Source organism: Microcystis sp. 0824 (genome assembly GCF_003112475.1).
In the GTDB taxonomy this organism is placed as follows: Bacteria; Cyanobacteriota; Cyanobacteriia; order Cyanobacteriales; family Microcystaceae; genus Microcystis; species Microcystis aeruginosa_C.
Map to the genome: position 1 here is coordinate 1 of NZ_BDSM01000010.1, position 57,671 is coordinate 57,671.

The 57,671-nt window shown below is 42.8% G+C and carries 51 protein-coding genes and 1 other RNA gene (1 of these 52 running past the window's edge); 30 read left to right on the forward strand and 22 right to left on the reverse strand.

Annotated features, from left to right (window positions below; all coding sequences use genetic code 11):
• Positions 1-348: 348 nt before the first annotated feature.
• The 10 genes from N0824_RS04415 to N0824_RS04460 all read left to right on the forward strand — a co-directional run bounded on the left by N0824_RS04415 (position 349) and on the right by N0824_RS04460 (position 13,751).
• Complete coding sequence (locus N0824_RS04415; RefSeq protein WP_108935864.1) at positions 349-1,293, forward strand: LysR family transcriptional regulator; 945 nt, start codon at positions 349-351, stop codon at positions 1,291-1,293.
• Between the two features lie 46 nt (positions 1,294-1,339).
• Entirely contained in the window at positions 1,340-3,193 is a 1,854-nt protein-coding gene (locus N0824_RS04420) for an NAD(P)H-quinone oxidoreductase subunit F (protein WP_108935865.1), read from the forward strand.
• Positions 3,194-3,273: 80 nt separating this feature from the next.
• Complete coding sequence (locus N0824_RS04425) at positions 3,274-3,999, forward strand: carbonic anhydrase (RefSeq protein WP_108935866.1); 726 nt, start codon at positions 3,274-3,276, stop codon at positions 3,997-3,999.
• 78 nt (positions 4,000-4,077) lie between these two features.
• The gene (locus N0824_RS04430) at positions 4,078-5,628 is read left to right on the forward strand and encodes an NADH-quinone oxidoreductase subunit M (RefSeq protein WP_108935867.1); all 1,551 of its coding nucleotides are present in this window, start codon (positions 4,078-4,080) and stop codon (positions 5,626-5,628) included.
• Positions 5,629-5,685: 57 nt separating this feature from the next.
• Entirely contained in the window at positions 5,686-6,981 is a 1,296-nt protein-coding gene (locus N0824_RS04435; protein WP_108935868.1) for a CO2 hydration protein, read from the forward strand.
• A gap of 307 nt (positions 6,982-7,288) precedes the next feature.
• Positions 7,289-8,872: an SUMF1/EgtB/PvdO family nonheme iron enzyme gene (locus tag N0824_RS04440; protein WP_108935869.1), complete on the forward strand. Its 1,584-nt coding sequence runs from the start codon at positions 7,289-7,291 to the stop codon at positions 8,870-8,872.
• 449 nt (positions 8,873-9,321) lie between these two features.
• The gene (locus N0824_RS04445; RefSeq protein WP_046662641.1) at positions 9,322-10,077 is read left to right on the forward strand and encodes a DUF2232 domain-containing protein; all 756 of its coding nucleotides are present in this window, start codon (positions 9,322-9,324) and stop codon (positions 10,075-10,077) included.
• Positions 10,078-10,088: 11 nt separating this feature from the next.
• Entirely contained in the window at positions 10,089-10,280 is a 192-nt protein-coding gene (locus tag N0824_RS04450) for a hypothetical protein (protein WP_108935870.1), read from the forward strand.
• A 688-nt stretch (positions 10,281-10,968) separates the two neighbouring features.
• Positions 10,969-13,131: an Rne/Rng family ribonuclease gene (locus N0824_RS04455; RefSeq protein ID WP_108935871.1), complete on the forward strand. Its 2,163-nt coding sequence runs from the start codon at positions 10,969-10,971 to the stop codon at positions 13,129-13,131.
• Positions 13,128-13,751 (forward strand): ribonuclease HII, encoded by a 624-nt coding sequence (locus N0824_RS04460; RefSeq protein ID WP_108935872.1) that lies wholly within the window; start codon positions 13,128-13,130, stop codon positions 13,749-13,751. Before N0824_RS04455 ends, N0824_RS04460 begins: the two co-directional genes overlap by 4 nt.
• Before the next feature lie 5 nt (positions 13,752-13,756).
• Here N0824_RS04460 and N0824_RS04465 read toward each other — a convergent pair whose 3' ends face one another.
• Positions 13,757-14,512, reverse strand: a complete 756-nt coding sequence (locus tag N0824_RS04465) for a TVP38/TMEM64 family protein (protein ID WP_108935873.1) — start codon at positions 14,510-14,512, stop codon at positions 13,757-13,759.
• 389 nt (positions 14,513-14,901) lie between these two features.
• On the opposite strand from N0824_RS04465, the gene N0824_RS04470 reads away from it, so the two are divergent.
• From N0824_RS04470 to N0824_RS04515, 9 genes are all read left to right on the forward strand, one after another.
• Positions 14,902-16,287: a cytochrome P450 gene (locus N0824_RS04470; RefSeq protein ID WP_108935874.1), complete on the forward strand. Its 1,386-nt coding sequence runs from the start codon at positions 14,902-14,904 to the stop codon at positions 16,285-16,287.
• Positions 16,288-16,372: 85 nt separating this feature from the next.
• Positions 16,373-17,356, forward strand: a complete 984-nt coding sequence (gene msrP, locus N0824_RS04475) for a protein-methionine-sulfoxide reductase catalytic subunit MsrP (protein WP_004268434.1) — start codon at positions 16,373-16,375, stop codon at positions 17,354-17,356.
• Between the two features lie 42 nt (positions 17,357-17,398).
• Entirely contained in the window at positions 17,399-17,857 is a 459-nt protein-coding gene (locus N0824_RS04480) for a DUF29 domain-containing protein (RefSeq protein WP_012265437.1), read from the forward strand.
• A 16-nt stretch (positions 17,858-17,873) separates the two neighbouring features.
• Complete coding sequence (locus N0824_RS04485; RefSeq protein ID WP_108935875.1) at positions 17,874-18,338, forward strand: DUF29 domain-containing protein; 465 nt, start codon at positions 17,874-17,876, stop codon at positions 18,336-18,338.
• A gap of 507 nt (positions 18,339-18,845) precedes the next feature.
• On the forward strand, positions 18,846-19,220 hold the full coding sequence (locus N0824_RS04490; protein ID WP_108935876.1) for a DUF433 domain-containing protein: 375 nt from the start codon (positions 18,846-18,848) through the stop codon (positions 19,218-19,220).
• Positions 19,217-19,612, forward strand: coding sequence for a DUF5615 family PIN-like protein (locus N0824_RS04495; protein WP_108935877.1), 396 nt, complete (start codon positions 19,217-19,219; stop codon positions 19,610-19,612). The genes N0824_RS04490 and N0824_RS04495 overlap by 4 nt, the downstream gene beginning before the upstream one ends.
• Positions 19,613-20,075: 463 nt before the next feature.
• The gene (locus N0824_RS04505) at positions 20,076-20,534 is read left to right on the forward strand and encodes a hypothetical protein (RefSeq protein ID WP_002793882.1); all 459 of its coding nucleotides are present in this window, start codon (positions 20,076-20,078) and stop codon (positions 20,532-20,534) included.
• Between the two features lie 300 nt (positions 20,535-20,834).
• Positions 20,835-21,077 (forward strand): DUF433 domain-containing protein, encoded by a 243-nt coding sequence (locus N0824_RS04510; RefSeq protein WP_002761871.1) that lies wholly within the window; start codon positions 20,835-20,837, stop codon positions 21,075-21,077.
• Positions 21,061-21,435, forward strand: a complete 375-nt coding sequence (locus tag N0824_RS04515) for a DUF5615 family PIN-like protein (protein ID WP_002784585.1) — start codon at positions 21,061-21,063, stop codon at positions 21,433-21,435. The genes N0824_RS04510 and N0824_RS04515 overlap by 17 nt, the downstream gene beginning before the upstream one ends.
• Before the next feature lie 204 nt (positions 21,436-21,639).
• Here the strand turns inward: N0824_RS04515 and N0824_RS04520 are convergent, their stop codons facing one another.
• On the reverse strand, positions 21,640-22,638 hold the full coding sequence (locus N0824_RS04520) for an adenosine kinase (protein ID WP_002734298.1): 999 nt from the start codon (positions 22,636-22,638) through the stop codon (positions 21,640-21,642).
• Between the two features lie 164 nt (positions 22,639-22,802).
• Complete coding sequence (locus N0824_RS04525) at positions 22,803-23,015, reverse strand: DUF2555 domain-containing protein (RefSeq protein WP_002732311.1); 213 nt, start codon at positions 23,013-23,015, stop codon at positions 22,803-22,805.
• A 148-nt stretch (positions 23,016-23,163) separates the two neighbouring features.
• Between N0824_RS04525 and N0824_RS04530 the strand changes: the two genes are divergently transcribed.
• Positions 23,164-23,940, forward strand: coding sequence for an SDR family oxidoreductase (locus N0824_RS04530; RefSeq protein ID WP_002784583.1), 777 nt, complete (start codon positions 23,164-23,166; stop codon positions 23,938-23,940).
• 281 nt (positions 23,941-24,221) lie between these two features.
• On the opposite strand, the gene N0824_RS04535 is transcribed toward N0824_RS04530, so the two are convergent.
• The 15 genes from N0824_RS04535 to zds all read right to left on the reverse strand — a co-directional run bounded on the left by N0824_RS04535 (position 24,222) and on the right by zds (position 38,304).
• Positions 24,222-24,908: a helix-hairpin-helix domain-containing protein gene (locus N0824_RS04535; protein WP_108935879.1), complete on the reverse strand. Its 687-nt coding sequence runs from the start codon at positions 24,906-24,908 to the stop codon at positions 24,222-24,224.
• 6 nt (positions 24,909-24,914) lie between these two features.
• Entirely contained in the window at positions 24,915-25,268 is a 354-nt protein-coding gene (locus N0824_RS04540; RefSeq protein WP_106908082.1) for an NINE protein, read from the reverse strand.
• Positions 25,265-25,477 (reverse strand): hypothetical protein, encoded by a 213-nt coding sequence (locus N0824_RS04545; RefSeq protein WP_108935880.1) that lies wholly within the window; start codon positions 25,475-25,477, stop codon positions 25,265-25,267. Before N0824_RS04545 ends, N0824_RS04540 begins: the two co-directional genes overlap by 4 nt.
• Positions 25,478-25,531: 54 nt before the next feature.
• A complete protein-coding gene (locus N0824_RS04550) occupies positions 25,532-25,813 on the reverse strand; it encodes a DUF2470 domain-containing protein (RefSeq protein WP_004268454.1) in 282 nt (93 codons plus the stop codon).
• A 403-nt stretch (positions 25,814-26,216) separates the two neighbouring features.
• Entirely contained in the window at positions 26,217-26,696 is a 480-nt protein-coding gene (locus N0824_RS04555; protein WP_002784577.1) for a hypothetical protein, read from the reverse strand.
• 134 nt (positions 26,697-26,830) lie between these two features.
• The gene (locus tag N0824_RS04560) at positions 26,831-27,724 is read right to left on the reverse strand and encodes an ABC transporter ATP-binding protein (protein ID WP_108935881.1); all 894 of its coding nucleotides are present in this window, start codon (positions 27,722-27,724) and stop codon (positions 26,831-26,833) included.
• Between the two features lie 152 nt (positions 27,725-27,876).
• Complete coding sequence (locus tag N0824_RS04565) at positions 27,877-28,650, reverse strand: ABC transporter permease (RefSeq protein WP_108935882.1); 774 nt, start codon at positions 28,648-28,650, stop codon at positions 27,877-27,879.
• A gap of 84 nt (positions 28,651-28,734) precedes the next feature.
• Complete coding sequence (locus N0824_RS04570) at positions 28,735-30,021, reverse strand: RNA-guided endonuclease TnpB family protein (protein WP_108935883.1); 1,287 nt, start codon at positions 30,019-30,021, stop codon at positions 28,735-28,737.
• Positions 30,022-30,160: 139 nt separating this feature from the next.
• Positions 30,161-30,808, reverse strand: coding sequence for a HEAT repeat domain-containing protein (locus tag N0824_RS04575; RefSeq protein WP_108935884.1), 648 nt, complete (start codon positions 30,806-30,808; stop codon positions 30,161-30,163).
• A 339-nt stretch (positions 30,809-31,147) separates the two neighbouring features.
• The gene (locus tag N0824_RS04580; RefSeq protein ID WP_108935909.1) at positions 31,148-32,419 is read right to left on the reverse strand and encodes an MFS transporter; all 1,272 of its coding nucleotides are present in this window, start codon (positions 32,417-32,419) and stop codon (positions 31,148-31,150) included.
• A 9-nt stretch (positions 32,420-32,428) separates the two neighbouring features.
• An RNA gene (gene ffs, locus N0824_RS04585) (signal recognition particle sRNA small type) lies at positions 32,429-32,525 on the reverse strand.
• 86 nt (positions 32,526-32,611) lie between these two features.
• Positions 32,612-33,748 carry a DUF58 domain-containing protein gene (locus tag N0824_RS04590; RefSeq protein WP_108935885.1) on the reverse strand — a complete coding sequence of 379 codons (1,137 nt, stop codon included), beginning with the start codon at positions 33,746-33,748 and terminating at the stop codon, positions 32,612-32,614.
• A gap of 1,002 nt (positions 33,749-34,750) precedes the next feature.
• On the reverse strand, positions 34,751-35,770 hold the full coding sequence (locus N0824_RS04595) for a long-chain acyl-[acyl-carrier-protein] reductase (RefSeq protein WP_108935886.1): 1,020 nt from the start codon (positions 35,768-35,770) through the stop codon (positions 34,751-34,753).
• 148 nt (positions 35,771-35,918) lie between these two features.
• Complete coding sequence (locus tag N0824_RS04600) at positions 35,919-36,614, reverse strand: aldehyde oxygenase (deformylating) (RefSeq protein WP_108935887.1); 696 nt, start codon at positions 36,612-36,614, stop codon at positions 35,919-35,921.
• Positions 36,615-36,843: 229 nt separating this feature from the next.
• Positions 36,844-38,304 carry a 9,9'-di-cis-zeta-carotene desaturase gene (gene zds, locus N0824_RS04605; RefSeq protein WP_108935888.1) on the reverse strand — a complete coding sequence of 487 codons (1,461 nt, stop codon included), beginning with the start codon at positions 38,302-38,304 and terminating at the stop codon, positions 36,844-36,846.
• 137 nt (positions 38,305-38,441) lie between these two features.
• Between zds and N0824_RS04610 the strand changes: the two genes are divergently transcribed.
• Positions 38,442-40,880 carry a glycosyltransferase family 39 protein gene (locus tag N0824_RS04610; protein ID WP_108935889.1) on the forward strand — a complete coding sequence of 813 codons (2,439 nt, stop codon included), beginning with the start codon at positions 38,442-38,444 and terminating at the stop codon, positions 40,878-40,880.
• Between the two features lie 113 nt (positions 40,881-40,993).
• On the opposite strand, the gene N0824_RS20660 is transcribed toward N0824_RS04610, so the two are convergent.
• The 3 genes from N0824_RS20660 to N0824_RS04620 form a co-directional block, all read right to left on the reverse strand.
• Positions 40,994-41,167, reverse strand: coding sequence for a hypothetical protein (locus tag N0824_RS20660; protein ID WP_158269537.1), 174 nt, complete (start codon positions 41,165-41,167; stop codon positions 40,994-40,996).
• A gap of 225 nt (positions 41,168-41,392) precedes the next feature.
• Positions 41,393-42,793, reverse strand: a complete 1,401-nt coding sequence (gene leuC / locus N0824_RS04615) for a 3-isopropylmalate dehydratase large subunit (protein ID WP_199224878.1) — start codon at positions 42,791-42,793, stop codon at positions 41,393-41,395.
• A 276-nt stretch (positions 42,794-43,069) separates the two neighbouring features.
• Complete coding sequence (locus tag N0824_RS04620; protein WP_108935891.1) at positions 43,070-44,068, reverse strand: glycosyltransferase family 4 protein; 999 nt, start codon at positions 44,066-44,068, stop codon at positions 43,070-43,072.
• Between the two features lie 773 nt (positions 44,069-44,841).
• Here N0824_RS04620 and N0824_RS04630 point away from each other — a divergent pair.
• From N0824_RS04630 to N0824_RS04645, 4 genes are all read left to right on the forward strand, one after another.
• Positions 44,842-45,525: a glutaredoxin domain-containing protein gene (locus tag N0824_RS04630; RefSeq protein WP_108935893.1), complete on the forward strand. Its 684-nt coding sequence runs from the start codon at positions 44,842-44,844 to the stop codon at positions 45,523-45,525.
• 22 nt (positions 45,526-45,547) lie between these two features.
• Positions 45,548-46,234, forward strand: coding sequence for a hypothetical protein (locus tag N0824_RS04635; protein WP_108935894.1), 687 nt, complete (start codon positions 45,548-45,550; stop codon positions 46,232-46,234).
• A 72-nt stretch (positions 46,235-46,306) separates the two neighbouring features.
• Positions 46,307-47,518, forward strand: a complete 1,212-nt coding sequence (locus N0824_RS04640) for a choice-of-anchor tandem repeat GloVer-containing protein (RefSeq protein WP_108935895.1) — start codon at positions 46,307-46,309, stop codon at positions 47,516-47,518.
• Positions 47,519-47,656: 138 nt separating this feature from the next.
• On the forward strand, positions 47,657-48,733 hold the full coding sequence (locus N0824_RS04645) for a hypothetical protein (RefSeq protein ID WP_233256353.1): 1,077 nt from the start codon (positions 47,657-47,659) through the stop codon (positions 48,731-48,733).
• Positions 48,734-49,169: 436 nt separating this feature from the next.
• On the opposite strand, the gene N0824_RS04650 is transcribed toward N0824_RS04645, so the two are convergent.
• On the reverse strand, positions 49,170-51,467 hold the full coding sequence (locus tag N0824_RS04650; RefSeq protein WP_108935897.1) for a bifunctional (p)ppGpp synthetase/guanosine-3',5'-bis(diphosphate) 3'-pyrophosphohydrolase: 2,298 nt from the start codon (positions 51,465-51,467) through the stop codon (positions 49,170-49,172).
• A 230-nt stretch (positions 51,468-51,697) separates the two neighbouring features.
• Here N0824_RS04650 and patD point away from each other — a divergent pair, with 230 nt between their 5' ends.
• The 5 genes from patD to N0824_RS04675 form a co-directional block, all read left to right on the forward strand.
• Positions 51,698-52,054, forward strand: coding sequence for a heterocyst frequency control protein PatD (gene patD / locus N0824_RS04655; RefSeq protein ID WP_108935898.1), 357 nt, complete (start codon positions 51,698-51,700; stop codon positions 52,052-52,054).
• A 369-nt stretch (positions 52,055-52,423) separates the two neighbouring features.
• Positions 52,424-54,049, forward strand: coding sequence for an ABC transporter ATP-binding protein (locus N0824_RS04660; RefSeq protein ID WP_108935899.1), 1,626 nt, complete (start codon positions 52,424-52,426; stop codon positions 54,047-54,049).
• A gap of 172 nt (positions 54,050-54,221) precedes the next feature.
• Positions 54,222-54,467, forward strand: coding sequence for a hypothetical protein (locus N0824_RS04665; RefSeq protein WP_108935900.1), 246 nt, complete (start codon positions 54,222-54,224; stop codon positions 54,465-54,467).
• Complete coding sequence (locus N0824_RS04670) at positions 54,461-56,596, forward strand: glycosyltransferase (protein ID WP_108935901.1); 2,136 nt, start codon at positions 54,461-54,463, stop codon at positions 56,594-56,596. The genes N0824_RS04665 and N0824_RS04670 overlap by 7 nt, the downstream gene beginning before the upstream one ends.
• 167 nt (positions 56,597-56,763) lie before the next feature.
• Positions 56,764-57,671 carry the 5' portion of a M48 family metallopeptidase gene (locus tag N0824_RS04675; RefSeq protein WP_004267979.1) on the forward strand. 58 nt of this gene lie beyond the right edge of the window, so the window shows 908 of its 966 coding nt (coding positions 1-908); the start codon lies at positions 56,764-56,766; the stop codon falls past the right edge of the window.

The window sequence follows — 57,671 nt, forward strand, 5'->3', positions numbered from 1 at the left end:
TCTTAACTCCTGAATCCTGACTCCTGACTCCTGACTCCTGACTCCTGACTCCTGACTCCTGACTCCTGACTCCTCAAAACCTAAGACTCTGTACCTCACAACTATGGGAATTGCTATATGAATTATGAATTGGGGAGATGGGGTAATGGGGGAGTGGGGGAGATGGGGTAATGGGGGAGTGGGGGAGATGGGGTAATGGGGGAGGAAGGTGAAAAAAGCTGAAAAAGGTCTTAAGCTGCGGTTATATCTAGTAGAGTCTATATTTATCAAAAAGTTAATTGACTAGAATCTATAAAGGCGTTAGGATTGATGGTGACAAATAGTTGTTATTGAGAAGAGGATAAGAACTTGATACAGGCAACCCTGCACCAGTTAAGGGTTTTCGAGGCTACCGCTCGACACAGTAGCTTTACCAAGGCGGCCGAGGAGTTATTTATCACTCAACCTACCGTCTCAACCCAAGTCAAACAACTCACAAAAGCCGTCGGTTTACCGCTATTCGAGCAAATTGGCAAACGTTTGTTTTTAACTGAAGCGGGTCAGGAATTACTGTTCACCTGTCAAGAGATTTTTGATAAATTGGACAACTTTCAAATGAAAGTGGCCGATATTAAGGGAACTAGACAGGGAAAGCTAACTTTAGCCGTAATTACCACCGCTAAATACTTTGTGCCGCGATTACTGGGGGCATTCTGTCAACAGTATCCCGGTATTGACATTGCCCTGCAAGTGACTAATCATCAGAAACTGCAAGAGCGAATGTTAAACAACGAGGATGACCTGTATATTCTCAGTCAACCGCCGGAAGAAGTGGAACTGTGTTCTCAGTCTTTCCTCGAAAATCCCCTAGTGGTGGTGGCGCGACGAGATCATCCATTGGTGGGCCAGAAAAATCTTCCCCTTGAGTGCCTCAACCATCAACCTTTTATTATGCGCGAATCGGGATCTGGAACCAGGCAAGCGGTACAAAAATTATTTAATCTCCACGATATTAAAGTTAGGGTGCGCTTGGAATTAGGCAGTAACGAGGCCATCAAACAGGCTATTTCTGGCGGTTTGGGGCTATCGGTACTATCTAAGCACACTCTCATCTCGGAAGGAGAAAACGGCGAATTAGCCATCCTCGACGTGGAACAGTTTCCAATTCAGCGCAATTGGTACGTTTGTTATCTGGCCGGAAAACAACTTTCCGTGATTGCCGATGCTTTTTTAAAATACCTGCTGGAAGCTAGTCAAACCATCCCCATTCATGCCCCGTTAAAAAATGGTGACAGCTTATTAGTGAGCCATTAAACCTTAAACTTTAATTCAGGATCATTTTTCTTCTTGAGGTGGTTATATGTTCGAGTCCTTCAGCCAGACTATCTGGTTGGTACCTCTTTATGCCCTTGCGGGCGCACTTCTCGCTCTACCCTGGTCTCCCGGTATTATCCGGCAAACCGGCCCGCGACCGGCCGGTTATCTGAACTTGATCATGACCTGCTGGGCTTTTTTGCATAGTCTTTTTGCTTTGCTCGCCGTTTGGGGTCGTCCGCCGCAATCTATAGCATTTAATTGGCTAAATGCCGCAGATTTAAGCATATCTTTAGATGTGCAGATTTCGGCCGTTAATATCGGGGCGTTACTGCTAATTACTGGCTTAAACCTCGCCGCGCAGGTATATGCGATCGCCTATCTAGAAATGGATTGGGGTTGGGCAAGGTTTTATTCTCTCGTCGCTCTCTTTGAAGGGGGTATGTGCGCCCTCGTTATCTGTAATTCGCTATTTTTCAGCTATTGTGTGCTAGAAGTTCTCACCCTCGGCACTTATCTGCTAATTGGTTTCTGGTTTAATCAATCTCTGGTGGTAACGGGGGCGCGGGATGCTTTCCTAACCAAACGGATTGGCGATTTAATCCTCTTGATGGGAGTGGTGGCCCTTTTACCCCTGGCGGGAACCTGGAACTTTGACCAATTGGCAGAATGGGCGGCTACAGCCAATTTAAACCCCAATGTGGCTAATTTACTCTGTTTAGCCCTGATTGCCGGTCCAATGGGCAAATGCGCTCAATTTCCCCTGCATTTATGGCTAGATGAGGCCATGGAAGGACCGATGCCAGCGACAATTCTGCGGAATACCGTCGTCGTTTCCACTGGCGCTTGGTTATTGGTCAAATTAGAGCCGGTGCTACAATTATCGCCCTTAACCTTACAGGTGATGATCATTGTTGGCTCTGTTACTGCTATCGGTGCGGGGTTAATTGCGATCGCACAGATCGATGTCAAGCGCTCCCTTTCCTATTCCGTCAGTGCCTACATGGGACTGATTTTTATCGCTGTGGCCACCGGACAAACGGAAACAGCTTTAGTGTTACTCTTTACTTATGCGATCGCTATGTCCCTGTTAGTCATGGTGGTGGGTAACATCGTTTGGAATAATATCAGCCAAGATTTAAGCCAATACGGCGGTTTATGGTCCCGTCGTCCCGTTTCCGGTATTTGTTATCTCGTCGGTGCCGCTAGTTTAGTCGCACTGCCTCCCTTTGGTGGTTTTTGGTCCTTAGCCCGCATGGGCGATCGCCTCGCAGAAATCAGTGGTTTACTGTTATTAGTGCTATTGTTGGTCAATGCCTTAACTGCCTTTAGTGTCACTAGAGAATTTTGCGTTTTCTTTGGCGGTAAAATCAAACCGATGACCCTGCGCTCTCCGGAAGCTCTTTGGCCCTTAGTTATCCCCATGACTGTGACCATGGGTTTCGCCCTTCATTTGCCGATTTTATTGGCGCAATGGCATTTATTACCAAGTAACTTAAATCTGGGAGTGGCTTTTCTCTTGGTGCTTTCCACTGCTGCCGGCGTAATTCCGGCAGCCTATATTTATCTGAATGAAAATATCTCCAAACCGATCGTTTTTCAACCGAAAGCCCTTCAAGATTTCTTTGCCAACGACCTTTATACCGCCCAATTGTATAAAGTCACCATCGTTTTTGTCGTCGGATTAATCTCGCAAATTATTAACTGGATCGATACCTTTCTGGTGGATGGCATCGTTAATCTGGTGGGATTAGCCACGGTTTTTGGTGGTCAGAGTTTGAAATATAACGTCTCGGGACAGACCCAATTTTACTTTCTGTCGATTATTTTGGGGGTGGCTTTGATTGGTATTATCATCTGCTGGCCCCTACTAGCACAAATTTCTCTAGTTTTCAGTTAAAGATTTGATAACTTAGGCTTTTCTTTAGCATCCCCGGCCTTGACAATAGGATTTGTCCTGATTAATGGAAACAATTACCTATGTTCAATACCTCTCGTCGCCAATTAATCCGTTATGGGGGTGGTTTTTTGGGAACCAGTCTAGCCGCCTCTGTTTTGGGTTCTCAGTTGTCCAAAACTAACGCCCAAACTGCTGTTAATTCCCAGCCATGGCTAACGGCTCAAAATCAAGGATTGAACCCAGACCAGGCCTTAACTATGCTCATGGAAGGCAATCAACGTTTCTGGGAACGAAGAAAAAAAAGTCCTAACCGCGATCAAACTCGGCTCACAGAAGTGGCCGAAAGTCAAGCCCCTTTTGCGGCAATTTTGGGCTGTGCCGATTCTCGCGTGCCGGCAGAAATTGTTTTTGATCAAGGATTAGGAGATCTATTTGTGTGTCGGGTAGCGGGAAATTTAGCCACTTCCGAAGAAATTGGTAGCCTCGAATTCGGCACGTTGGTATTAGGAGCCAAGGTAATTGTTGTCCTTGGCCATTCTCGTTGTGGAGCGGTAAAAGCCACCATTGAAGGGGGTCGTTTCCCTGGACAAATCGGTCGTTTAATCGATGGCCTACAGGTGGGAGTTGATCGGGCTGAAAAACAACCCGGTTCCAACAAACTTGAGCGAGCAATTAAATCCAATGTTAACTATCAAGTAGAGAAATTAGGCAAGTCCCCAGTCATGGGTGATTTAGTAGATAAAAAACAATTAAAAATTGTTGGAGCCTACTACGATCTCGATACCGGCAAAGTGAGCTTAATTTAGTCAATTCTAGATTAGTCATCGTGTCGGTTGGCTAATCCTTTTCTCATCCCAGTCATTATAAATTTGATCGATACCAATATGCTCAGTACCCTGCTTTGGTTGCCAATAATTGGAGCAATTATCGTCGGTCTTTTCCCCGATAAATTTGCCCCAGCAAAATTACGTCAAATTACCCTCTTTTTTGTTGCCGCCGTCCTCCTTTGGTCTTTATACCTGCTGACCCAATATAACTTAACCAGTAATGGCTTTCAATTTTCTGAATACCGCGAATGGGCAAAACCAATCGGTTTAAGTTATAACCTCGGAGTCGATGGTTTGTCCTTACCGTTAATTATTTTAAACTGTTTCTTGACAGGAATAGCTATCTATAGTACCGAAGAAAAAGTAGAGCGTCCCCGACTTTATTACATCCTAATCCTCCTGATTAACGCCGGGGTTTCTGGGGCATTAATGGCTAAAAACCTGCTGCTGTTCATCGTTTTCTATGAACTAGAATTAATCCCCTTTTATCTGATGATTGCTATCTGGGGAGGCGAAAAACGTGGCTATGCTTCGATTAAATTTCTTCTCTACACTGCTGTCTCTGGGTTATTAGTCCTAGCGGCATTTTTAGGGATAGGTTTCCTCAACGGTGGTACTTTTGACTATTCCTCCCTCTCCACCGCCGATTTCTCCCAAAAAACCCAATTACTGCTCTTAACTCTGCTGTTAGTGGGATTTGGCATCAAAATCCCCCTCGTACCTCTCCATACTTGGCTACCGGATGCCTATACGGAAGCTTCCCCCGCTACAGCAATTTTATTAGGTGGTATCCTCGCTAAACTCGGTACTTATGGCTTAGTTCGCTTTGGTCTGCAATTATTCCCGGAAACTTGGTCTTTAATCGCCCCCGGACTGGCAATTATCGGCGTTATTAGCGTTATTTACGGGGCCTTGAGCGCTATTGCCCAAAAAGACATTAAACGCATGGTGGCCTACAGTTCGATCGGTCACATGGGCTATATACTGGTAGCAGCCGCCGCCGGCACGGGTTTAAGCGTCCTTGGTGCCGTCGCGCAAATGATTAGCCATGGTCTCATTCTCGCCCTCTTATTCTATCTGGTGGGCATCGTCGAACGCAAAGCCGGAACTAGAGATTTAGACGTTTTAAACGGTTTAATGAACCCAATTCGCGGTTTACCCCTGGTTAGCGCCCTATTAATTCTCGCCGGTATGGCCAGCGCCGGGATTCCCGGATTAGTGGGATTTGTGGCGGAATTTATCGTTTTTCAGGGTAGTTTCTCCCGTTTTCCCGTGCAGACGGTTCTCTGTATCATCGCTTCCGGTTTAACGGCGGTTTACTTTGTTATCCTGCTTAATCGCACCTGTTTTGGTAAATTGGATAATAAACTTGCCTACTATCCCAAAGTCCTGAAATCGGAAACTATACCCGCTTTTGTCCTAATGGTATTAATCATCTTTTTAGGTATTCAACCCAATTATTTAGTCCGTTGGATTGAACCCACCACTAACTCGATGGTTGCCAGCTTATCGGGGGAAGCAAAACCTAGTTTTGTCTTCAAAAAATCTCCGCAAAAGTCCTCAAAAACCAACTGGTTGAATCGGGGTAAATTTTTGAGTAATAGTTAGTTATCCCTTGCTGTTTCCGAATTATTGTAACCGCTGCTAATTACTTTACCTAAAACTATGACTGGGACATTAATCAAAGCCAAAATTCCCCCTTCTAATCACGAATTCGCCGACATTATCCACCGTTTAGAAGCGGGTGGATCCATGTTGCCGGATACTCCCGAAAACCTGATGCAAATTATCGGCATTTATAAAGCTTATGCCGTGCCGATGGATTTTTATTGGCGAGATCTGCTCTATATTGCCGAACGAGTTTTCCTCGATCCTTTGCCCTTTTTTAAATATTTTCTGCCCCAAGAATACCTAGACCTACAAAATCATTACGCTGGCGATAATGCCGATTTACGCATCTGGCGCGGTACGGGTTCCGCTCACCCTGAATTGTTAGAATTCATGGATAAAGGTAAAACCAGAAAAATGCCCAGATTAATCCATCATCTTTGGCATGACCGTATTAATATGGAATTTGCTGAAGCTTGTATGCAAGCCATGTTATGGCATGGCCGCGATATGGGTTGGGGTTTATTTGATGCCTATCTTGATTCAGAAGAATATCGCCAAAATGCCGACCGCGCTATTAAGGCCTATTTCAAGAAAAACCCGGTGATGATGAAACTTTATGACCTGTTCCCCGATATGTTTTTGGAACAGGTGCGGATGATGTCCTACTACTCTAATTTAGGACTATTCTGGGAAGTGATGGCCCCGGTATTTTTCGAGATGTCTGATATCTACGATGAAGGAGGGTTTAAAGGTGTTCCTGATGCCATGAATTTCCTCGTTAATGGCATTTTTGCCATCGCCGGGCGGCCGATTTATCATCACGTTTATATTGATGGTCAATGCTACGAAATTATCCCCAAATCAAAGGCTTTTACTTGGCTTTATGAAGCAGCTTTACCCTATGTAGAAGCGGTCTTTTATCGTACTGCTCCCTTCCGGGGTACAAAGTCCTATAATGCCCAAGCAAAACAGGTTCCTGACGAACAAAAAGACTTTCACTATGGCATTCTTTATGCGGATGTTTTCCCCGTGGGTACTGCGGGAATTCCTCCCACTTTGTTAATGGATGATATGTATCATTTTTTACCCCAATATCTGATTGATTACTATCAGCAAAACTGCCGGGGGCAAGATGATATTTTGATTCAATTGGGGATTAGTTTCCAGCGTTCGATGTATAATGTGACTTCGGCAGTTATTCAAGCTCTACGCACTGCTTTACTCTATCCCCTCGACGATCCTAATCCCAAACATTTACTGAAAAATCGTCAATTCTTTGAGGCACAAATGGACAGATTTAAACGCCCCGAAGCGCGTCTTAGAGATATCCAAAATCCTAATTATCGTTAAGGTTTTTTGATTATTTTTCTGGTGGGTTTATCGCCCACCTTTTTTAATATAATGAGATAACCGAACCCCAAGTCATACTAATACTAAATCCCTTGAGTAACCCACAGAAAACGGGTTTTTCCGAGAAACTGGTTTTCTACTCGAGGGAATAAATAATCAGTATTTAATAGCCAGATTTAGTATTAAGTACCTAAGCAAAATTAATTACACATTTCGATAAAGCTTTTGCCTCTTGCCTTCGTTAAAACCACCCACTTAATAGGATAGTTACAGAACGTAAAAATTGGCTAATTCAGGAGTTATTATTATGCTAGACCAAATGATGAAGATGTTAGAAGGGCAACAAATAGGCCCCTATCGTCTTAATAAATTTCTCGGTGCGGGTGGTTTTGGTGGTGTATTTCATGCTAGTGAAATGGTCAGAAATACATCGGTCAAAGAAGTTGCCATTAAAGTTATCCCCGAAAGTAGCGATGATAAATTAATTGAGTTAACAAATTCCAGAAAGTTAGAACATCCTAATTTAATTAAGAGTTATGCGGTGGGGGAATTTACTTTTCTCAATACTGAAATGCTTTATTTAGTGATGGAATTGGCACAGGGTAGCCTAGAAAATCACATTGCCAAAGCCAGTTTGTCAGCGGATGAGATTAAAAATATTACTGCTCAAGTCGCCCAGGGCTTAAATTATCTTCATCGACAAAATAAAGTGCATCGAGATTTAAAACCGGGTAATATCCTCAAGGTTAATCAACAATACAAGTTAGCAGATTTTGGCTTAATTAGAACCTTAAATAACAAAAGCCACACTCAAACAGTCCACAATACCGGTACAATTATTTATATGCCTCCCGAAGCCTTTAGGGGTGATATTTCCTCAGCTTGGGATCTGTGGTCATTAGGTATTATGTTAATCCAAATGACCACTAATCAATTTCCCTATAAGTTCAATAATGACAATAATCAATTAATGGTAAAGGTGATAAATTGTGAGCTACAAATCCCCAGTTTACCGAAAGAGTTTAAACCGATTATTGAAGGGTGTTTGCAAAAAGATAGAAGACAAAGATGGACAGCACAACAGGTTTTAAATGCCTTACAAGCACTCAAAAAGCCTGTTTCACCAATACCCCTAATTGCTTCACCTACTCCATTTACCGAAAAACTACCCAATCGAGTAACACTAGAGATGGTGAACTTACCAGCAGGTGAATTTCTCATGGGATCTCCTGACAGTGATTCTGATGCTTTCAATTATGAAAAGCCTTCACACCAAGTTAAAGTCAACAGTTTTGCGATTGGGAAATATCCTGTGACTCAGGCACAATATCAAGCAGTAATGGGAACCAATCCCTCTCGGTTTAAAAATAATCCGCAAAATCCGGTAGAAAATGTTAGTTGGAACGATGCTCAAGCTTTTTGTCAGAAATTGAGTCAAATAACAGGGAAAACCTATCGCCTACCGACGGAAGCGGAATGGGAATATGCTTGTCGTGCGGGGACCACTACTCGTTATTATTTCGGTGATGATGCTAATCAATTAGGAAATTACGCTTGGTATGACGGAAATTCGGGGTTCTTTCGGGGTAAAACTCATCCTGTGGGCCAGAAAAACCCCAATGCTTGGGGACTGTATGACATGAGTGGCAATGTTTGGGAATGGTGCGAAGACGATTGGCACGATAACTATATCGGAGCGCCAAAGGATGGATCGGCGTGGCTTATCAATAATGATAATCGTTCTCAGCACTTTAAGTGTCTGCGGGGCGGTTCTTGGTGCTTCAATCCCGCTTACTGCCGTTCTGCTTACCGCTACTACTACTACCGCCGCGACGACGACAGCGGCAACTTCGGTTTTCGGGTGGTGTGCGGTGCTGGGAGGACTCTGTAACCCTTTGTTCTTTTGCTCTTTTGCCCTTTGTCTCCCGCCCTTAGACGGGTCGATTTTTTTTTTAGAAAATTGAGAGCCGTAGTGGACTGTTTCAGCTAAAATAGGGCAATAGATTTCGGCTTAAAGTCTTAGATTATAGAATTTCTAGCATTTTTCTAATACACCAAATTAGCTGAAACAATCCACTACCTACTCATTCGCCCGTACTTTTTGCCGCAAACCCTGTACCTTTTGGGCGAACGCAGTTCGCCCCTACATTGTGGACAAAATCCGTTACTGTAGGGGCGCAAAGCTTGCGCCCTCCGATCGATTGGGATATTATTCCCATGCAAGTCCCTTATTAAAGACTGATTATTTATTCCCCCTTTTGCCTCTTGCCTGACTGGGAGTCACAAGTCTAAGCTAAGAATAGCTGGCCACCCCGTCCCGACCACCGGATAACTGATAGAATGAACGATTCTAACGCTAATGCTCCCGCTCAATCCTCACAAGAGACAATAGATGAAACCAATTGGGTAGATCTGGGGGAAGAGGAGAAACCCCTAGATAAACCCACAACCAAACCTATCCAACCATCTCCTCTCAAGTCTATCGCTACCCTGATCACGGTGGAGACGGCTTTTTTGGCCAGTGCTACCAGTTTAATCTGGTTAATTGATTATTATTTTCCCCTGGGACCGTTATTAAGGGTTTTCTTCCCGATTCCTATCGCTTTAGCCTATTTACGTTGGGGCGCTCGTTGTGCTTGGATGACAGCATTAGTTTCTAGTTTACTTTTGTCGGTGTTAATGGGACCGACTCGCAGTATCGTCTTTTTGATTCCCCACGGCTTGATGGGGTTACAATTGGGGCTATGCTGGCGCCGGGGTGCGCGCTGGGAATTTTCTATCTTGACCGGGGGACTGTTGGGGGCTTTTGGTTTATTCTTTCGTTTTTGGCTGTTTTCAATTCTTTTAGGCGAAAATCTCTGGTTATATGTGATTACCCAAGCGACTAATTTTATCGATTGGATTTTCACCTGGTTAGGGATTCTCGCTAAACCGACGCTGCTGCAAGTGCAATCGGTAGCAGTTGTGGGCATATTTGTCAATAGTTTATTATACTTATTTGCCGTGCATTTAGTGGCGTTATTAGTTCTCGATCGCCTCGGTAATCCGATTTCTCGTCCGCCCAAATGGGTGCAGGCCATACTAGATTATGAGTGATTATTTAGCGCTTGATTCTCTACGAAAATATTGCCGGTAATCAAGGCAGTAATTTAGCCGTGGCCCGATGGTTAGAGGGGAAAGGTTATCGACTATACCGTTATCGTCCCTACCGGCAAGAATTGCTAGAAATCGAGTCAGAAGCCGATTTACAGGGAATTTTGAACGTTATCGCCTTACCAGAACAGGAATTAAGGGATTAAGGAAACCGTCAATCTGGTCATCTCGTCGATAATACTAGCGGTACTAGCGGGTTAATTAATTCTTAAGAAAGCCAAAAGGGGATAAAAAGGGAATTTTAGCCTAAAAAGTCGGCTATATAGCTTTTTAGGTCTATTTTATTGCCTATCATTGCTCCTGACTCCTTTCTTGCCCCGAAAAATTTATCTTGGTCAGGGGATCATCGTCTTGTCAGAGAGTGACCGAGTGAGTTATAGTCGTCTATAAGACTCGATTAAAGCATTTCTTAAAAGAATCGTGGTTTTTGGAAAATTGAAAAGTGCGCTATTTTTCCCGTCCACAGAAACCCGTTGCCGAGGGGAGTAACTCAAAAACTCCTTTTTTCCTAGATTCTGATAGACAGAACCAGCGGAAACGGATAAAAAATGCTGTTATCGAGCAAGACTCAGGGATTAATTGAAAATCTCGTCTCCTGGCTGTGCTTGTCCAATTGTGGGTCAAGCCGGCAGTTGCCAAACAGACTTAACAACTGAAACCAAGACTCAGTTCCCAGGTCTGAGAGGCAGATGAACATCAAGATGAGGCTTTAACGATGCGGACTCATCTTCTTAGAACTTTCTTAACAAGACCAGATTTCCAGAAGTAGCCTCAAAGCATAGACAAATAGCCCATGGTCCGTCGCTTTTGAAACCGAAAGATTGAGGAAATTGAATGCCAAAACAAATAATCATAGCCGAACAACACCATATAGCGGCTGTTTTTTGGGAAGATCAAATTCAGGAATTAGTTGTAGCCACAGGTAATCAGCAGGTGGCCGACATCTATCTAGGATTAGTAGAAAATGTCATCCCTGGGATAGATGCGGCCTTTGTCAATATTGGCGATGCGGAACGCAATGGCTTTATCCATGTCACCGACCTGGGCCCCTTAAGACTGAAAAAAACTGCCGGTGCTATCACGGAATTACTGGCCCCCCAGCAAAAAGTGCTGGTACAGGTAATGAAAGAACCCACCGGCAACAAAGGACCGCGACTAACGGGAAATGTCACTCTCCCGGGCCGTTATCTGGTATTGATGCCCAATGGTCGCGGGGTGAATCTTTCCCGTCGCATCCGCAGTGAAGACGAGCGCTCCCGTTTACGAGCTTTAGGGATTTTGGTCAAACCGGCGGGGATGGGTTTGCTGGTACGCACCGAGGCCGAAGGCAAAGCGGAAGAAGCGATTATCGAGGATTTGGAATTTCTGCAAAAACAGTGGGAGAATATCCAACAGATGGCCGTCAGCAGCCGCGCCCCGGCCCTGCTGAACCGCGATGATGACTTTATTCAAAGGGTTTTGCGGGATATGTACAGTGCCGATGTCAATCGCATTGTTGTGGATAACCCGGTGGCGGTAAAACGAGTTAAACAGCAATTGACGAACTGGGGCGGCGGCAAAGCTCTCGAAGGGGTTTATATCGACTCCCATCGGGAAACCCAGCCAATTCTCGACTATTTCCGGGTTAACGCCGCCATTCGCGAGGCCCTGAAACCCCGGGTTGATTTACCCTCTGGCGGCTACATTATCATCGAACCGACGGAAGCTTTAACGGTAATTGATGTTAACTCCGGTTCCTTTACCCGTTCGGCCACAGCCCGAGAAACCGTACTCTGGACTAATAGCGAGGCCGCCACAGAAATCGCTCGACAACTGCGCTTGAGAAATATCGGCGGTGTGGTGGTGGTGGACTTCATCGATATGGATTCCCGTCGTGACCAGTTGAAACTGCTGGAATTGTTTAATAAGGCCTTGAAAAGCGATAAGGCCCGGCCCCAGATTGCCCAATTATCGGAATTGGGGTTAGTGGAATTAACTCGTAAGCGTCAGGGGAAAAACATTTATGAATTATTCGGCAAAACCTGTGACCATTGCGGCGGACTGGGCCATTTAGCCCATCTACCAGGAGAAGGCAACGCCATCGCCCTAGAAACCCCCACCCTTAGCCGTGCGGAAAAAGAAACCCTTGTCGTTGCGCCGATTAATACAAAGGTTCTACCCGATAAGAGCGCTCCTAGCGTTGCGGCGGCCGAACCCTATCTAGAAGTTTTCTCCGAATTTGAGGCCGAAGAAAACGCCCAAGAGATGGATCTTTCCTTCCATCCCAACTATCAAGAACAGGTTAATAATTCTCGCCGTCGCCGTCGTCGTCGTCCCTCGGAACTGTTACTAAAAGAGGAACGGAGCGAAAAAGCCTCTACTAACGGTGTTAACAACGAAATCGAGCCGGAATCAGAACCCCAACGCCTTGAGGAAAAACGAGAACGCCCCGCCCGTCTCTCGAAACGGGGAGAAGATGCCAGTGCGGGCAAAAATATCCCCGTCGCCGAACGGGAAAGGGTTTCCGTGGAAATGACCCCCGTAGAACAGGAAGTTTATTCTTTAATGGGCATTTCTCCCCTGATTCTGGTGGATAAGGAGTTTAAAGACCCGAAATCGGTGATTGTTTCCGTGAAACTGCCAGGGGAAAGAGAAGTGGAAAACCCAGAAACGCCTGCTGCCATTCCTGAAATATCCTTGACTCCCACCCTAGAAGCAGAGGTCGCACCGGTCGAAGGGATGGAAACTGGAGAGGAAGCCGAAAATCGTCCCTTAGTGCGCCGTCGTCGTCGTTCCACCACTAGCGAAGTTAGTCAGGAAATCGGCCAAGAAGCTAGTGCGCCAGTGACTTTTACTCCCGAACCGATTGCGTCCGAAACTCCAGTTTTTCTGGGCGAAGTCATTCCTTTAGAAACCCCGGTGAGCGCCGAGGTGACAGAGGAGCCACAAGTAGAGGCTGAAACTGCGGTGCTGCGTCGTCGTCGTCGTCGTTCCTCTGCCACTGCCGATGAGTCATGAGCGCAGAACCCTTAATTGCCGGTGTCGATGAAGTGGGGCGCGGGGCTTTATTTGGCCCCGTGGTGGCGGCGGTAGTGGTCACTGTCCCCTCTGGTTTTGCCCGGCTGTGGGAGTTGGGGGTGAAGGATAGTAAGCAACTTAGCCCCCAAAAACGACAAAAATTGAGCCGGCAAATACAACGGGATTTTGTTTGTCGCATCGGTTATGCTACGGTGAAAGAGATCGATCGCTTGAATATTCTTCATGCCTCCCTACTGGCAATGAGCAGAGCTATCGGGAAATTACCCCTTTCCCCCAGTCTCTGTTTGATCGATGGCAAGCACATTATTAAAGACTTGTCAATCCCCCAAAAGGCGCTAATTCAGGGAGATCAAGAATCGCCGGTAATTGCGGCGGCTAGTATCGTAGCCAAAGTCTGGCGCGATGACTTAATGACTCGTTGGCACAGACGCTATCCCGATTATGGACTCCCTCGTCACAAGGGTTATGGCACGGCTCAACACCTAGAAGCGATTGGCAACTATGGACTTACTTCTCAGCACCGGCTCTCTTTTAGTCCCTGTCAACAAATCCCCTTAAGTCCCCACTCAAGGGCGAAGTGGGGTGGGGATGGCGATTGAGGGGTTTACTCACTGATAACTGATGCCAGGGCCTGACGGGCAATTTTTGTGACGTAGAGGGTGACAGCAACAGTAGCGATAAAACCGATAAGGCGAATAGTCCATGGTAAAACTGGGTTAGTGGCTGGCGCCGAGGTTCCGATAGTGGCAAGATTGCCCGCTAAAGAGCCAATATAGACATACATTATCGTCCCCGGAATCATGCCTGCGGAACCTAGTAGATAATCTTTCAGGGAAACCCCGGTGACACCATAGGCATAATTGAGCAGATTAAACGGAAATACAGGAGATAAACGGGTTAAAAGCACTATTTTTAAGCCTTCTTTCCCCACAGCTTCATCGATAGCTTGAAATTTACTATTACCTTGAATTTTTTCCGCCACCCAACCCCTAGCCAGATAACGTCCCACCAGAAAAGCGGTAGTAGCGCCGATAGTTGCCCCGATAAAGACGTAAAAAGAGCCTAAAACCACGCCAAAAACCACACCAGCCCCTAAAGTCAGGATTGAACCTGGAAAAAAGGCCACAGTAGCTAGAATATAGATAATTATAAACGCGATCGCTCCCACAGCCCCCAAACTATCCACCCAAGTTAAGGCATGGAAAAGAATAGTTTGAGGATTAAAAGCGGTGGAGGCACTGGATTCGAGGGCAAAAGCGGGGGGAGTAGTCAGGAAAAAAACAAGGCTGAATGTAGTTAATAACAGTAAATGCCTGATAATCACAGTTTTTCCTAAGGGCAAAAACTTGGAAATAATCATAAAAAGTCCCTATAAGGAATGAAAAAAGAGAGATTGAACTATAGAAGCGAATTAAATAGAACTGGGGCTATTCTACCCCGATTATCATTGTTTAGACCAGAAAGGCAATCCTGAAAATTCCCAGAAAATCCCTCTCTCTCCTGGAAGATAAGACAGGCAACAGCCCGGTAATTTTTGCTGTTTACTTGATAAGCTAAGACGCATCTTAACCGCCTATCCTTAGATTAGCTTAATCTCCCCTAATCCCTTTACTTTTGCCTCTTGCCTCTTGCCCCTTGCCTCATCTCAATCAGCAATTTAAATGCGCGGGCAGCTTATTACACCTTGCCGTCTCTGAGGAAAAAATGTCAGAATTAGAAATAATTAGCATTGGATATAGCAATTAATCTATGAAAATCCTCCCCAAGGTCAAAGCCCCCACCTTCGTGCAAATGGCACAATGGATCATTAATCCCGTGGGTTTTATGGAAAATGCCGCCCGCAAGCATGGCGATATTTTTAGCACAAAAGTGGGTTTAACTGTAGATAATTTTATCTTTGTCAGTAGTCCTGCGGCTCTACAACAGGTTTTAACTAATGACCGGAAACAATTTTCGGCACCGGGGGAAGCTAATCGGATTATTGCCCCGATTATTGGTGATTATTCCGTCGTCATGTTAGACGGAGATATCCACAAAAAACGTCGTCAGCTTTTATTGCCACCTTTTCACGGGGAAAGAATGCGTTTCTACGGCGATTTAATCCGCGATATTACCCTGAGAGTAATGGCAGAATTGCCCCAAAATCAACCTTTTAAAGCCCGTTCAGCGACCACAGCGATTGCTTTACAAGTAATTATGGAGGCAGTTTTTGGAATTAGTCAAGGGGAACGTTATCAAACCCTGAAAAAAATTCTGGCTGAAATGCTCGATATTTTTAACTCTCCGGTGATGGCTTCTTTGTTATTTTTTCCAATTTTGCGGGCTGATTTGGGTGCTTGGAGTCCCTGGGGAAAATACCAGCGTTCCCAAGAAAAAATTGATGATATTATCTATACAGAAATTGCCGAAAGAAAAGCTAATCCTAACCCCAATCGTACCGATGTTTTATCACTACTGATGTCGGCCCAGGATGAAGAAGGCAACCCGATGAGCGATAAGGAATTGCGCGATGAATTAATGACCTTATTATTCGCAGGTCATGAAACCACCGCCACCGCTATGTCTTGGGCGCTCTACTGGACTCATCGCTATCCAGAAATTCAAGCAAAAATTCTGCAAGAAATAGCCACTTTAGGAGATAATCCTAACCCCATTGATATAACTCGATTACCCTATCTTTCGGCGGTTTGTTCGGAAACTTTACGCATTCATCCCGTGGGAATGTTAACTTTCCCGCGAGTAGTGCAAGAACCGGTAGAACTAGATGGTTATCCTTTAGAAAAAGGGACAATTCTTATGGGTTGTATTTATCTGTCCCACCACCGCGAGCAAACTTTCCCCGATTCCCATACTTTTAAACCAGAACGCTTTTTAGAAAAACAATTCACCCCCTACGAATATATGCCTTTTGGTGGTGGGGCGCGTCGTTGTATCGGGGAAGTTTTAGCTATCTACGAGATGAAAATCGCTATCGCCACAATTTTGGCCAATTATCAGTTAACTCTAGTTAATAATACCCCCGAAAAACCCAGCCGTCGCGGTGTCACCCTTGCTCCCTCGCGAGGAGTTCCCATGGTCTTAAAAGGACGACGGGAACCTCTGGTGACTGCCCCCATGCTCGCCGAAATTTCTTAAAAAAACTGACAAAATATTGTACAATCAGAGTTGTGGTATCATATATCATAACTCTGCTTTTTTGTCAATAAAATTGGGGATAATTATGGTCTTAATTCGTTTAGCTAAATCTTGGCAAATTTCCGAAAATGAAGTTACTTCCGAAAGTGTTTATTTTAACCGTCGTCGCTTTTTACAGGGGTTAATCGGGACAGGAATTGCGGGGAGTTCCCTATTATTAACTGCTTGTGGTAAATCCTCTTCCTCGGAAGCTTTAGAAAAAAGTTTGCAATTACCTAAAATTGCAGGGTTCAGCAAGAATCCGAATTTTTTAACGGTAAATCGCCCCATAGTTGCCGAAACTGTAGCGGGGAGATATAACAATTTTTATGAGTTCGGAGGGGGGAAAAATATCTGGTTAAAAGCGCAGAAATTACCGACGAATCCCTGGACGGTAGAAGTGGGAGGATTGGTAAAAAATCCCCAAACCTACGATATAGATACTATTAAAAAAACCTTTCCTCTCGAAGAAAGGATCTATCGTTTTCGTTGTGTGGAAGCTTGGTCAATGGTGTTACCTTGGCTGGGTTTTCCCATGAGTGCTTTAATCGCAGCAGTGGAACCAAAACCAGAAGCTAAATTCGTCCGTTTTACCTCCTTTTATGATCCCGAAATTACTAAGGGGCCAGGATTACATTTAGGAGCCTTACCCTGGCCCTATACAGAAGGTTTAAGAATTGAAGAAATGGCCAACGAATTAGCTTTCTTTGCCGTGGGAATTTTCGGTCATGATTTACCCAAACAACACGGCGCACCCTTGCGAATGGTTATTCCTTGGAAATACGGTTTTAAAGGGGCAAAATCAATAGTAAAAATTGAATTTACCGCCAAACAACCCGCCACCTACTGGAACACAATTGACGCTCATGAATACGATTTTGAGGCTAATGTTAACCCCAGTAAACCCCATCCCCGTTGGTCGCAAGCAACGGAGAAATTTATCGGCAGTAGAAGTGATTTATCTTGGGAAATTATCGAAACTCTGCCCTATAATGGCTATGGTGAATATGTGGCTAGTTTATATAGTTAAGTTTGATGATTATCCCCATTTATTCATTTAAAGGAAGTATTTATGGACAATAAAACTCTGTACGAACAAGACTTTTATCTCTGGATTAGAACTACTATTAATCAACTGCAAGCGAGACAGTTTGAGCGGGTAGATTTAGAGAATTTACTGGAGGAATTAGCAAGTATGGGAAGGAGTGAAAAGCGCAAAATTGAAAATCTTTTGATTCAATTACTGGTACATTTGCTGAAACTAACTTACTGGACAGGAGAAAAATCTAGAAATGAGGGTCACTGGAAAGGGGAAATTATCAACTTTCGCCGACAAATAATCGAAGAAATTAAAGATAGCCCTAGTTTAAAACCCTATATTCTGGAAATCTTTGAGGAATGCTATCAATTTGCTAGAAAAGAGGCTCAAGTTAGAACTCAATTACCTCTTGATACTTTCCCCCCTATTCCCATTGGTTCCCTTGAACAAATTCTCGATGAAGATTGGTTTCCCACTAATAACCATGAGTAATATATAGAGGTAAATTATGGATAATAAAACCATGTACGAAGAAGACTTTTATCTCTGGATTAGAACTACTATTAATCAACTGCAAGCCAGACAGTTTGAGCGGGTAGATTTGGAGAATTTACTAGAGGAGTTAGCAAGTATGGGAAGGAGTGAAAAGCGCACAATTAAAAGTCTGTTAACCCGATTATTAGAACATTTACTTAAGCTCAAATATTGGGCGGCAGAAAGAGAGAGAAACGAAGGTCACTGGAAGGGAGAGATTAGAACTTTTCGTCTCGATATATTAGATGAACTTAAAGATAGTCCTAGTCTGAAACCTTATCTTTTGGAAATTTTTGATGAATGTTATCTTTCAGCCCGAAAAAATGCCAGTGACCGCTCTCAATTACCCCTCGATACTTTCCCCGCTATTCCCCTTGGTTCCCTTGAACAAATTCTCGATGAAGATTGGTTTCCTGCGGGCGATAATCTGGAAATATAGCCATCAGTTAGACTGCTCCATACTGCTCTAACAAAAAACAACTATACCCCGATAGCGATCGCTAAAAGTCGAATAATTGTAAGTTTTTGTCAAGGGGTGCGGTCAGATCGAAGAATCATTGCTAGAATGAGCCTAATTGTCAGTGCGATGCCGAAGGCACTGCATAGCAGATCGCCGATCTGGTAGGGTGCGTTCCCTAATGTGGCTCCCACTGCTCCAGCGATCAATTTTTGGGGAACGCACCATGCCCATTGATTGAAGCTGTGGTCTAAATTTGATCGCCGATCTTATAGTACGGGGCCTGGTGATGCTCACACAAATGATACTGAATTGCCAGATATTGGAGTTCACTACTGGCTAGATGCAGGAACAAGGCTGAAATACATTTTGAAAGTCTGGGTTGAGGATTAAAGAGCTTGCGAATTAGTAGTCAGGGTGGGCGTTTGCTCACCTTGCTTTTTCATGCGGTAATATGGAATGAGATGGTGAAAGACTGAGACTATAGCTATGACGCTCGCATCAAATAAACAAACCGCTATCATTCGTACAGAGCGAGGACTGACAATCGCAGGAACCCGCATCACCCTCTATGATGTAATGGATTATGTGACTGCTCAATATCCACCTAAGTTCATTCAGGGATTATTTGATCTGACGGAAGAGCAAATTAACGCTGCCCTGGCTTATATTGAGGCTCATCGTGCGGATGTAGAAGCTGAGTACCAGCAAGTTCTCAAAGAAGCTGAAGAACTGCGACAGTATTATGAAGAGCAAAATCGTGAGCGAGTTGCCCGTATTGCTGCTAAGCCGCCAAAACCAGGCACAGAAGCCATTCGAGCAAAACTTCAAGCGGAAAAAGCCAAGTTGGCATCACGGGCATGAATTTTCTAGTTGATCATAACTTACGAGGGCATTCTCTTGTCCTCGCCGGAGTCCTTGCTGCGAGTGGTTGGCTTGACTTGATCTCGATTCGTTTTATTCTGTTTGAAGAAGTTGGGTTAGCTGTCACGAGCGATGATCGCATTGTTTGGCGGTATGCTCAAGCCAATCAGATGATCCTGATCACCGCTAACCGAAGCATGAAAGGCAAAGATTCCCTGGAGCAAGTGATGCGGGAGGAAAATACCCCCACATCATTACCCGTCGTGACAATCGGTAATATTGAGCGACTACTTGCCGAGCCAGATTATCGAGATCGTTGCGTTAACCGTTTGGTTGATATTGTAGTTGATATTGAAGATTATCAAGGCGCAAGACGCATTTTCATTCCGTGACGCGCCGAATGCTAGAGCCGTTGAAGTCTATCTGTAGGGACACGGCATAACGGGTTCGTTATACTGAATCGGTTTTTAATAGCATGATTAACTGCCAATCCAACTTGAAAAACCCGCTCCCTTCTCCCCACTGCTGTAACAAAAAACAACTATCTCCCGATAGCGATCCCTAAAAGTCGAATAATTATAAATTTTTGTCAAGGGGTGCGGTCAGACAGAGGAATCATCGCTAGAATAAGCCTAATTGTCAGAAATTTAGTTAACCAAGGTTTTTGGCAATATGCTAGTCTGGCTAACAGGCTTTTGGGGGTGATAAAGGGAAAACTTCTGGCGATTGCGCCTAAATGGGGTGATATACAGAAGGTTGACCCATATCGTTACTTTGGAGAGTTTTATGGAGAAAGTTGACCTATAATATGTAGTTAGACCGAAATTTGTTTTAAAGAATTAAGGATTTGACCAAATGAATGAATTGATCGGTTCATTAATCGGGACTTTAGGTAACATGGCTGTTGGGAAAATACCAGATGTTATATCTTCAATAGCAGGATCACTTGATGCTCAAAGAGAGAGAAAAGAGAAAGAGGAGACTTTCAACCAAAAATTAAAACAAAGATCAGAGGCATTATCACAAAGACAACAGCGTCCCGGCTTATGTAATATTGCCTTGATTACCCCCGATGGGGAAAGAATAATGATGCAATCATATACACAATATTATGCAGGAGACTATATTATTTATGAATTAAGCTATAGGAATCTCGAAGATGGTAGATGGAGCGGTAGTTATCGGAAAATGTCTAACCATTTATTTTCCAGTGATAGCTTTGAACGGGGTCAAAATAGAAGAGTATGTATTGAAAAATCCCGAAAATCCTTGCTAAAATTAATTCAACAGCAGATTGTAAGAGAAATTGACTAAAGAGCGATCATATCGCACTGTTTCTTGTACATAGTCGCCGATCTGGTAGGGTGCGTTCCCTAATGCAAGTCCCACTGCTCCACTGATCGATTTTGGGGAACGCACCATGCCCATTGATTAAAACTGTAGGTTTAAGTGTGGTGTGGGCTAATCTGACTAACAGGCTTTTGGACGTGATATAAAGATAGTATGGGTGACGGTTTATCTGATGACGGAGAATGGATATGTGGAGTATGTCTTTCAAGCATTGCTTACCCCCGCTAAAGGTTAAAATGATCATGAAGAAATAGAATTACTTTAATGAAACTAGATCGTATTACGAGCAATCCAAACCGTATGAATGGGCAACCCTGCATCCGTAACCTTCGCCTTACGGTTCGTCGAGTGATTGAGCTACTGGCAACTTATCCCGATCGAGCAGAATTACATCAAGAGTTTCCCGAACTGGAGGATGAAGATATTCGACAAGCCCTAATTTTTGCCTCTTCCTACTTGGATGATCGCATCATTGAACTTCCTAATCGCTATGAAGCTGTTGCTTGATCAGGGACTACCGCTTTCTGCGGCAACTTTATTATGTGATGCTGGGATCGACACTATTCATGTTGGCCAAATAGGGATGTCTGAAGCTGAAGACTCAGACATTATCCAAAGGGCTAGAGACGAGGGACGGGTTGTTGCTACTCTCGATGCGGATTTCCATACATTGCTGGCACTTGATGTGGCGAAGACTCCTTCAGTCATTCGCATTCGGGTTGAAAGATTACGCGCCCAAGCACTTACGAATCTTTTGTTGACAGTAATCCCTGAGTGCGAGGAGGATTTAGAACAAGGATCAGCCATTACGGTTGAGCCAAGCCGTATTCGTATTCGTCGTTTACCATTAGTGTCTGATGTCTAACGGAAACGTTATACTGAATCGGTTTTTAATAGCATGATTAACTCCCAATCCCACTTAAAAAAACCCGCTCCCTTCTCCCCACTCTCCTATAACTTTTAAACAGGATTTAGTATAACTATCTAAATTACTCGTTAAGACTGTCTATGAGCAGGGAGCAGGGAGAAAAAACCTGACTACTGACTGAAAGCTGATCACTGACAAAACCTATCCCAAAACGATCGAATCGCGCAGGGATTGAATTTCCTCGGTTTGTAAACGCGCCCCAAAAGTAGAAACCACCCGGGCAGCCGCTAGAGAAGCGAGATTTCCTGCTCCTTTGTAACCCATACCGTGGGTAATACCGTAGAGAAACGCACCTGCATACATATCCCCTGCGCCGACGGTATCGATCGCCTGTACGGGATGGGAGTCAATTTCCAGGAGATTTTCGCCATCATAGATCAAAGAACCACTAGCACCCCGGGTGATAGCGAATCCTTTGGCAATGGTTTTAAAATAGGCGATCGCTGACTCGATTTCCTCGCTGCCAGAAATAGTCAAAGCTTCCGACTCGTTAGCGAAAACGAAATCTAACCCCGTTCCGATCATTTCCAGTAATCCCTCCCGGAAGAAGATCGCCATATTGGGATCCGACAGGGATAAAGCGGTTTTCACTCCAGCAGCCTGAGCAATTTCTCGCCCTTTAATAGCGGCAGCTTTGGCAGTGGGAGAGGTGACGAGATAACCTTCGAGATAGAGATAATCGGCATTAGCGATCGCTGAGGGGACTAATTCCCGTTCGGAAATTTCCCCGGTGATGCCGAGAAAAGTATTCATGGTGCGATCGGCATCGGGAGTCACAAAAACTAGACATTTTCCCGTGATTCCCACCTCTTTTTCGCCGCCGTGTTCATTGGTATGCAAACCACAGGCCCGCAGATCTTGCAGATAAAACTTACCTAATTCGTCATTGCCCACTTTACAGGAATAGAAACCTCTACCCCCCAACTGAGCGATCGCTACTAGGGTATTCGCCGCCGATCCGCCGCCGCTGCGTTTACAATCAAGAGCCAATTTTTCCATCAACTGGGTTTGACGATTTTCGTCCACCAGCGTCATCACTCCTTTATCGATGCCTAATTCTTGCAGTAATTCAGGAGAGACTTGAAATTCCATATCGACGAGCGCGTTACCGATCCCATAAACGTTGTATTGTTTGCCCATAATTTAGTCGATCGCCTAAAAATACTTTGTTATTGATAGTAGGGAAATAAGGAGCAAAAAGCTAGGGGCTTTTTTCAGCCAGAGAATACCATAATCAAAAATAATGGGTGTGCTAGTCTCACACCCCCAGTAATTTGTGTTAAGTTTTGTTTAACGAAGCCACTTTAAGCCTCATCGTAGGCTTCTAGATCCAACAGATAAAGATAAGGTTCGGCTAATTCCTGCCTTTGAAAAGCGATCGCTCGCAACAGATGCCAATCCCGCAAAGCCTCGAAGGGGTTGCTATACTCATCTTTTTCTAGTCGTTCGGCTAAAGAAGCAATATCAGCGGCGGTATATTTGGCAATATCTTGATCAGTGAAGCTTATAACTGTCATTTCTGCACCTCCCTCGACCTTTGTTCTATTTCTAGCCTAACATATATTCTGAGTTGAAAAAATGCCTTCCCCGCCAAGTTAAGAACTGTAAATGGAAGGGTAATTGTGGTACAATTCCAGCAAAAAAGCTATTTTTGATTGATCTTCTATGAAAACAGCCCTCATTACCGGTGCTTCCACTGGTATCGGTGTCGTCTTTGCCCGTCAACTTGCCCAACGGCAAATGGAGCTAATTTTAGTCGCTAGATCTAGGAATAAACTAGAACAATTAGCGGCGGAATTAGAGGAACAATACGGGGTAAAAGTGACAGTTATCGTTCAAGATCTGACCGTTGCCGGGGCGGGAAAGCTTGTATATGATACGATGAACCAAAAAGGAATCAACGTTGATTTACTGGTCAATAATGCCGGTTTTGGTGATTATGGGGCTTTTAGCGAGCAGGATTTAGCCCGACAGTTAGAAATGATCCAGTTAAATAATCTGGTATTGGTGGAATTAAGCCACTATTTTCTCCGTCCCATGCTTGCTGGTGCTGGGGGGGCAATTATCAATGTTGCTTCCATTGCCGGGTTTCAACCGCTGCCCTATCTTTCCGTCTATGCGGCGACAAAAGCTTTTGTCCTCAGCTTTAGCGAGTCTCTCTGGGCAGAAAATAAAGACAAAGGCGTTAAAATCCTCGCTCTTTGCCCCGGTCCGACGGAGTCGAATTTTTTTGAGGTAGCCCGATTTCCCAGTGCCTTTATGGGCAAAAACGGCCGGTTAGATTCGGCAGAAGTGGTGGTACAAGAGGCTTTAACTGCCTTGGCAAACAAACGCCCCAACGTGGTAGCAGGTAAATTGGCTAATAAAATTATCGTCAATCTGCCCCGTTTTTTACCCAGAAGTTGGATCGTGTCTTTGATAGAAAAGCAATTCAAGCTATAACTAGGGTCTGCTGAAAAAGTTTATTGGTGGGGTTAGGAGTCAGGAGCCAGTAGTCAGTAGTCAGGAGAATTAAGAATGAGCATTAATCAATTAAATGCTCTATTTAGAGATTTTATAGAATTTTATGCCTATTTTTCTAATTTTTGAACTATCAAAAATTAATTATAGCAGTTTTCATCAGAATGAGGCATGGGCAAGGGGCTTAAGCCCCTTGTTGGCAAAACTTGTCGATACCTCAGTAACGTGAAAAGTGCTATATGCAAGAACTCTAATCAAGCTAATTAGAGCAATTGCTGATAGGATTTTAAGGGAATACCTGTCCGGTTTCTCACTTCGATGGCCGAACGATAGACACCGTTTTTTTCTCTTTCGGCGACAATTTTATCGGCCAGGGAAAAGTCAAGACCGAGATTGACTAATTCCGCAACGGAGTAGTAGTTTAAACAACGCCAAGAAACGTCAACTTCTTGGCGAATATCGTAGGCAAAGATAATCCAAGGTTCCAATTTTTTGAGATAATTTTCCGGTAAACCAGCCAGGAAGTGTAATTCTTCTAAATCGGTAAAAATATGTCCTTCATTACGGACAGAAACGATATCATTGGCATAGACAATCGGCAACCCTAATTTATGAACCAGATCGTTGGTGGAACAGCTGTTAATATCAATTTTTTCGAGAGGAGAGGATGACTGTCTAGAATCGGTTCTATTTGCCGAAGCTATTGGATGGGAATTAAGCTGTTGACGGATGTATAAACCCAGGCCGATTTGGGCAAACCAAATGACGATAAAAGCCTCTTGTGTAAGGAAAATAAAGGAGATAATTGTCAAGGCAATGCCGACGGATAACCAGCTTTGGTTATTAGTTTTTTTGCCAGCATTAGCAATGGCAAGCCCACCAAAAACTGGGACTAAGGATAGCCAGATCCACTCGGAAGATTCGGGAGGGCGAGGAGAGAGATTAGACATATTTTTTTAAAGAGAATCTAAATATTTTCTGCGTTTTTCTTCGTATTCTTCAGCAGTAATAATTCCCTGATCGTAAAGCTTTTTAAGCTGGAGTAAAGTAGCGGTTTTTTGCTGGCCTGATTCTGGCAGTCTTCGCTCTGTACTGTTGGCGAGATAGTTAGGATTGTATTTAGCATCAAAAGCTTGATCTGACATGATGATTAAACCAATAAATTCAAAAAAAGCAATGATGCCGGGGATCAAAGTCCAGAAGAAAAGTAGATAGAGAACACCAGCCAAATTCTCCCCTAGATAAAATTTATGGATGCCAAGATAACCGAGAAAAAAGGCTAGTAAAGCCGCTATAGTTCTATTTCTCATAATTTTTGAGATTTCCCTAATTTAGCCAAAAGAAAGTATAAAACCACGATGCCTGCCTGTAATTCCAAGAGAGTAATATAACCCTTGACTAGATAATTTAATTCTAGGGAGGAATTAAAGGCAAAAACTAGCACACCCAAGACTAAAAAAGGCAGTAAACGCCAGCCAGACTTGGGTATTTTTATTCCCGTACTGTTAACCTGATCCATGGGCTAATTCTCTAGGTTGATCTTTTTCGGTGATAGGAGCAAAATCGGTCTTTGTCAAGGGGTGCTTTGATTAACTTTTAGCATCTCAACGAGGATATTATGGGCATCCTTGGCTGATTCTAGGGTGCGCTCAAAAGGTATTCTAATTGTTTGACTCTCCCCTAATTTTTCTACGGCTAAATCCATGCCTTGGGGATCGATGGAGAGCATTTGAGCGGTTTCTGCATCGGTAATATTACCGTAAACTTGAGCGTAGAAAAGCACGGCATCACCGTGATCCTTGTTCATGTGTTTACAGATGCGATCGCTAATGGCGGGAGTGATAGTTTCAGACATAAATATTTCCGAAAAAAATCGATAATAAGGTGGGGACGGATAAAAGCCAGTTCTAAATCGAGGCCAATGGGGGCATATTAGTTAGGGTAGCCTAATTAATCGCTAATTGCCAGATAATTTGGGCATGGGCAGGGCAGACATCAATGATAAGTTTAATATTATTTTCTTGACAAAAAGCTTTAATTGTGCATTGATCTAATTGTCCCACTGAAGGTCAATCGGGGTAGAGAGTAAAGTCCGGGGCTGCCCGCGAATTTAAATTGCCTGTTGAGATGAAACAAGAGGCAACAGTAAAGGAATGGGGAGAGATTCAGCTAATCGGATAGGCGATTAAAATGCCTCTTAGCTTAAAACCCCACACCCTACCCCCACTAACAAACTTTTTCAGTACACCCTATATATTTTATCGTTCACAACCGACAACAGAAGCGGTGTAGGTATTACCGATATGCTGAATACCATTGACAAAAAGATTAACTAAAAAAGGTTGATCATTTGCGCGTACTGTGGCAGTAATTGTTAAGGGTTTATCGGGTTCGATTCGTACTCCATTAGTATTAAAAAATTCCTCGTTAGTTTGGTCGCTATACTTGAGAAACAGCCGGATATCAAAGGAGGCAGCCCGGGGGACAGAAACCGTAACGATAAACCTCTGAAAACGTCTCCCCCCCGGCACTGCCCAATCGGTATTCCAATTATTACGAGTTATCGTAACACCGAAAGGCCCTGGAACAGTGGGTTGTGAGACGCTTTTCGTAACTTCACTACCTTCACCGCCTAATAGAGAAAGTGGCCGACAATTTTGCGCCGCTGCCGGTAGATGTGAGCTTAATAATACCGCCGATAGACTCAATAACCCAGTGATAGAGGTTAATTTCATCATTGATTTTGTCTCCAATTAATAGAACCTATCCAAAAATTATAGATGATCATGACGGTAAAAAAAGGCGATTTAACTTAATTGAGGTAAATTACCAGAAAAATGCCGATCATCAACCTTAATTTTCAAAAAAGGGTTTAAAATTGATTCATAATTTCCATATAAATATGTTCTAACTGTACCGTCTGACGGGCGATAGAATCAATATTAATGCCGTCGAATGCCCGAATAATCTCGCTTAATTCTAGATGTTCATCTAACCAAAAAGCTAAATCTTTACCGTAAAATTTGGGAGTAAATCCTAACTGTTTACCTCGATTTATGGCCGCTTCTTGAGCCTGGGTATCCATGATAATAATTTCTTTCGCAGGAATGTGCTGACGCAGCTGATTTAAATTACCTTCGGCAATAATACGACCTTGTTTTAAAATCCCGATACGTTGACAGAGACGCTGTGCTTCATCGAGGAGATGAGTAGTTAATAAAATTGTCATTCCCTGGCGCCGTAATTCTCCAATTAAATCCCAAATTTCATAACGAGATTCGATGTCTAAACCAGTAGTTGGTTCATCGAGAATTAATAATTTTGGCTGATGAACAATAGCCACGGCAATATTCATCCGGCGCTGCATTCCACCGCTTAAAGTTTCCACTGGACTACGGGCGCGATCAAGCAAATTTACTGCGGATAAACTGGCTTTAATCCGATGACGACGCTGGGGGCGATCGAGTCCATAAATCTGAGCAAAAAAGTTGAGATTTTCCTCACAAGTAAGGGATTTGTACAATAAATTTTCTTGCGGGGCAACCCCAATTAATTCTTTAGTAACTCTGGAAATTGGCAAATAATTAAAGGTAATTTCTCCCGATGAGGGTTTTAATAAATTACAAATTAAGTTAATAGTGGTGGTTTTTCCCGCACCATTGGGACCGAGTAAACCGTAAATTTCCCCCGCTTCAATATGAAAGTTTAATTGATCTAATACTAAGCGTCTTCCGTAATTTTTTTTGACATTATTAATAGTCAGCATTTTTAATAAAGTAACAAGGATAGTCAGAAGTCAGAAGTCAGAAGTCAGGATTAGGGAGTGGAAGATATGGGAAGACAAATTAATAAATACTCTTGCCTTTTCTAACTGATAACTGATAACTGATTACTGATTACTGATAACTGATAACTGATTTACAATCGGCGTTCAAGGTTTAACATTTGTCGATAGGTAAGCCAACCACCTGCTACCATAGCTAGGGCAAAAAGACATAGAAAGCGAAAATGAGAGCTAATATCTTGTATATTTTCGCCCTTTGCCCAAACAGCAATTAAAGCTTCATTCATGTGGTAGATCGGGTTATATTTAGCCAGAGATAGAATATTGTCGGGGAATAAAGCAGTGGGGAGAAAAACGCCGCCTAAAATTAATAAAGGAACCCCAAAAGTTCCCACCAAGGCATTAACATCTTCCGTTCTTTTCGCCAGTTGAGTACCGAGGATAAATCCTAAACCCACATAGGCGGTGATACTAAGAAAAATAATTAATAATTCTAGAGGAATTGAGCCTTTAAAAGTGGCTCCATACTGTTTAGCAATAGAATAAACTAAAACTGTCTGACAGGCGGCAATCACACAATGGGCGAGAAAAATGCCGATAAAATAGGAAACACCGCTTAAAGGCGATAAAAATAACCGTTTAATCGTTTGTTGTTCCCTTTCTGCTACTACCGTCGCCACGGTTCCCCCCAAACAACTAAAGAAAAGTGCCGCCCCAACGAGGGTGGGAGGAGTAGCCAGAGCCATCGCCTCGGCAAGCTCAATTTTGCCTTTTTCTGCCATAATATAGCCATTTAAGAGCAGGACAAGGATCGGGAAAATGCCCCAGAGGATTAAGCTACGCCCGCGTCGGATTAATTCTACTAAAATTCGTTGAGCGATCGCTAAAATTTCCTGCCAATATTTCATAGAATGTTAGTGTAATTGTTTCTCCCTGTAGAGAAATAAGTTTTTCTACTTTTGACTTAGGCTTATTTTGACATACTCCCACCGTCAAGCTACGCTGTGACGGGGGATTCTTTCCACATCGCTGTTAGAAATTCCTTGTTCAACGAGACAGCTTAGATTTTCAATGTCTCCATTAAAAACCCAGAGGTCGGACTCTCCCAAGGCGTTTGGGTCGGTTTCTGTTTGCCCAACAGTACCGTTGAGATGATTTCCCAAATATTTCAACCCTTTTTTCAGAATATTTATTGCTGCATTATGATCCCTATCTAAGACTGTTTTACAGTTAGGACATTGATGAGTTCTAGTGCTTAATGATTTTTGAACCCTCGTCCCACAAACTGAACAATCTTGAGTCGTGAAATGGGGAGATACAGCAATACAAACAATCCGATAAATCTTGGCAAAATAATTCAACCATTCAGTGAATTGATACCAAGAAGCATCGGAAATCGACTTGGCAAGCTTACGGTTTTTTACTAAGTTTCTTACCTTTAAAGCTTCATAGACGACCAGATCATTAGACTGGACTAACGCCAAAGCATCTTTAATTGCTTTGTCTTTACGTTGTCTTGATACTTTAAGATGAAGTCTAGCCACTTTTATCCGTTGCTTGTGATAGTTGTTAGACTGTTTCTTTCCTTGACGAAATTGTTTTGATAATCTCCTTTGTGCTTTTTTCAGTCGTTTTTCTGACTTTCTTAAATAACGTAGATTTTCTACGGTATTGCCTTGGGCATCGGTATAAAATTCCTTTATTCCTAAGTCAATTCCTGTTATTTGTCCCGTTGGTTTATGGTATTCTTGCCGTTCTACGTCAATCAAAAACTGACAATAATAACCGTCAGCACGTCTAACAACTCTTACCCGTCTAATCTGTTGCTCTGAATAATAAACTAAAGTTTTTTGACTACACCATAAATCAAATTCTCCTGCTTTAAAACCATCAGTAAATCTGATTTTACGTCGATCATCAGATAGTTTGTAGCCCGTTAGTTTATACTCAACGGAACGGCTATGCTTTTTGAAACGAGGAAAACCTTTTTTACCTGGTATCTTAGCATGACAATTCTGGTAAAACTTACTAATTGATTGCCAGGCTCTATCAGCAGCCGATTGACGAGCTTGAGAGTTTAATTTATTAACCCAAGGTGTCTCTTTATTGTTAGCTAGTACCGCACAAAGCTTTTGGAGATCATTGCGGGTTGTCCCTTGATTTGACCGCCAATGACGAACACAAGAGTTACGGACAAACTGAGAAGTTCTGATAGCTTCATCAAGTTTCTGATATTGCTCTGGTGTTCCGTTTTTTAGCTTCGCTTCTACGACTAGCATTTAACAATCCACGACCATTGGATAAATTAAGTATAACACAGTTTACCCACAGAGGGTGGAATTAAACCGATGCTCTGGGGTTGATATTCTGGTCAGATTTCATCCCGCGCTAATTTTGGTGAATATCTTGTCGAAAAATCTAGCGGGGGCATTCATCCGACATTTTAGGTAAGTGTTCCAGAGCTTGATCAGCACGCAATCTTACCACTATTTCCGCTTCTGTCTCCCGAATCTGTCCTAAAAGTTCCCGAATCGCCCCGCGAAATGCCGCCGCCGCAGTTCCTAGTCCCTCCAATCCGACGATCGCCGCATATCTAACCACCCACTCTGGATCCCCTTGCGAAAGTTTCTCCAGTGCCGTAAAAACGTCCTTCTGAGCCTCAGAGACCCGACTTTTCTCCAAATCAGACCAAATTATATTTCCCAAGCCTCTAGCCGCCCCTCGCCGCACGCTAAAGGAAAAATCACTCACCGCCGCATCAAGTAATAAGTTCAATCCTCGCACATCGCCAATTCCTGCTAGGGCGCGGGTTGCCCAAGCTCTCGCCCCATAATTATAACCGTCTAGGTTGGCCAGTAAATAGGGGACCGCCGCTTTGCCGATGGCGATTAAACCATCCACGGCTGCCACGGAGGCGCCGGGGTTATTATATCTCAGGACATCGGTGAGGGTGGGTATTGCCGCTTCACTTTTGGCGGCGGCTAAATTTTCCACGGCGGTTAGTAACTCATTAGCTGAGTCGGCTTTTTCGACGGCGATAATTAAAGTCTCAACGGTGGGAAGCATTGGTTATCAGTAGAGGGGATGAGGGGTTAGGGGTTGGGGTGTGGGGAAGTGGGGAAGTGGGGAAGTGGGGAAGTGGGGAAGTGGGGTGTGGGGTGTGGGGTGTGGGGTGTAGGGTTTTACCGATTTTCAGGGGGTCAATTACCTAATTTTCAGGGAAAAAGTGCCTAAATTTCCCCCCCGATCACCCCAATGTCTGGCACTTTTTGATGGGAAAAAAGTCTAAAAGTCTTATCCAACAAGGTTTTTAGATTTATTCAGCAAGCCCCAAGTAAAGCCACTGCTTTTACTTGGCATCTCCCCGTGAACGAAGAATCCCCAGGCCTTTAGGCAACGGCAGTGTCAATGTACTTGTCCGCGCAGAGCATAACGATCTTTTTCTAAACCGAAAGCGAAGAGAAAAGAATGGCGTATGGTGGGGTTAGAGAGAGTAAAAAAGAGAAAGAGAGCAATAACAGCCAATCCTGACGATAAAGTAAACATAGTTTCGTAGGAAATTGCTAAAACCCCCAGAATTGGACCGGCTAAGGCTGTTCCCACATCAAAACCGCCGATACAGATAGAATAGGCCCGGCCGCGTTCTTGGGGCCCAGAGCGATCGGAGATTAAAGCCAGTAACATAGGGAATAAAATCCCCCCTCCCGTACCTTCGAGAATAGCGGCTAAAATTAAAGCCGAGGAAGATCGAGCAGAAGATAGAACCAACATGGATAAACCATAGCAAAAAATGCTAATAGTGATGAATAAACCCCGTCCATAGCGATCACTGGCTCCTCCCGACAAAATCCGTCCGATTACGCCCGATACTGCCGCACAACTGTAGAATAGACCAGGACTAAAAGGTATCTGATTTTCGAGGAGAAACAGGGGTAAAAAAGCGACTAAACCGCCGAATAAAGTACCAACCAGCAGAAAAACTAGGGTGGGGACTAAAAAAGCCCGCTCTTGACATAATGCCCAGAAACTGCGCTCAATTGTCGGATTTTCTGCCTTCATTTCGGCTAATTTTTTCTTGAAGTCTGGTTCTTGAATGGAGAAACCCAAGAGAAAGGCGATCGCTCCTGAGGTGGCGGAAACTAGAAATAAACCGTCATAACCGATCGATTCGTAGAGATAACTGCCTAAAGCTGGACCGATTCCCATGCCTAGGGGTGCAGTTAAGCTCATATAACCAATTATCTCGCCCCGTTGACGAACGGGGGAAAAATCCACCACTAGGGTACTGTAACCGGTGGTAAAAGCGGCGATACTGAGGCCATGGTAGGCACGGACGGCGAATAAAGAGGAAAGATCGCGAAAGAATAGATAACCGAGGGGTGCGGTAGCGGCGACAATAGTTCCAAATAAAACCACTAATTTGCGACTGCGGCGATCAACTAGATTGCCTAACCAACTGCGCGATAAAATTAAACCGATAGCAAAGGCCCCCATGACAAAACCGATATCTTGTTTGCTACCGCCTAGGGAGTCAATATAGGTGGGGAGAGTGGGGACGAGAGTGGTGATACTTATCCAGAAAAACAGCGCCGTGACGAAGAGGATCAGTAGTTGACGACGAGTTTCGGCAGTAAGCGATCGAAAAGTTTTGAAAGCGTTCACGACAGTGACCGTCACAGGCAACAAAAAGACCCGGAGATCACGCCAGTCACAAGCATCCCGTATTGCTGCTACCTTCCGGTCCTGACAAGGTTAAGGCGTTGCGATCGCATGAGTCCGAGTCTTTTCTATCATAACATCTTTTTCTGGGATACGGGCATTTTTTTCTGGAGAATTTCCTCTCAATCTAAACTGTAAACAGACATTTTCTCAACGAGGGGGTTTTTGTAATTGTTGTTGTAGAGAAATTTCTGGTTCGATCGCCAATCCGCTAAACTGTCGGATTAAGGGTGAAGGACTCTCCCTAGAATCGGCAGCGAGGAAAAATAACCAACGGCTGCCGGGGGTGAGTTGTTCGATGGAATTGAAGTTACTTGTCAACCAAATTAGCGGTAAATTAGGCAGATTAGCTTTTTTTTGACTAGCTTTTGCATCTATACTGGCTAAAGTTTCTAAAATGACCCTTTCCCCCTGAATTAACCCCGTTTCACCGGTCCAGAGTTTCACATTTAATTGCCGACGATGGGCATAAAAATAGAGGGAAGCAGCGGCAATAATCGCCTGTTCAAAACTGTCTTCTTGCCAATCACAGAGGGTATCGAGACAGATAATCACTTCCTGTCCCCCCGTTAACACTTCTAATTCCCGAATTTGCAATTCTCCCAAACGGGCGCTAGTTTTCCAGTGAATTAAACGGGTAGAATCACCCTGGCGATATTGTCTCAGGTTGCGGGTAAGTCCTTGACTCGCCCTTTGATAATAGCGATTATTTTCTAGTTTTTGTGCCACCTCTTGACCGAGGGAATCGATCAGGGGACATTGTTGTAAGGGTAAAATTTGGGGATAAACTAAAGCTTTAGCCGCTGCTTGCTGACAACGACGACACCAAAATAAACCGAGAGGGGCTGCTGTTCTTAATTGTACTTCTTGCCAGTGATAAATACCTCGTTTACTGGTGGGTAAATAATAAGTCCAACGATGGCAACTTTTGGGGGCAATCGCTTCTATTGGGGTTATTTTTGACCTATCAAGCACAATTGGCAGCAGATCTGTCACTTCTAACAGATTTATCGGCTGATTGCTCGTATTTTCTATCTCTAGGCTAATACTAAGATCGTCTCCCGCACTCACGGGTACAATGGCAAGACGACGCACTTTCAGAGGAAGAAGGGAACGACGCGGTAAGATTATCGATAAAATTAAAAGGGCGATCGTCGTGCCAGAGATAGCATACAACCATCCTGCCATGGTATTGGTCGCAGCTCCGAAAAAACAGAGGGTAATGCCAATGATTACCCCCCCACCGTAAGCGGGTAAGATACCGCGATCTTCTAACCAAGTTTTCATAGGGTTTATTGGTTTTGTCGTCTTTGCTAGAAGGCTAAAATTCAGGCCCACATCTCTATAATTCCCCCAAAAGACCTCGGATCAGCGAAGGGAGTCCTATCCCTTGCCACTACTGTTATTTTTCTTAACAAAACTTAACAATTGAGGGCAAAATTTTGCTTGCTTTTGTGGACAGATTTTGGGATAATATTTTTAAAAGAGTTTATTCATAATTTGAACCTAAGCACTTGCTAATAAACACAAACATCCCATCATGAAACAATTATAACCCAAGCCGCCGGCAAAGTCAAGCCCTCACTCCTAATTATTATTAGATTTCTTGCATAATTAATTTTTGAGAGTTCAAACTCACCGTTCGCTCATTTCTCGAACCGAAAATTTGATAAATTGTCTCAAATACAGTCTAGCAAACGCATTGAGCGTTCTACTCGAATATTTATTAGTACAAAAAGACCATTTGGAAGTTAACGAATTGATCAGGGTTTGAGCGAGTCAATTGGCGATCGCTTTTTCGGCACTTTTCTGCTTACTTTATTCGCTAAAAAGCATACAGGATAAAGGTAACAGCAATTTTAAAACCCTTCCCTTAAAAAAGTAAGCGAACAATGAGTCGAAGGCTCTGCCTTAAAGTAGTATTCAGGTAGAACCTCAACAAAGCGTTCCCAGGTTCTACCTGGGAACGAGCTAAAAATCAGGCCCACATCTCTATAATTCCCCCAAAAGACCTCGGATCAGCGAAGGGAGTCCTATCCCTTGTCACTCTTAGGATTTTTCTTAACAAAATTTAACAATTGAGGGCAAAATTTTGCTTGCTTTTGTGGGCAGATTTTGGGATAATATTTTTAAAAGAGTTTATTCATAATTGTGATTTAAGCAGTTGCAAATAAACACAAACATACCATTATGAAACAAGCATAACCCAAGCCGCCGCTAAAGTCAAGCACTTACTCTAATTATTTTTCGCCTGAAACTTCTAATTCCGTGGGGGGTTGGGGGTATGAATTAAAATAACAAAGGTTGAAAACCGTGTTTGCGGGAAGCTGCGCCGATTTGTTCCATTTTAGGGACAGTAATTTGATTGCGTCCCCAGGAAAAATTAGTTTGCCAACCCTCCAACTCTAATAAAATCGCCTCGGCAAAACAGGCAAACATTTGACGAGAGGGAATATCCATATTAACGATTTTCATAATTTTCCAGTCAATATCGAGGGAATGCTCGACAATGCCGCCCTTAATCACCGAAATATCGGGGGCATTTAACACCATGCCTAAATTTTTCGGATAACCACCATCAATAATAATACAGGGGCGCTTGAGTTTATCTAGATCAATTTCCACCCCTTTAGGCATACTAGCCACCCAAACAATGATATCAGCTAGGGGTAAAGCCTCCTCTAGGGGAAGAATTTTACCGCGTCCTAACTCCTCTTGCAGAGATTGTAAACGCTCTTGATTGCGTGCCACATAGATTAGTTCTTTTGTATCGGTTTTTTCATTTAACCAACGACAAACGGCGCTGCCGATATCTCCGGTGGCCCCACAAACCACGACAGTGGATTGAGCTAAATCGATGCCCATTTTTTCAGCGAGGGTTTCCACCTGAGTGCAGATGACGTAAGCGGTGTGGGTGTTACCAGTGGTGAAACGGCCAAAATCCAGCTCGATATTGCGCACCTGTCGATTATCTTTGAGATTAAACTCCTCGAAAATAATTGAAGAAAAACCGCCGAGTGCGGTGATATTGATATCACTTTTTTGAGCGAGTGCCATGGCATTTAGCACCTTACGAATAGCAGACTTTACCCAACGATTCGACAACATCTCCGGTAAAAAACAGGATTCGATGTATTTTCCTCTGATAGTTTGCCCCGTGATGCTGGTGACATGAAAATCATCGACAATTTGCGGGGGGGCAGCACACCAAAAATCTAATCCCTGGTTAGCATATTCAGGATAACCTAGATCGTCGGCGACCGATTGGGCGTGTTCTAAACTGGTAAGATGACCTATAAGACCAAACATTGATTGTTCTTTCGTTAAACTAGATGGCACTAGATAAAAATTAGGATATTGCTAAGAAATCGTTAAGACTCTTAAATATAATACACAAAAGAGCCGCTCTGTGTTGAGCGGCAGCAGGGCGAAAAAAAGAAATCTCGATGCTCAAGCTTTAGACAGCAGTTAATCCGTAGGCAGACATCCGCATGATATCACGGGTGCTGAAACCAATATTGCTTAAAGCTTCCCCGTAGCTAATCATAAAGTCTTCCACGAGGGCCTCTTTTTCCATACCGAGGATACGAGCATCATCCTCGACTTGATTGAGCATTCTCCAGACAATGGGAAGATTAGCGCGATTTGCCGCTTCTAGTTCCTCTTTAGCGGTTTCAAAGTTAGCTTTTAGCCATTCTTCGCCAAAATTGAGATGTAAATATTCGTCTTTAACTACGCTTTCAGTAATTTTACGCGCAAAAGGGTCAGCAACAGGAATATAAATATTATAGGCAGCGATCGCGAAAGCTTCGATAATCAAAGATTGGATTAATAAACAGGTGACAACTTTACCTTCTGCGTAGGCAATTTGGAAGTTCTCGTGCAGAGAGGAAAAGAATTCTCTGGCATAATCCATATCAGGAGTGATTTTCAAATTTTGGCCGCAAGCTTGAAAACCTTTCATGTGACGGTTTTCCATTTTTGCCAGACGGTGTAACTCTTCTTTGTTATCGGTGAGGATGTCTGCTAATTGAATATAATTGCTATTGGCCTCGTATTCTCCTTCAATAACGATGGCATTAATGCGACTATAGGCTGATTTATAGGTTTCGCTGGTGAAATCAAGCTCTAATGGTACAGCAAGCTCTGGCATAAACTCGATTGACTCCTATTTCTGACGAGATTTTTCCGACGTTCTTTCCAGTCTAGGGTAAGCCTTCTAGATGGAGTTATCTTTTTACGAGTCTAGCTCGATCGGTCTTTTTTGTATAGCTTGGCTTGAGAGGCTGACTTGCCAAGTTAGCTATAGCGGTTATCTTTTGCCACTGAAAACAAGTTTAGAGGCAACCCCTTCTTAACAGACGAGATTGCCGGCTGTTTGCTCAAACCGTGGCCAAAGATTTCTGGCGCTCGGCCTGTTGTAAGATGGCCCTGGCTGCCTGTTTACCCGATAAAGTGGCCCCTTCCATGCTATCAATGTAATCCTGTTGGGTATAACTACCGGCAAGGAAAAAGTTAGGGATAGGAGTCGCTTGCGAGGGACGATAGACATCCATCCCCGGTGCTTCCCGATAGAGACTCTGGGCCAATTTCACCACACTAAACCAAGTCATCTTTAACTCCCGCGAGGAGGGAAATAACTGATGGACTTGCGCTAAAACGTGCTGGGCAATATCTTCATTTTTAGCTTTAATAAAAGGGTCCCCAGGGGTTAAAACCAACTGTAATAAAGAGCCTTCTCCGGGGCGATAATAATCCCTAGGACTGGTGAGAGCAAGATCTGCAAAACAGGAAAAATCCGCTTGGTGGGTGTACAAAAGATTGTCAATTCCCACCGCTTTTTGCAGTTGTCGGCGTTTTTCGGCATCATTTAACTCCGTCACCCAACCGTCAAAACGCAATTGTACCGTAGCGACAGGGACGGCTTCTAGTCGGAAAATATTGTCAAAAATCGGCATTTTCCGCCAATCTTGGGGAATAAGACGCTGAACACCGGGGACATCACCAGCGCAAACGTAGGCATCTGCGGTGATAGTTTCTGTGGTTTCTCCGTTAGCGACGATCAGGCCATTAACTTGCAGATTTTCGCCCTCTCCAGAATAGAGAATTTCCCGCACTTGACGACGGGTAGAGATTTTGGCACCCCGGGCCTCCAGATAGTTAATAATCGGTTTATGCAGGTATTCGTGGGGGGAACCTTCCAACATCCGCAGGACGGAAGCTTCGGTTTTAGCGGCAAAAAATTGGAAAATCGTCAGCATACAACGGGCCGAGATATTTTCCGTATCAATAAATCCTAAGGCATAGGCGATCGGATTCCACATTTTTTTTAAACTGCCGTCATTACCGCCATGGCTACGAAACCAATCGGCAAAACTAATCGAGTCCAGATCCCGAATCGTTTTCATCGCTCCTTGAAAGTCTATCAGACCGCGGACGATGGGACTTGTACCTAAGGCCAGAGAATTAAAGATTTTATCGGCTGCCGAGAGTTGGGAGGAGGTAAAAAAGGCTTTTAAACCGTTAAAAGGCGCACCTGCGACGAAACGGAAGTCTAATTCGCCGATTTTTCCCCCTTCGTTGATAAAAGTGTGGGTGTGTTCTTTGAGCAGTAAGGATTGAAAAGCGCCCACTTTTTTCATTAACTCAAAAAGATTATAGTAACAACCAAAAAAGACGTGCAAGCCCATCTCGATGTGATTACCGTCCGCATCTACCCAACTACCGACTTTTCCCCCGACAAAGGGACGAGATTCTAAGATTTCTACTGTACAGCCCGCATCGACCAGATCGATAGCTGTTGCCATTCCCGCTAATCCCGCACCAACGATCACCACTCGCATTTGTCAAGTTCCTGTTACAATTTTTCACTAAATCTTTATTTTACCCCGATCGGTCTGGTGTTTCTTGCTGGCGATTTTTTCAGGGTCGCTTGAGAGCGTGGGAAAATAATTGAGAGTTGCACTAGGGAGAAGTCATTTTGAAGCGATCGCTAGATGGGAGACAGGGATTAATTATTGTCAGTATTATTTGGATATTGGGGATATTAGTCGATAGATTCTGGTTTAGTCTCGATCATACTATTCCTGCTTGGGATCAGGCCGATTATCTCAACGGTGGGATTATCTATAGCCAAGCTTTCCAAAATCCGCGCTGGTTTGATGGGGATTGGTGGCGCAGTTTATGGCTAATGTCCCCGAAAATTCCCCCTTTAACCTATCTTTTAACGATTCCCTTCTTTAATCTCTTTGGTATTAGTCTTGACGCGGGTATGTGGGTAATGGCTATCTATAGCGCCCTACTGCTCTTTTCTGTGTACGGATTGGGAATTATCCTCTTTAATGGGACTGTGGCTTTATGGGCGGTCTTAATCTGTCAATTTCTCCCCGGTTTATACTATTATCGCCTCGAATATCTCTTAGATTTTCCCTTAGCGGCAATTGTAACGTTTTCTTACTTTTGCTTGACATGGTGGCGATTTAGTGGCACAGGCTGGCTAAAAGCGATCGCTGTGGGGATTGCTTGCGGTTTAGGGATGTTAGTCAAACAAACCGCCCTATTTTTCCTCTTTTTACCGATTTTGTGGGTATTGGGCGAAAATCTCCGGCGAAAACGTTGGGGCAATCTAGCGCAATTAATGCTCAGTTTTTTGACGGCAGCATTGTTAATGTTTCCCTGGTATCGGACGAATTGGTTATTAATGTTAACCGCGGGCAAACGTGCCACGGTAGATTCGGCGATTTTGGAGGGAGATCCGCCTCTTACCAGTCCAGATGCCTGGACATTTTACGCCCAAGTTTTACCCTATTTTCTTTCTTGGGTATTGTTATTAGTTCCCGTGGTGGGATTATTAATCTCATTACGCCATAGAAAAACCGAAGATAAGGTTAATCGTCCTGTGTGGATTTGGTTAGGAGTTTTTCTGCTGGGGGGATACCTATTATCATCCCTCAACATCAATAAAGATGCTCGTTATATTTTGCCGCTTTTACCGACTTTATCCTTAATTTTATCCGTTGGTTTATTATCTTGGCGCGGTCGTTTTGGTCCTGGTATCCGTTGGGGAACGATAACTATTGCCGCTATCCTCACCAGCTTAAATTTATTCCCCTTGGGGGGAGATATAATTACTAACGTTTTCAGTCCCCAATTACAACACCATCCCTATTTAAAAACCGGCTGGCAAAACGAAGAAGTAGTTAAAGAGATTCTAGCGGATTCTCCCTATCTTCGCAGCACCCTAGGGGTTTTACCTTCCACCCCCGAATTAAATCAACATACCTTCTCTTTCTACGGTGGTAAACATAATTCCCAGGTTGCCGGCAGACAGGTGGGAGTTCGGGAAGAAGATATCGAAAAGGATGTCAATTCTTTAGATTGGTTTTTAACTAAAACTGGTGAACAGGGTTCCGTCCCCGATGTCCAGAAAAAAATTGTTAATCGAGTCGCCACCGGGCCAGATTTCCAAGTGGAGAAAACTTGGCAGCTGCCAGATGATAGCACCCTGTCCCTACACCGAAAAATATATCCTTCTGTCACGGTTAACCCCCTTGAAAATGCGCCAAAACGGGTGGAATTAAGAGAGATTGCCATTACCGAAAAAGCTTCTCCTAATCAAGCCATTCCCGTGGTTTATAAATGGGCCGGAGACTGGCAACAATTAAAGTCAGGGATAGTGATTTTAACCTGGCAAGAAGTGGACGGTAAGGATTATTGGATGCACGATCACGGTATAGCTATGGGGGGATTAATGGCAAACAAATTAACTCCAGAAGAGCAACAAAAGGGTTTTGAAGTCACTGAAAAAACCGCCATGCAGTCGGCAGCAACCCCCGGAGTTTATCGCTTATCTGCTGTTTATCTCAATCGGGAAACTGGCGAAACCTATCCGATTAAAACTAACGCTCAAATTACCATCGATCCTCAAGTTCCCAAGTTAGCAACGCCCCAATTAGATTTAGTGACCCAATTGCGCTTAAAGTCTGCTAATATTGGTCAAGGATTAACGGGTATTGAGCCAATTTTTGAGTTAACTAATCGTATCAATCAATACGATTCGATTCAGGATTATGTGCTGCAAGCAGACAAGGCTTTTTCCTATCGTTTACAGCAACAAAATCCCCCCGATAAGTTATCTTTAGCCTACGGATTAGCAATTTCTAAGGTACTACAACAGGATGTGGCAGGGGCAATAAAAGCCACGGAGGAAATGATTAAAATTGACCCCCATAATCCCTATCATTATGCTTATCAAGGTTTTATTTATCTCTACGATTGGCAACCGCAAGCAGCCCAAAAAGTCTTAGATAAAGCTAGACAACTAAATCCCGATAGTGAGGAAATTAAGACTTTAAATGCAGTGGCTGCCCTGATGGGGGGAAATCTCGTTAAAGCTTGGCAATTATGGCAGTCAAATTAAAATAGAGTGGGAATTATGAATTATGAATTATGCATTAGGAATTATGCATTAGGAATTATGAATTATGAATTATGAATTATGAATTAGGCTCTTCTAGGTTCTGTGTGATCAGTTTAACTTATAGCGTTTCCTAAGCTAGTGAGGTACACATATTTTTCTTCCCTTTTGACTTTTGCCTCTTGCCTTTTGCCTAAAACCCATAACTTTTGTACCTCAGCAGACTGAAAAACGCTATATATAGGATCGATCGATCTTTGTGTCCTCTGTGTCTCTGTGGTTCCTTCCACTCCCTCGCTCTTGAGGAATGTATCTTAGAATACATTTTAGCCACCAAACCTGGGAGAGCCGGAATTAGGAATTATGAATTAGGAAGTGGGAGACGGGAGAGATGGGGAGAATAAATAAAGGCAATCTCCTATCTCCTGAAGACTGACTCCTGAAGACTGACTCCTGACTCCTGACTCCTGAATACTGACTCCTGACTCCTGCCTCCTATCTCACCATTGAGACAACTACTGTAACAACTCCCTGGGATCGGTTACTTCCCCTTTAATCGCTGCCGCTACCACCATCGCCGGACTCATCAACAAAGTACGACCGGAGGCGGAACCTTGACGACCTTTAAAGTTACGATTGGAGGAGGAGGCGCTGATCTGATCTCCCTGCAATTTATCGGGATTCATGGCTAAACACATGGAACAGCCAGCCTCGCGCCATTCAAAGCCTGATGCTAGGAAAATTTGGTCTAATCCTTCCGCTTCCGCTTGTTTTTTGACTCTTTCGGAACCGGGGACGATAAAAGCTTTCACATGGGGGGCCACACGATGACCTTGGGCAAATTTGGCCGCTTCGCGCAGATCACTGATCCGGCCGTTAGTACAGCTACCGACGAAGCAGACATCGATTTTTGTGCCTTTAATCGGGGTGCCGGGGGTGAGTTTCATGTATTGATAGGCTTCCTCTGCGATCGCTCTTTCACTGGCCGGTAAACTTTCGGGAGTGGGAATGACTTCGTTAACCCCGATTCCTTGGCCCGGAGTAATCCCCCAAGTAACTGTGGGTTCGATTTCGCCGGCATCAAAGACCACCACATCGTCATAAACCGCATCGGCATCGCTTTTAATGCTTTCCCACCAATTAACCGCACTTTCCCAGTCTTTGGGTGCAAAATCACGACCTTTGAGGTAATCGTAGGTGATTTGATCGGGGTTGATATAACCACATCGGGCCCCACCTTCGATCGCCATGTTACAAATCGTCATCCTTTCTTCCATGGACATCCGTTCAATTGTACTACCTGCGTACTCGTAGGCATAACCAACACCGCCTTTAACGCCCAATTGACGGATAATATGGAGAATTACATCTTTAGCATAGACTCCGGGGTTTAAATCGCCGTTTACCTCGACTCGACGCACTTTTAATTTCGATAGGGATAGGGTTTGGGTAGCAAGAACATCGCGCACTTGGGAAGTGCCGATGCCAAAAGCGATCGCCCCAAAAGCGCCGTGGGTGGAGGTGTGGGAGTCACCACAGGCGATCGTCATCCCGGGTTGGGTTAGACCCCGTTCGGGAGCGATCACATGAACTATGCCCTGATTACCGGAACCGATGCCGTAGAAAGGAATATTATTGCTTTGAACATTAGTTTCGATCGCCCGGATCATTTCCTCAGCCAAATCGTCAAGGAAAGGACGCGCCTGATTTTCGGTGGGGACGATGTGATCGACGGTGGCAATAGTCCGTCTAGGAAATAATACTTTTAAACCCCTTTCTCTCAGCATCGAAAAAGCTTGGGGACTGGTGACTTCATGGACTAGATGCAGTCCGATAAATAATTGTGTCTGTCCACTGGGAAGAATCTTAACCGTGTGTGCGTCCCAGACTTTATCGAATAATGTTCTTGCGCTCATTGACTTTGGAATGATAGTCATCTCCCTAATCATATCAGCTAACTCCAGCCGATAAATATTAATTTTTTCTTTTCTCTTGGTTAGGAGGGATAAGAGATAAATAGCTTTGTTTTTGCCAGATTAAAACCATCAGTTTTTGATTGAAATCAACGACTTTCGCTAATAACTATTTGAGTAATTCCTTCTGCTCCTTACCCTCCGTTTCCTATAATCTTTCAAGAGGATTTAGTATAAAATTCTCTTGATTTTACCCCAGAAGCCATAGCAATAAAAAATTTATTCTTTTCTTGTCACCGCTAAATTATGCTTGCTAACTCTCCTGTTCAGATAAATTTCTCCGAGAACAATTAATCCTAGAATCAGAGGTAAACTCAGCCATGCGCCTAGGTTTCCTAAGTAGTTAATACTAATAGCAATCAGGAGAGTTACCCCCATATAAATAATTGCTACTTGTGGATGAGACAAGCCAGATTTTTGTAATCTTTGATAAAGGTGACTGCGGTGAGCTTGGAAGATATTTTCCTTTCTTAATAATCGACAAATCAGGGTATAAATAGCATCACCAATCAGAGGTAAAGTGATAGTTAAAGCTGACCAAGCTTGACTTTGATTGCCTTGGGAATTAAGTAAAACCATAGCGACAATTGCCCCCAGACTGGTGCTACCCACATCACCCATAAAAATTTTCGCTGGCGACCAATTCCAGAAGAGAAAACCGCCTAAGGCCGCCACTAAAAGCCATAAAATTGGTTGCTGAAAATAGAGAGCGAGAAACCCTAATTGTACCGCCGTACAGCCAGCCACCAAGCCATCGAGACCATCCATAAAATTATAAAAATTAATCATTGCGGTCAGGCCGATAATTGTGACAATAATAGCCAAAATTTTGCCGCCAAAACCCAAATCTGATAGCCACGATTGGGGAAAAGCACCGAAAAAAGTGACCGCAACACTAGCGGAGGATAACTGGACTAAATAGCGAATACTAGAGGGAATACCGCGACGATCATCGAGAAGGCCGATAATAATTAAAGGAGTCAGGGATAACCACAGGGGAATAAGAGGTAGGGAAGGAGAAAGGAGAAAATAACTGAGGCCGCTGGTCAGAGCAAAAGCGACGACAAAACCGAGTCCACCCCCCCTAGGTGTGGGTTGACTATGGCTGCTACGCTCATTGGGAATATCTAACAATTGTTGGCTAAAACGTTGTTTAATCAGGGCAACCACCAGAAAACTAATCAGAAAACTGATGACTGAGAGTAGGGGTAATAACATAGGGATTTTTGCACTCAGATTAATTATCGATCCTACGCTGTTCGGTGACAAAAAGTAACGAAAAAAGTCAATTATTTCTTTGTCGGGAGATTGACAACTGAAATAGTATCTCTGATCTGCTCCTCTACGGTGAAAATTTATTTACGGATTTTCTCACAAAGATAAAGTATAACATTATCGATAGCTAAACTGCACAAAAAATGACAGCATATTCACTAGAATTTGGTCAAAAATCCTCGACTATTGTGGCTAACCTGAATTCGTCGTTAACAATATGTAACAAAAAAGATGAACGGTCAACTGCCATATAATCTATTCTAGTATTGATAAATCATTCCTAGTAGTGATCGCCTCATGTATAGACCCCTTCTAGTCCTTATCCTCGCCGCCGTTCCCAACTGTCCTTTGGTCAATGTTGCAGGGAATTACACTATTTCACTACATACTGAGACTGCAACTGTCTGGAGTGAGAATTCCCGTAAAGGTTGCAAAAACACAGCTTATGTTAGTAAACCCGTAATTCAACCCGATGGTTTAATCGTTGCTGGTCTTTTGTACTGGTCTCCGGATAATTGGCCTGGAGGCGCCTTTGGAGGCCGAGTAGAACCGGGAGCCGAGCCAATGCAATGGGTTGCTAGTGCTGGCGATGTTGAAATGAAAGGGACTTGGAAGAGGGGACAGCTATCGGGTGAATTCGTTCGACGCTTTGTCTATGACGGTAAGCAGATCGAATGTCGTGGCAAGGTTAGTGGTTTTAAAAGGGGTAAATAGTCATGAAATCTTTATTTCCTAAATCAAACTTCTGGGTTTTGTCTTTTTTTGTTGCTCTCATTGCCAATGGGGAAATTAAAGATTTGGGTAATTTCTCTGCTTTAACAGCAACAGATAGACCTAAATTCGTGATTTTTTCGCAAACTGTTTTAGCACAAAATATTTCTTCTAATGTTGTGTTAGTTTATGGCAATCCCCGCTGTGGATGGACTAACAAGCTAATTCAAGAACTGAAAGCAAAGAAAATCCCCTATCAATTCAAGAATCTTGATATTCAATCTATTCGAGATGAATGGAATCGAATTTTAGAAAAAAATGGTGTTCCTGATGGTTCACCGGTCAAATTACCAGTTGTTTTAGTTAACAATAAAGTCTTTATGCGACCCAGTATTGAGCAAGTAATTGCCCAGAGAAAGACAGCTGAAAGCTCAACCGCAAAAATACCCAATGGTTGGTATATTGGCGAAAGCAATACTGACGCAATGATTGAAATTAAAAATAATCAATACTGCGGACTTGATCTAGAAACAAGCAAAGAGCGGTGTGATCCAATTTCAGATATTAAATATATTAAACCTGGGGTTGTACAACTTGGCACTGGTGATTATTTTTGCTCGCAAACCTTGTTTAGAATCAATCCGTCTCGTTATGGTAAATGTACGGCTAATGGCTGGATAAAAAAATAAAAATTTATTGGAGAAAATAACGATGAAAAAACGATTTATTTCTAGTGTGCTAACTTCTAGTCTCTTCCTCTGGCAAACATCGCCTACCCTAGCAGCTGGAACAAATTATTATCGCAATTTACAATCTAACAGTATTTTGAAATGCTCTTCGCCTAAACAGATTGAAATTATTTGGGGAGGAGGAAATACGACCAGCTATGGCTCTGCACATACAATAATTTGTTTAAAAAATGATCGTCAGGCAGCATGGATTATGGAATCTTCCGTGACTTGTCAAAGTCAAAAAGTTTCATTAGAAAATTGTCCATCTTGGCTTGGTAATCAACAGCTTGAATTCGGTGCTAATGTAGTAATTAAGCCACCGAAAACAGCAATTGGTATAAACTGTACTATCAAAACACAACTTGCTAAATATAGCGAAGACTTAAACTATTATTGGACTTGCGAAAAATACCAAGCTCGTAAAAACTTAACAATCAAAACGACTGGACAAAAGTTTTCAGTGAATAATCGAGACGGTAACGAAGATAAATTTTGGTTACATACCTATGACAATCCAAGCTGTAAAAAAGATTCCGAGTTAGGTGGTTGCTTTAGGGGATACCCAAGCTTAGGTAATGATGGCAATAAATATCATCCTGAAATGGCCATTGATTGTCGTGGTGACAAAGAGTTTTGTAATTATTACTACAATCCTGCTCCATATTGAAAAGCTTATTAAGTTTGTAAGCAATTTTTGTCTTTTCTCACAAAATCTGTCAATTCTAATCAAGTTAATCTTATGTTATCTATCCACAAAACAATCAACTTTTTTACTTTAAAAATTCTATTCTTATCGATTGCAATTCTAGGTAATTTTCCCAAAATAGCACAAGCAGAAACCTATCAGATCCTAGGTCAATTTGATGGTAAAAATGGCAGTTTTCCTGCTTCAAACGTGATTACAGACGCTAAGGGTAATCTCTATGGCACTACAACCTATGGGCCTAAGCGTTTTGGAACCGTGTTTAAACTGACCCCCCAAGGTGTCATTCAAACGCTTTTTCATTTTAGCCGTGACACAGGTACTGAGCCTATCTCTGGTTTAATCTGGGGAAAAGATGGAAACTTGTACGGAACGACTCCTTATCGGGGCAAACGTCCTGACGGCAACATTGGTGACGGGACAGTTTATAAAATGACCCCTAACGGGCAATTCTCTTTACTTCATGTTTTTGATTATCGGCACGGTCAATTACCTAGACTAGGCCTTTTATTGGCTAATGACGGGAATTTTTATGGTGTAACATCGTTAAATCATGGAACGATTTATCGAGTTAATTACAAGGGAGATTTTACAGTTTTGTATAAGTTTTCAGGGCATGGAAAACTTAATGGTAGTTCTCCTTCATCACCCTTAATACAGGCCAGAGATGGCTTTCTTTACGGCACAACATCCGGGGGGGGGAAATATAACCATAATCAAGGTACGATCTTTAAAATTTCTTTAGATGGTAATTTTTCAACCATTTGGGATTTTAATGATTCAAAATTAAAAGGTGGTCGTATGCCAAAAGGCGGATTAGTAGAAGGCTCTGACGGTAATTTATATGGTACGACACGAGAAGGAGGCAACTATGGTTATGGCACGATTTTTAAAATTACCCCTAATGGTAATTTAACCACTCTAGTTCACTTTAATGGTCAAAATGGTCGCTATCCAGAAACCGCATTAATTGAAGGAAATAAAGGAATTTTTTATGGGGTGACTTTGTTCGGAGGTAATTCCAATCAATGCTCCAATGGTTGTGGCACTTTATTTAAAGTAACTTCTGATGGAGCGTTAACAACTTTAGTCAATTTCAATGGCAAGAATGGAATTTTTCCAAAAGGCAATTTAACTAAAGATAGTAAAGGTAATATTTATGGCACAACTGTTAATGGGGGGAGTAACTCGACTTGCCCAGAATCAGAAGGGAAAGGATGTGGTTTAGTGTTTAAACTTTCACCTTAAAATTACGCTTATTCCGGGTAAATCTTGTATTAATTAGAAGGATGATTCATGCCTAAAAAAACTACGTACATTTTCTTCGTAGACTTAGAGGCGGCCGGTGGGTGCCTGTATGGTCTCTTCATGATGCAACTTTATTTCATGGCGATGGCATTTTTAGCCACACCGATCTGGCTTCCTTTTTACTTACTACCGGAATGGGTTGCTGAACCACTTATTATAAAAGCCGCCAGGGAGGGATATATATTGGATTCAACCTCCCAAGCTCTTCTGCTGAGTTTTCTATATCTAATCTTATCCCCGTCACTTTTAGGGACTTTTTCTTGGTGTGCATCAATATATCGACGTACAAAATTTTTACCCTTGTCAAGTCGTATTGCAAACATCCTCAGGTTTCGTCTGATGTTTTGGTTAGCATCATTAATATTTTTACCTATAATTGCCTTTCAGATTACAGGCAGTGAAGGCATAGTAGCTAGTTATAAGATGAAAACTCCAGGATTTGAAGTAAACTATGAGCAAAATATGGTGGATCAAATTGAATTGTTGAGAATAGAAAATCAATACTCTCTTAATCTTAGTCCCAGTGATCGCAGAAAGATGCTAGATATTGCTCCTAGTTCTTCAATTGATGATCGAAGCATTATCATTGTTTTTTATGATGAATTTAAGAAACTTCAGGACAAATACCGTGTTGATTTCAAGAGAGATGACAAGTTACAAATAGCTCAGTCAGCGGAAAAGATTGCATATGTAAAGAATGGTGGCTGGGAAAAACCATCGAAAGCTGAAATATTAAAATTCTTAGAATATTCTTTTATTTCAAAGATTTCTGAAGATAGAGCATTAAAAAAAATTACCAGTTTTACATCGGATGAACTTAAATTGTTTGGTAAATTTCAACCTAATAAATTTTGGCTTCCTCGCTTCTCTCGTCATCGCTCTATTGAATTAACGAAATTGTATAAACATGATTTATCTAATGAGCAAAGGAAAGTATTCTATGAAAATTATTGTAACGTAGTTGTTAATTCAATTTATCGAGCCTATCATGTAGAGTCAGGGTATTTACCTGGCAAAAATGATTCTAGAATGATTAAATCAGAAGCAAAAAATCCTCAAGGAAATCCCGATTTTAATGACTGTCGTAAATTTTTGCTCGACAAGGGTTATCAACTATCCGATGGTGCTATGTTTACTTATTTCTATAAACCTTAATTTATTTGGTTACATACTTACGACAATCCAAGCTGCAAACAAGATTCTCAGTTAGTTAAATAAAAATAGTCAATATCGTCCCGAAATGGCCATTGATTGTCGCGGTGATGCCGAATTTTGTAAGTTTTACTATCAACCCTTTCAGTATTAAGAAACACTTATATTTTCTCAACTAAAAATAGTTAAAACTATGTCACTGATTTACAAACTACCCAACTCTATTTTAGACTAAATCCTGTTTAATAAGGTATGGCAGAGTGGCGAGCATCGGAGCAGGGAGAAACAATCCATATCTATTTCTGGTTGCTGATGGGTTATCCAATCAGAACTGAAAATTTTAGGTTTTGGATTGTTTGTACCCGTTCTCTAAGACCTTAAAAGTGGTTTGTGTCAACCAGATTTAGTATTGAGTATCAGCAGGAATTCTAGGTTTAACCTACTCTCGATCGCTTTTTACCTGACTGATGCGACGAACGTTTAAAATATCGCTCATCAGCTTAATTTGAGTAACACAGCGTTCAAATTGTTGCAGGTCTTTTACTTCAATTTTCAGGGAAATTAAAGCGGGTTTACCGAAATTAGTCTTAACTCCGGCATTGCGAACGTTAATATTTTGGTCACTTAAACGAGAGAGAATATCTTTTAAAACCCCGACGCGATCAATCACTTCAATCTGAATATTTACCGGATAAGTTTGATAACGTCCCTGGTCATCTATAGGGTTCCAACTAACAGGAATTAAGCGTTCAGCTTCGGCTTTTTCCACATTCGAGCAGCCCTGACGGTGAATAACAATACCTTCCCCCGCATGGGCGACTATACCGGTAATATTTTCCCCTGGTAAAGGACAACAACAACCGGCTAAACGATAGACTAATCCCTCCACACCGGCGATCGGTGATTTACTAACGGGTAAAGCCCTTTGAACGGGAGAAGGTGGTAGAATCAATTGGGAATCAGTCAGGACATCGGGCGGATTTTTGACCGTTAAAATTTCCTGTTGATTTTTAACTGCTTCTTGCAGACGATTAACCACATTTTTTAGGGTAACTTCGCCGTAACCTAAGGCCGCCAATAAATCATCTACTGCCACATAATTGCACTGTTTAGCCACCGATTGCATTCGTTCCGATTTTAGCAGGGCATCGAAGCCAGTTTTACCCAATTCTTTCTCTAATAAATCACGACCTCGGCTAATATTTTCTTCTCGGCGCGATTTTTTGTACCATTGCCGGATGCGATTTCTGGCGCTAGGAGTAACGACAAAATTTAACCAATCTAAACTAGGATGACTATGCTTGCTGGTGAGAATTTCCACCAGATCACCATTTTGCAAGGGAGCATCAAGAACTGACCATTTACCATTAATTCTTGCCCCTTTCATCTGATTACCTACTTCGCTATGAATATGATAGGCAAAATCTACCGGTGTCGCGCCTTGGGCGAGGGCTACCACATCACCTTTGGGGGTGAAAACATAGATATCTTCTTCAAAGAAATTATTTTTGAGGCCATCCATGTATTCTTGGCCATCTTTAAGGTCTTTTTGCCAGTCGAGAAGATTACGCAGCCAAGCGAATTTTTCATCCGCAGCGGTTAAAGTTGTTTGACTAGAACCAGTTTCTTTATACTTCCAATGGGCTGCAATCCCGTATTCAGCAACATGATGCATTTCTAGGGTGCGAATCTGCACTTCTAGGGGGCGGGCATTTAACCCAACAACGGTGGTATGGAGGGATTGATAACGGTTAGCTTTTGGTAAACCGATATAGTCTTTAAAACGGTTAGGAATCGGAGTAAATTGGTCGTGAACTACGGCTAAACAACGATAACATTCCTCTTTAGTTTCGACGATAATGCGGACGGCGGCTATATCATAAATCTGCTCGAATTCTTTGCCTTGATTGTGCATTTTATGATAGATGCCGTAGAGATGTTTGGGGCGACCCTGTAAATCAAGAACTTTTATGCCAATTTCTTGCAATTTTTCCCGCAATGTGTTAGTGACGGTTTCGATGCGGGCCTCTCGATCGATACGTTTTTCCGATACCAATAACTGCACGGCGCGATAAGCATCGGGTTCGAGGTATTTAAAGCATAAATCCTCTAATTCCCATTTAAATCGCCCAATCCCTAAACGGTTAGCCAGAGGAGCAAAGATTTCTCTAGTTTCGAGGGCGATGCGTTGCTGCTGTTGCGGGTTGAGGTGTTCGAGGGTTTGCATATTGTGCAGGCGATCGGCTAATTTTACCACGATGACGCGGATATCTTGAGCCATCGCCAGGAACATTCGGCGAAAATTCTCCGCCTGCCGTTCAGTTTTGCTAGAAAAGTTGAATTTGGAGAGTTTTGTCACCGCTTCCACCAAATTACGCACCTCAACACCGAATCTAGCCTCGATTTCTTCGGGGGTGACTTCCGTATCTTCCACCACATCGTGAAGGAATCCCGCCGCGATCATTGCCCCATCACCCCCCAGATCCCGCAGTAATCCCGCTACAGCTATGGGATGGGCGATATAGGGTTCCCCGGATTTGCGATACTGGCCCTCGTGGAGTTTGTGGGCGAAATTAAAGGCCCGACAGATTAAATCGCTATCGGGATTCTGGGGGTCGTTTTCGTAGGTAATTAGGCATTCTTTCAGCCAATCGGGTAAAAATAACGCTTTTTTCGGTTCCGTGTCCCGGGGAAGGACGGTGAGGGTTTCTGGTTGGATGGCAGTGATGGCGTTCATGGTTAGATGGGGGAGATGGATAATAGGGGGGGGAGGAGACGGATAACTGGAAAACTATTAGGCCGAAGGGATGGCAGATTGCTTAATTCTCTAACACTGGAATCGGACTTATCGGCGAAAAGGACGCGATTCTTTTAAGTTTTTGTCTCTGGTCGGGAGGATAGAGGACTTGCAACCGTGACGGCAAATCGTTAATCTTATGTAACAAATTCTAACGCGCTTTGTATTGGATGCTACCGACAAATTACCATCAAGCCTACAAATCTTTGTTAAGAAAACTGGAGGATTTCAGTCTTGCCCTCCTAGATGGGGACGCTTCCACGGGGTTACAATCTTTTCAAGCTTTACAAACCTGTCTAGAGGGGGAGATATTGTCACTAAATGATGACAATTTCAGCCCAGAGGTGGCTAATCGTTGGCGCACGGTCCAGACGGAACTATATCGATCGTGGCGATTGCTGGAGACGGATTGGTTATTTTTGGCCTCGGCCCGGCAAGGACGGGAGAAGCGTTTACAGATAATTAGCGAGCGAGTGGAGACTTTAAAGGGGTATTGTCGGGTTTTGTTAGGGGCAGTTGTCGATTAAGCTATTAAGTATTTAAATTGCTTGTTGAGATGAGGCAAGAGGCAAGAGGCAAAAGTAAAGGGATTGGGGGGAGATTCAGCTAATCTAAGGATAGGCGGTTAAAATGCGTCTTAGATTAGTAACCCTCTTGCATAATTAGTTTTTGAGAGTTCAAAAACGGCAAAAATAAGGATTAAATTGCATAAAATCTGTAAATAGACTATTTAATTGATTATTTTTCATTCTTAATTCTCCTGACTCCTGACTCCTGACGACCGACTCCTGACCCCACCAACAAACTTTTTCAGCAAACCCTAATTAAATGCTCGATCGCCGTTTGTGTGGCATACTTGACCCTAAGTCCTGACTTTTATCTTTACCGATCGCGTCATGTTGGAAATTAAAGACCTAAAAATTGCCTACCCGACCGAATTAAGTTCTCCCTCTTGGGCGATCAACGGGGTATCTTTGAGTATAGGCAAAGGGGAAACTCTGGGATTAGTGGGTGAATCTGGTTGTGGAAAATCGACCATCGGTAAGGCTATTTTAAGGTTATTACCCAATCGCACTCACGTGGAAGGTGAGATTACCTTTGAAGGGCGATCGCTTTTATCTTTATCTAGCAAACAGTTAGAAAAGTTTCGCGGGGAAGCGGTGGGATTAGTCTTTCAAGATCCGATGACGCGACTAGATCCGCTGATGACTATTGGCGATCATTGTGTGGAAACTTTGCAAGCCCATCGAGGAAATTTAACCTATCGTCAAGCTAAAAGTCAAGCTTGTACTGTCCTAGAAAAAGTGAAAATTCCCGCTAATCGTTGGTCCCAATATCCTCACGAATTTAGCGGGGGAATGCGCCAAAGAGTGGCTATTGCTTTAGCTTTATTATTAAACCCTAAGTTAATTATTGCCGATGAACCCACCACCAGTTTAGATGTGACGGTTTCGGCGGAAATTCTGCGGGAATTAAAGCGTTTATGTAGCGAGGAACAGATGGGATTATTGTTAATTTCCCATGATTTAGCGCTGGTGGGAGAATATTGCGATCGATTAGCGGTGATGCAGGGGGGCAAAATTGTTGAATCGGGAGCGGTAAAAACAGTTTTTAATACACCTGAACACCCCTACACTCGTTCTCTTTTGGCCGCTGCTTTACACCTACAGCTGCGGGAGGAAAAATTAACAGCAATTCAAGGTAAAGAAACGGTGTTAAAGGTGGATAATTTAAAACAGTATTATACCCTAGAGGGTAACTTTTTAGATAGTTTTTTTAAGAAAGAAAAGAAATTTATTAAAGCGGTGGATGAAGTGAATTTTGAACTGTATCGAGGGGAAATATTCGGTTTAGTTGGGGAATCGGGGTGTGGGAAAAGTACCCTATCGCGAACCCTATTACAGTTAATTAAACCCACCGGGGGAAAAGTGGAATTTTTAGGAGAAGATTTAACCCCCTTGTCGGGGGAAAAAATGCGACCAAAAAGACGCTTAATGCAGATGATTTTTCAGGATCCCCTCGCTTGTCTCAATCCTCTAATGACGGTGGGAGAAAGTATCGCCGATCCGCTTTTGATCCATCAAAAAATTAGTCTAGAAACCGCTAAAAAGCAGGTTTTGGAAATGTTAGAGCGAGTCGGTTTAACACCAACAGAGGAGTTTTATCGACGCTATCCCAGGGAGTTATCGGGGGGACAACAGCAAAGGGTAGCCATTGCTCGCGCTTTAATTACTCGTCCGGAATTAGTTATTTGTGATGAACCGGTTAGTATGCTTGATGCTAGTGTTCAGACACAGGTTTTAGAGTTAATGTTAGAGTTACAAAAGTTATTTAATCTAACTTATTTATTTATAACTCATGATCTTTGGTTAGCGAGATTTCTCTGCGATCGAATTGCGGTGATGACTGCGGGTAAAATAGTTGAAATGGGTGACACTGAACAGATTTTTAGCCATCCCCAACACCCCTACACTCAAAAATTAATCGCCGCAGCCCCGAGAATTTATCCCGACAGCAACTAAAATCGCCCTAGGGGTTTATAATTGTTATTGTCTAAGTAGGTGGGTGTTAAAGATTGTCAGTTCCCCCCCCTTATCAAGGGGGTATTAAGGGGGTATTAAGGGGGGATCGAGGGCGAAATCTATCTTCTATTTAATTAGAACCACTTACTTAAATATAGTTAGGAAAGAAAAAATGGCCAGACAACTTCATATAACTCTCCCTGAAGATACTATGCAACTTCTCGATCGATGGTTGACAAGTAGTGATTATCCTGAAAAAGAATATAATAATTTAATTAATGAAGCGATTAAATTATATATTATGGAACCACAGAGAAACTACCTCAAGCAACAATTAAAGGAAGGAGCTATTATTAGAACAGAAAGAGATTTAAATTTAGCACAAGATTGGTTTTCTCCAGAGGAGTATTTATGGTAATAATGATTATTTTTAAAGTTAAAAAACTGCTCAAAAAATTTGTCTTTAGTCTCCAAGAGGAAGGATGGAAACCAGCACTCAAAAAGACGAAACGAAAAATTATTAAAATTCTCACAGGAAAGAGTTCCTCTGAATTTGAAGAACAGGTGATCGAAAGTGCTAAATTAGCTGAACCCCGGCCCCTAGAAATTGCCAGTAGTGACAATCCTTTAGTCTCAATTATTATTCCTGTTTATAACCAATTTGCCTACACCTTTAACTGTCTGGAATCCTTAAGTGTTAACCTAAGTTCTGATTTAGCTTATGAAGTAATTATCGTTAATGATGCTTCCAGCGATGAAACCTTAGAACAATTAGCCACTTTAGTTAAAGGAATTAAAGTATTAACCAATGCAGAAAACTCTGGGTTTATTCGTTCCTGTAATTATGGGGCTAGTCAAGCAAAAGGTCAATACCTATATTTTCTCAATAATGACACTAGAATTCTGGAAAACTGCCTAGAAAGTTTATTAAAATTAATTATCAATAATCCCCAAATTGGTGCGGTGGGTTCTAAATTAATTTATGCTAATGGTAAACAACAAGAAGCGGGGGGAATTATCTGGAATTCTGCCGATGGTTGGAATTATGGACGCTTAGATAGTCCCGATGAACCAGAATATAATTATGTGCGTCCCGTGGACTATTGTTCGGGGGCCAGTTTATTAGTTCCTACGGATTTATTTAAACAATTGGGTGGTTTTTGTCAAGACTTTATCCCTGCGTATTACGAAGATACAGACTTATGTTTTGCCATCCGAGAATTGGGTTATCAAGTCCTCTATCAACCCCAATCTAACGTTATTCACTACGAAGGAATAACCTCGGGAACAGACCTTTCCAGTGGGATCAAACAATATCAAGTTATTAATCAAACCAAGTTTCGAGAAAAATGGTCAAAGGTATTAACTAACCACCTAGATAACGATGCTAATAATGTCCCCAAAGCTGCCCGACGTTTACAAGGAAAACCGACAATTTTAGTCATCGACTCCTACGTTCCACTATATGATCGAGAATCCGGCTGTGTGCGTTTATTAAATATTCTTAAGCTACTGCTCAATTTAGGCTATTCAGTGATTTTCTTTCCCGATAATGGCTATCCTGAACAACCCTATACTTCCGTCCTGCAACAGCTGGGAATTGAGGTCATTTATGGCACAGCGCAAAGATATAATCTAGAAGAAAAATTAATCAAATATTTACCACTGATAGATGGAGTTTGGTTGTGTCGTCCCGAATTGTGCGATAAGTATATGGACTTAATTCGCTTAAAAACAAAAGCCCCAATTATTTATGATACAATTGACCTGCATTTTCTGCGTTTAAAACGGCAAAAAGACTATCTCGATCCCAGTTATCAAAATACTAGCTGGAGTTGGGAAACCTATCAGAAATTAGAGTTAAACTATGCTAATCAAGCGGAAGCAACCGTGGTAGTAACGGAAGAAGAAAAGCAGGTTTTATCCTCTTTAGGAGTGAAAAATGTTTGGGTAATCCCCAATATCCATGAAGAAATTTCCCTGTCAGAAAAAGTTGCTTTTGACCAGCGATCGGGTTTAGTATTTATTGGTAGCTACAATCACCCTCCTAATATTGATGCAGTTAAGTGGTTATGTTTAGAAATTATGCCCTTAGTTTGGGCATCCCGTCCCGATATTACCATTAATTTATTGGGAAGTAACCTCAAGGATGAAGTTAAGGAATTAGCCAGTGATAAAGTAATTGTCACCGGTTATGTTCCCGAAGTAGAACCCTATTTCCAAAAGAGTCGTGTTTTTGTCGCACCCCTGAGATTTGGTGCGGGAATGAAGGGTAAAATAGGTCAAAGTCTTTCCCTAGGATTACCCACTATTACCACAAAAATTGGTGCCGAAGGTATGGGATTAATTGACCACCAAGATGTTCTAATTGCCGATACTGCCGAGGAATTTGCCCGAGCAGTGATCGAACTCTATGACAATAGGGAATTATGGCAAAAACTCGCTGATAATTCCCTAGAAACTATTAAGAGATACCAACCCGCTACCGTGCAAACTAACCTACAAGTTTTGTTATCGAATCTAGGAATTGTTGCTAAGGATAGTTAACAAGAATAAAGCTCATTTCTCCCACAGGTCTATTCTATTTTTCCTAGAAGAAGTTCCCGACTATAACCCCCTCACTTCTCTCGAAAAATTTGGCAAGAAAAACTCAAAAACTTGGCAATTAATACCCGTTTATTTCTGATTAACGACTCCTTTCTCCTTGAAAAAATATGCCAACTTATCCTGATATCTCCAGTCAAGCTTTTAAACATCCCCTGGATCAGCAAGCTGAACAGGCATTAAGATCAGTGCCGGGGTTTGACTTACTAGCGAAAAGTTTTTCCGAATATCTCTATGAACGTCCCCAGCAAATTTTATTAATGGGCAATGATCTAAAAGTCGGGCCGCGTCAATACGCCACTTTATACGGCATCTATCGCCAATGTCTGCGGGATTTAGATATGTCCCCAGAACCGAATCTTTATGTCAGTCAAAACCCTTCAGCGAATGCCTATTCTTTGGGTTCTGAACATCCCTACATTGTCTTTAATACTGCTCTTTTAGACCTCTTAGATGAAGAAGAAATTCGAGTAATTCTTGCCCACGAATTAGGACATTTAAAATGCGATCATAGTATTTTAATTCAACTTTCTTTTTGGGTGATGGGGGCGGCTAATTTCCTTGGGGACATCACTTTAGGACTAGGAAAAGCCATTACTACCGGTCTAGTTTATGCCTTTTATGAATGGCGAAGAAAAGCCGAATTATCCGCAGACAGAGCCGCTTTATTAGTTACCGATGATTTAAATTTAGTCCTGAGAACTTTAATGAAATGTGCAGGAGGAAGTCAAAAATACCTGCATGAATGCAACTTAGAAGAATTTATTCGCCAAGGGGAAGCCTACCGACAATTAGACCAAGATAACTTAAACCAGATTTATAAATTTATCATTTATAATGGCGGTAATGGTTCCTTTTTAACTCATCCTTTTTCCGTAGAAAGAGTGCATTATCTACAGGAATGGTTTAACTCGGAATCCTATCGTCAAATTCGCCGGGGAAACTATGCCAAAACAGGGGTTAAAAGCTCAATTAATGTTGATGCTAATGATAGGGAAAGCGAAAGATTGCAGCGACA

Coding starts and splice junctions, on each gene's coding strand:
- N0824_RS04575 (WP_108935884.1), bottom strand. CDS start 30,808: ATGCTTCCCACCGTTGAGACTTTAATTATCGCCGTCGAAAAAGCCGAC.
- N0824_RS04540 (WP_106908082.1), bottom strand. CDS start 25,268: ATGAGAAATAGAACTATAGCGGCTTTACTAGCCTTTTTTCTCGGTTAT.
- N0824_RS04650 (WP_108935897.1), bottom strand. CDS start 51,467: ATGAACGCCATCACTGCCATCCAACCAGAAACCCTCACCGTCCTTCCC.
- N0824_RS04470 (WP_108935874.1), top strand. CDS start 14,902: ATGAAAATCCTCCCCAAGGTCAAAGCCCCCACCTTCGTGCAAATGGCA.
- leuC (WP_199224878.1), bottom strand. CDS start 42,793: ATGAGCGCAAGAACATTATTCGATAAAGTCTGGGACGCACACACGGTT.
- N0824_RS04545 (WP_108935880.1), bottom strand. CDS start 25,477: ATGGATCAGGTTAACAGTACGGGAATAAAAATACCCAAGTCTGGCTGG.
- N0824_RS04595 (WP_108935886.1), bottom strand. CDS start 35,770: ATGTTTGGTCTTATAGGTCATCTTACCAGTTTAGAACACGCCCAATCG.
- N0824_RS04490 (WP_108935876.1), top strand. CDS start 18,846: ATGACGCTCGCATCAAATAAACAAACCGCTATCATTCGTACAGAGCGA.
- N0824_RS04465 (WP_108935873.1), bottom strand. CDS start 14,512: ATGATTATTTCCAAGTTTTTGCCCTTAGGAAAAACTGTGATTATCAGG.
- N0824_RS04455 (WP_108935871.1), top strand. CDS start 10,969: ATGCCAAAACAAATAATCATAGCCGAACAACACCATATAGCGGCTGTT.
- patD (WP_108935898.1), top strand. CDS start 51,698: ATGCTACCGACAAATTACCATCAAGCCTACAAATCTTTGTTAAGAAAA.
- N0824_RS04515 (WP_002784585.1), top strand. CDS start 21,061: ATGAAGCTGTTGCTTGATCAGGGACTACCGCTTTCTGCGGCAACTTTA.
- N0824_RS04555 (WP_002784577.1), bottom strand. CDS start 26,696: ATGATGAAATTAACCTCTATCACTGGGTTATTGAGTCTATCGGCGGTA.
- N0824_RS04505 (WP_002793882.1), top strand. CDS start 20,076: ATGAATGAATTGATCGGTTCATTAATCGGGACTTTAGGTAACATGGCT.
- N0824_RS04635 (WP_108935894.1), top strand. CDS start 45,548: ATGAAAAAACGATTTATTTCTAGTGTGCTAACTTCTAGTCTCTTCCTC.
- N0824_RS04565 (WP_108935882.1), bottom strand. CDS start 28,650: ATGAAATATTGGCAGGAAATTTTAGCGATCGCTCAACGAATTTTAGTA.
- N0824_RS04660 (WP_108935899.1), top strand. CDS start 52,424: ATGTTGGAAATTAAAGACCTAAAAATTGCCTACCCGACCGAATTAAGT.
- zds (WP_108935888.1), bottom strand. CDS start 38,304: ATGCGAGTGGTGATCGTTGGTGCGGGATTAGCGGGAATGGCAACAGCT.
- N0824_RS04525 (WP_002732311.1), bottom strand. CDS start 23,015: ATGACAGTTATAAGCTTCACTGATCAAGATATTGCCAAATATACCGCC.
- N0824_RS04435 (WP_108935868.1), top strand. CDS start 5,686: ATGACTGGGACATTAATCAAAGCCAAAATTCCCCCTTCTAATCACGAA.
- N0824_RS04460 (WP_108935872.1), top strand. CDS start 13,128: ATGAGCGCAGAACCCTTAATTGCCGGTGTCGATGAAGTGGGGCGCGGG.
- N0824_RS04665 (WP_108935900.1), top strand. CDS start 54,222: ATGGCCAGACAACTTCATATAACTCTCCCTGAAGATACTATGCAACTT.
- N0824_RS04495 (WP_108935877.1), top strand. CDS start 19,217: ATGAATTTTCTAGTTGATCATAACTTACGAGGGCATTCTCTTGTCCTC.
- N0824_RS04480 (WP_012265437.1), top strand. CDS start 17,399: ATGGACAATAAAACTCTGTACGAACAAGACTTTTATCTCTGGATTAGA.
- N0824_RS04485 (WP_108935875.1), top strand. CDS start 17,874: ATGGATAATAAAACCATGTACGAAGAAGACTTTTATCTCTGGATTAGA.
- N0824_RS04560 (WP_108935881.1), bottom strand. CDS start 27,724: ATGCTGACTATTAATAATGTCAAAAAAAATTACGGAAGACGCTTAGTA.
- N0824_RS04630 (WP_108935893.1), top strand. CDS start 44,842: ATGAAATCTTTATTTCCTAAATCAAACTTCTGGGTTTTGTCTTTTTTT.
- N0824_RS04535 (WP_108935879.1), bottom strand. CDS start 24,908: ATGTCTAATCTCTCTCCTCGCCCTCCCGAATCTTCCGAGTGGATCTGG.
- N0824_RS04510 (WP_002761871.1), top strand. CDS start 20,835: ATGAAACTAGATCGTATTACGAGCAATCCAAACCGTATGAATGGGCAA.
- msrP (WP_004268434.1), top strand. CDS start 16,373: ATGGTCTTAATTCGTTTAGCTAAATCTTGGCAAATTTCCGAAAATGAA.
- N0824_RS04520 (WP_002734298.1), bottom strand. CDS start 22,638: ATGGGCAAACAATACAACGTTTATGGGATCGGTAACGCGCTCGTCGAT.
- N0824_RS04430 (WP_108935867.1), top strand. CDS start 4,078: ATGCTCAGTACCCTGCTTTGGTTGCCAATAATTGGAGCAATTATCGTC.
- N0824_RS04425 (WP_108935866.1), top strand. CDS start 3,274: ATGTTCAATACCTCTCGTCGCCAATTAATCCGTTATGGGGGTGGTTTT.
- N0824_RS04590 (WP_108935885.1), bottom strand. CDS start 33,748: ATGAAAACTTGGTTAGAAGATCGCGGTATCTTACCCGCTTACGGTGGG.
- N0824_RS04600 (WP_108935887.1), bottom strand. CDS start 36,614: ATGCCAGAGCTTGCTGTACCATTAGAGCTTGATTTCACCAGCGAAACC.
- N0824_RS04530 (WP_002784583.1), top strand. CDS start 23,164: ATGAAAACAGCCCTCATTACCGGTGCTTCCACTGGTATCGGTGTCGTC.
- N0824_RS04620 (WP_108935891.1), bottom strand. CDS start 44,068: ATGTTATTACCCCTACTCTCAGTCATCAGTTTTCTGATTAGTTTTCTG.
- N0824_RS04440 (WP_108935869.1), top strand. CDS start 7,289: ATGCTAGACCAAATGATGAAGATGTTAGAAGGGCAACAAATAGGCCCC.
- N0824_RS04420 (WP_108935865.1), top strand. CDS start 1,340: ATGTTCGAGTCCTTCAGCCAGACTATCTGGTTGGTACCTCTTTATGCC.
- N0824_RS04570 (WP_108935883.1), bottom strand. CDS start 30,021: ATGCTAGTCGTAGAAGCGAAGCTAAAAAACGGAACACCAGAGCAATAT.
- N0824_RS04445 (WP_046662641.1), top strand. CDS start 9,322: ATGAACGATTCTAACGCTAATGCTCCCGCTCAATCCTCACAAGAGACA.
- N0824_RS04670 (WP_108935901.1), top strand. CDS start 54,461: ATGGTAATAATGATTATTTTTAAAGTTAAAAAACTGCTCAAAAAATTT.
- N0824_RS04550 (WP_004268454.1), bottom strand. CDS start 25,813: ATGTCTGAAACTATCACTCCCGCCATTAGCGATCGCATCTGTAAACAC.
- N0824_RS04640 (WP_108935895.1), top strand. CDS start 46,307: ATGTTATCTATCCACAAAACAATCAACTTTTTTACTTTAAAAATTCTA.
- N0824_RS04645 (WP_233256353.1), top strand. CDS start 47,657: ATGGCGATGGCATTTTTAGCCACACCGATCTGGCTTCCTTTTTACTTA.